Source organism: Citromicrobium bathyomarinum, assembly GCF_038594485.1.
In the GTDB taxonomy this organism is placed as follows: Bacteria; Pseudomonadota; Alphaproteobacteria; order Sphingomonadales; family Sphingomonadaceae; genus Alteriqipengyuania; species Alteriqipengyuania bathyomarina_A.
Genome location: NZ_JBCFZG010000004.1, coordinates 894130 through 951800, shown reverse-complemented (window position 1 = coordinate 951800; position 57671 = coordinate 894130). Strand labels below are relative to the sequence as shown.

Here is a 57671-nt window from a genome sequence, read left to right as displayed (position 1 = left end):
AGCTCGTTTTTCCAGGCATCCGCGTTGCGCTTTGCGGTCGATGGCTTCCAGGTTCGGGCAAGGTCGTCGAAATGGGTTGCGACAAAATCGCTCATGGTCGGCGTCGACTTGACCACGACGCGCTTTGGAAGGCCATCGAGCGCCGCCTCCGCCAACAATCGCCTCGCCTGCGAGCGTGCGAGTGCTGCATCGAGATCGGTCGTCTTGCCTAACGTAATCCGGCGATGTTTCCTGCGATGCCTCAGCCGCACGAACCAAAAATAGTTGCCGCTGGGTCGGACGCGCAATCCGAAGCCGGCGAGCTCGGTATCCCAGATGCAGTATTCGTTGGTCCTGAGCGGCAGTTTGCGGCGGGCAAAATTGCCGTCAAGAAAGGCCCTGCGACCTCGTTTGCGCGTAACGGGGACCATATGGCCATCGGATATACCCGAACTGGTGTCAAAAGTCGCGCAATTTCGGTCATTTACGGGGCACAGATAGCCATCACCAGCTACTAAGCTGCGAAGCGCGATAGACGCGTCTTGCACTGATTTTACTGCACTTTTTCCCATAATGTGCGGCTCTGCCGCGTACGGTGTGCTCAGTTTTCCCATGCCTGCGCGCGGTGCCCAGTGACTTTGAGCGTCATCTTTCGAGCGACCTTCGACAACTATACTGACGGAGCGTAAGCAAGGCTCCGAGAGGTAGTAATGGCGACAAACCTCGCCTAGCCAATGGCCTCTAGCAGCTCGTCGTACCCTTCGATCTTCTTGAATTGAACCTCTGGCGAGACATCGCGGAAATACCTCTCGGCGCTGTCGATGCTTTGCAGCTCAGCCATCCTTAGTTGCTCTGAGCTCGTGTCCGCCTTCGTTTCCGCGACAAAGTAGATTTGTCGCTCTCCAGCAAACTCCAGGGCTATGGCCCAATCCGGATTATAGCTTCCTCCCGGCGTTGGGATCATGAAGCCACGAGGTAGCTTCGCATATACAATGACTTCCTCGGCCGCCTCCAACTCCTGCGCGAAACTACGCTCGTTCTTGGAGTCGACTGCTACGTAGTTGTAGACGTGGTTCGACGCTTCGAGCGCTCCTTCCAACGGTATCTCGTATCTGTCGGTCTCGAAGATTGAAACGTCGTAGGTCTGCCCCGTTTTTTCATAGCGCAGGGACTCGATTGCCAAGGCCACCTTCTGGCGGCGGATCAACTCTGCGGCTTTGCGCAGGAACATTTCCGGGTTCTGGCCGAACATCGCAAAGGTGCTTGCATTGATACCGGTGAGAATGCGCCCTGCCGTTTGCCGGGTAAGCCGCGTTAGAGATGCGAGCTGGCCGATCAAGTCGAAGCGAACTTCGCTTTCGACCGCGTCTTCGTGGTACTCGGACCGCGATCGTTCTTCGCGGAATGCGGAGCGGCTGCGAACGTCCTCTACCCCAATGCCGGTGCTTAGCTCCGCACCTGTCACGATGATCCGTTGGCGGTCCACTGTCAGGTCGCTGTCGAGCCGCGCTATGGCGCTCGCGATCAGTTTTTCGGTATCGAAGTCAGTGAAATAGACCGCCTTCTGGTTGATCCGGTTCCAGAGCTCCAGGAACGCTTCCTTCTCTAGATTTTTCCGGCGCACTTCGGGCATGACCGTTTTGCGCCCATTGCCTGTCATCCGGCGAAGCGCGGTTTCGTCGAATACGGTATCGACCAATGCCACATACTCTGCTGCTTGCTCTTGCAGGGTGTAAGGGAAGCTCGCCCATACAGCCTGGGCTTCGGTTGATGCTTCTTCGATTTTGCCCGATGCTCCTGCGGAAACGGCCTCTGCAATGGTTTCGCGGCTCTCATGCCACTTCGCTGTGATGTGCCGGGCAGGATCGATATAGCGCTCGCCGATCAGCCAGTATTCGAGCTCTGAGGCTTGGGCCTGGGTGACTTCTTGCGGGCCGGTTGGCGTGGTGATCGAGAGGGTCTGGAAATAGGCCGCTGTCGCCTCGCGCTGCCGTCCCTTGAGCGCGTCGGCCATCTCGTCCTGGAGCGCCTTAGCGAAGTCGTCATAGCTCTCGGACGCGATGACGGTGAGGACGTTGATCTGATGCACGACGCTCTTGTCGTCGGTGCGGTGGCCATCAGCGTCGACGCTGATGCGCAGGCCGCGCCCTACTTCTTGCCGCTTGCCGATTTCGTGGTCGGATTGCTTGAGCGTGCAGATCGTGAAGACGTTCGGGTTGTCCCAGCCTTCGCGCAGCGCAGAGTGCGAGAAGATGAAGCGAACCGGCTCGTCGAGTGACAGCAAGCGGCCCTTGTTCTTCAGGATCAAATCGTAGGAGGACTCGTCCTTCGCCTCCCCCTTTTCGTCGCCGGTCTTATTGACCGAGGGGTCGACCAAGCGGCCCTTCTTGTCGATCGAGAAGTAGCCGTCGTGCACCTGCTCCGGGCGGTCTCGCTTTACATAGGTGAGCCACGCCTGGTCGGTCGTGTCGAGCTCCTTTAGCTCATCGAGCGCGCGCTGGTATTCTTCCTCGAACATTTGCGCATAGAGGCCGTTCTCCTTCTCACCGTCCTCACCATAGAGGCGGTACTTCGCTACCTCGTCGATGAAGAACAGCGAGAGGACCTTGATCCCGCGCGCATGCAGCAGCCGCTCACGTTCGAAGTGGGCGAGGATCGTTTCGCGGATTTGCACGCGGCGCACGGCGTTTTCGCTCGTGTCGCCGGTGACGCGGCCTTCCTCCAGCACCTCGCCGTTGGTGAACTCGACCGTTCGCTGCGTCACGTCGATATTGGAGACTGTGTAGCCCGCATATTCGGCCAGTCCGCCGGATTTCTCCTCCAGCTTGTCGCCATCGCGCAGCCAGACAGGCTTGCGCTTCACCTGACCTCCCTTGAGACCATGCTCGATCATCACTCGCGCTTCGGGCTTGCGGCCATCGGTGAAGGTGCGGAAGTTCGAGAGATAGAGGTAGCCGTCGAGCCCCGGCAGACCCTTGGTCGTCACACCCTTCACCTGGATCTTCTTCACCAGCTTGCGGTTGTAGGCGTCTAGCGCGTCGAGCCGATGCACGAGGTTGTAGCGCGTCTTATGCGTCGCCGAAAAACGCAGGGCGAGCGGCGACTGGAAATGCGTCATCGCGCCCTGGGTCTTCGCGCCTTCCATCCGCTGCGGTTCGTCTAGGATCAGGATCGGACGATTGCCAGCGATCACGTCGATTGGACGCCGGCTCTGGAAACTGTCGGGCGTATCGAAAATGATCCGCCCCGCCCCGCGCCCAGTATCGCCGGCGCGCACGTCGGCGGTGAAGGCTTGCGTGTTGATGATCATGCAGTGCAGCCCGCCATCCTCGCTAAACGAGGTGAGCTTGTTGAGCTGGCCGCTGTTGTAAACGAAGTGCCGGATCTTGTGGCCGTAGAGCGAGTGGAACCAGCCCTCAGTATCCTCCAGCGTCTTCTTCACCCCTTCGCGGATCGCGATACTCGGCACGATGATGATGAACTTCGACCAGCCATATTCGGCAAAGAGCCGGTACATGGTGTCGATATAGACATAGGTCTTGCCGGTGCCGGTCTCCATCTCCACATCGAGATTGACCGGCGCGGCCTTGCTGGTCGCCAGCTCGCCGGAGGGCGGGAGGTGCTGCGCCATCTGTACAGCGCGGATATTGCCAAGCAAATTGAGACCGGGAGCGATTGGCGCATTGCGCAGCCCTTCCTCGAACATGCTTGATTGCGCGGCAGCGTCCTTACCGGGATCGATCTGGTACTGTACGCCCTCGATGCGCGGCTGACCGGCAAAGCAATCGACCACGGCCTGTGCAGCCTTGGCCTGGTAATCGAGCGGCTTGAATATCTGCTTGGTCATGCGCTCAGAGCACCCGGACCTGGGTATCGGGCGCGAGTTGCTTGAATCGGCTGTGGACGTTTTCCTTCGTCGCATCGTCGGCAAAGCCATCGTCGCGGAAGAGGACGCGCAAGGGAGCGAGCGCGGCCATCGCGTCGGCGAGTTCGGTATCGATGCCACCCTTTCCGGTGCTTCCGGGCTTGGCGAAACAAGCGATCAGCGCCGCGCCCCTACCTGAATTTGGGCCGCTGCCATCTTCGGGCGCATCGACCAGCCAGACTTTGCGCCCGGCCAGCTCGCGCTGCTCAATCGGCAATGTGATATCGACGCCCCAGCGCAGCAGCGCGCCGAACAGCAAGTCCTCTTCGCTGCGGTCATCCTTGATATGGCTGACCATGCCCGCGAGAGATTCTTGAGATGCTTCTCTTGGCTTCACGCGCGTGTCTAGGAAGTTGCTGCTTTCAATCCGAAAGGCGCGAAAGCCTGTGTCAATTCGCCCAAGAAGGCCCGGATGATCTTCTGCGATCTTCTTTCCGGCTCGCCTTATCCGCTCTTTGGCCAGCGCTGCAATGGTTCTGAAACCGGCAGCGTACTCCTCTGACTCTTCTTCACATGGCTCGTCCAACTGGACCATGATAAACTTCCGCGAGCCTTGGTCTTCGGCGTTGAGCCGCATGACAGCATGGGCGGTTGTTCCAGAGCCCGCGAAGAAATCGACTACAATGGCTTCCTTACTTTGAAGCAGCCTGGCAAGATAGCTGATCAGGCCAGTTGGCTTAGCGAAGCTGAATGGAAGGCCAAGGGATTTTAACTCCTTCGTTCCTTGCGAATTCGGATAGTCATAGATTACGTCTTCCGGGTGGAGTGTTGCTTCCAAGTCTTCGTCATAATAGACTTTAGGATAAATGTTCCATTTCGACTGATTTCCGTTTTCATCGACCAGAGGATTTTTTGCTGAAGCCTCAGTGAAAATGAGCAGATTTTTTTGTTTCAGATAGGTATCTACCGACCACCTCCAGACCTTGTCCGACTTCGATTGCGGTTTGATTTTTGCGCCGTCTTTTTTCTCGGTTGGGAACACGTTCCCGGGCGGAATGATGAGGCTGCCGTCTGGCGCTTCGATAAAATAGCGCTGGTTTGGTCGAGGGTCGAGGGAGGGTTGGTAGAGTGAAGCGCCACTCTTCTTGTATTTCCTGCCGTCTGTCTCCGTGAACTTGTAATCTTTCTCGTCCCGCTCTTTCGGAACGCCGAACTCAGGAAGCATCTCGATGTTCTTCGCGTAGACTAAGACGTAATCCTTTGTTGGTCGGAAATGCGTGCCCTTGTCAGAAGTGCGCTTCGCTACCCGAGGAACCTGACTAACCTGGTTCGCAGCGCCGAATACTTCGTCCAGCACTTGGGCAAGCGCCTTGACTTCGTCATCGCCGATGCTGACGAAAATCACGCCATCATCCGCGAGCAGATTCTTAGCCAATTTTAACCTGGGCAAGATCATGCTCAACCAATCGGAATGAAACCTCCCATTGCTCTCAGGGTTGGCGACCAAACGGCCACCTAGCTCGTCTCTTTGCTCGCTTTCGAGCTCATACTCCTCTCGGTCTGAGGAATAGTCATCATCGTAAATTAGGTCGCTACCCGTGTTGTAAGGCGGGTCGATGTAGATCATCTTGACCTTGCCCAGATAGGTCTCCTGCAACAACTTCAGCGCGTCGAGATTGTCGCCTTCGATGAACAGGTTGCGCGTGGTGTCGAAGTCCACGCTTTCCTCGCGCATCGGGCGCAGCGTCTTGTCGATCGGCGTGTTGGCGGTGAGCAGCGCCTGCCGCTTGCCAGGCCAATCGAGCCGGTACCGTTCCGCCGGGCCTTCGACCAGATAATCGGACAGCGACTGCCGCAGCAGGTCAAAATCGACCATGGGCGCTTCGTCGCGCGATCCTTCCGTCCGGCATTCGGGAAACAATTCGAGCAGCCGCTCGATATTCTGCCGGGTCAGGTCGGGGGTGGAAGCGTCCAGTTTCTCGATCGTCATATTACTCGGTCAGTTCTTTCAGCACGGCCTGGGCCGCGCGCAATTCACGGTTGATCTCGGTCTTTCGGGCAAAGTCCCCCTCGCGGCGCAACTTCAGTTGCAGCCGCTCGACAGCTTTGCCCTGTGTGGCGATCCGGCTCAAGCGTTCCGCCTGCGCACGCAGGGTTTCTCCCCCGCGAGGGCCATGCGGCCAGAGCGACCGGAGCAGCCCGGCATAGAGCCCCTTCAGGCTCGCCGCTTGCGGCAAGGGCGCGCGGGCCTGCGTATCCGAGGCCCAATCTCCATGCCAATGCTCCAAAGTCACGGCCTGTGACTTGTCCGCCTCGCTGCGCCGTTTGTAAGCAGCGGACAGCATCGCCTCGTCCCCATCGGGCGCATGGCGCACCAGTTCGAACACAATCGGATGCGGAACGGCCTTGTCTATATGGGCAAGCACGCGGTCATCAATGCGGTCTCCGCGAAGGGTGAGGCGGAACACCTCGATCTCGTCCACCCCGCCCGCTGGTGGCAAGTTGACACTGCGCTCGAACAGTTTGAACGCCCAATCGATCCGCTCGACCTGCGTGTCGTAAAGTGCGCGGATTGCCTTGCCTCCGCCCGCCTGCCGGAACAGACGATCACGCGGAATGCGACTCTCCACCTTTGCCGCGGGAGGCCAGGCGAACAGAGTGCTCATGCAATGGTGTCGCGCACCACGAGAAAGGCGATCAGCTCGAAGTCGTCGATCCCGGCGACCTCGCCAATTAGCGCTGTGGTCGGCCCGCTGGCAAACAGGCTGTCAATGTCGCGCCCCTGCTTCTCCTCGATCATCGAACGGATCGCATCCGAGAGAAGGTCGGAGTATTTCTCCATCCGCCGCCCGTCCTCGGTCTCCCGATTAAAGGGTTCGTATAGTGCAGGATCGGGCTCGGTCCGATTGCGCGCTGCGGCACGTAGCATATCGAGCGCGTGCTTGGGATCGGTGTGGCGCACGACCGCCTCGCCGTTCTCCTTCACATAGACGAGGTAGAAGGGGTGCAGCCGGTTGTGCTGCTTCAGCTCCGCCTCGGCATCGAGATTGCGCAGGCAGAAGATCACGCCGGGGGGCAGCTTGGGACCAGCCGGAACGATGGCGTGCATCCCGAGCGGTGCATCGTCGAGGCTACCGTTCTCGCGCACCCAGCTGACCAGATCCATGCGGAAATCATTGAGGCCGAGGTCGGTAATGCCGACACCCTGCCGCAGGTCCTCAAGGTCGACAACCTCCTCTTGCATCCGGCGCAGCTGCTCGCGGCGATATTCGACGTCGTTCTCGCGAGCGGTGAGTGGGTTGTCGTCACCCGTCGCGGTGAGGTCGGCAATGACCATACGGCCTTCAACGCGGTCCTTGAGATTGATGTAGTCGTCGAGCTCGATATCGGGCCAGTAGCTGACAAGCTGGATACGTGCATTCTTGCTGCCGATACGATCGACGCGGCCAAAACGCTGGATGATCCGGACCGGATTCCAGTGAATGTCGTAGTTCACCACCATGTCGCAGTCCTGAAGGTTCTGGCCTTCAGAAATACAGTCGGTGGCGATCATGATGTCGATCTCGCGGGTTTCCACTGCGAGCCGCTCGATCTGCGCCTTCTTCTTCGAGACCGGCGAGAAGAGGGTCAGCACGGCGTTGAAGTCGAAGCCGTGACCGAGAGTGGTTTTCGGCCCGCCAGAACCGGTCACCAGCGCGGAATGCCGCCCGTCCTTTTCCGCAATGGGTTTGGCGATTTGTTCGTACAGATATTCAGCCGTGTCGGCGAAGGCAGTGAAGATCAGCAGCTTGCCGTTGCCCTCGTTGATCGGCTCCGCGCGCTTGCGGTGGATGAAATCGATGAGGTGTTGGAGCTTCTCGTCATGCTCCGGCTCGACCCGCTCCATTTCAGCGAGTAGTCCGTCGATTAGCGCGACATCGCCTTCGAGGTCGTGGCGGTAGGATAGCAGGTCCATGTCTTCGAGCGCCACACGTACCTGGCCGCGTTCCAGTTCAGTGGGCACGTCGTCTTCGTCATCGGCGCGCTCGATCTCATAGGCGTAGGCCGATCCGCCTCCACGCTCAAACTGGGCGATCGCCTCAAGCGTTGCGTGGTGAGTAGCCGAAAGCCGGGACAGCGTGAGCCGGAATGCTTGAATCGAGCTCTCCAGCCGCTTGAGCAGGTTCACCCGCATCAGCGCCTTGATTGAACTTTCGCGGTCAGTGCCCTTGAGAACGTTGGTCTCAGTCGCGGTATCGTATTGCGAGTATTTGTCCTTCCGGCTCGGCTGCACGTAGGTCAGCGGCGCATAAACAGCGAGGTTGAGCTTGCTCAGCTCGTCGTAGATTTCGTTGAAGGTTGGGACGCCCGATCTGTCGGTAAGCGCCGGCCGAAAGGTTGCAGGCTTGAGCCGCTCGGGAAAGCCCCCGATTTCCTCGGTATCATAATAAGTCGTGATATGTCGCCGCGACCGCGCGATCGTCACGCTGTCCAGCAGGTCGAAGAATGAAAAATCGAGCCGGTCGAGAATGGCCTGCGGGGTACGCTCTTCGAGCGGCAACTCTTCCCATTCGTTGAAAGCACGCTGGGCCTGCCGGAAAATCTCGTCGATGGTCTGATTGACGCCAAGCTTTTCAGCAAACGCCTTACTGTCACCCTCATAGGCCAGCGCGAGCTGGTTCTTTAGGTCTGCAAAACGGTTGTTCACCGGCGTAGCCGAAAGCATGAGAACCTTGGTTTGCACGCCCGCCCGGATGACTTTGTTCAACAAAGCACGGTAGCGCGTCTCCGCCTCGCCCTGCGCCAGCGTAGCATCGTCGTTCCGGAAATTATGGGACTCGTCGATTACGATGAGGTCGTAATTGCCCCAGTTCACCTGATCGAGCGGCATGCCCATGGAGTGCCCACTCGAACGCAGCAGGTCGGTATGCGCAAGAACATCGTAATTTAGCCGGTCCTCGGCGAGAATATTGGTTGTCAGGTTCTTGTTGTAGGTGTGCCAGTTGTCGGCGAGCTTCTTTGGGCACAGGACAAGGACCGACTTGTTGCGCAGCTCGTAGTATTTGATCACCGCAAGCGCGGTGAAGGTTTTGCCAAGACCAACGCTGTCTGCCAAAATGCAGCCGTTGAAGGTCTCTAACTTGTTGATCAGGCCGAGCGCGGCATCCTGCTGGAACTTGTAAAGCGTGTTCCAGACTTTCGTTTCACGGAACCCTGTCCGATCATTCGGCAACAGGTCTTCGTTAATGTCCTCCAGAAACGTCCGGAAGATAATCGAAAGCATCAGGTGATAGATGCGGGCAGGTGAGTTTTCGGCGTAAACCTGTTCGAGCTGCCGACAGAGCGCATCGGTCACGTCTTGTAGTCGATCAGGTTCCTGCCAGAGTTGGTCAAAGAGACCGGCGTATCGCGCGACTGCGGGTTCGTCCGTGATCTTGTTGATCATGGTCAGGTTGCCAGGCTGGTAACCCAAGTCGGCAGTCGTGAAACCGTGAAGACCCGTGTAAAGCGCACTCGATGTGTCTCCGGTTGCGCAAAGGAATGAAGGTATTGGGTCCTTGGGGTTCGATTTGAACCTGCCTTTTGTGCGTATCCAGTCGGCGCATTGGCGCGCCAAAGCGCGTGTCGTCATCTTGTTTCGAAGCCGTATCTCAAACGGCGTGCCGGCAAGATCTCGACGGTTCATTACCGGTGGAATGATAAACTCGCGATGCTGGCTCTTTCCGGGTCCGTGATCAGTGGCGAATGACGGTCCGGTAAATATAAAGTGGAAACTCTCGACGTGTTGCAGCTGCTTCTCCAGCGAAGCAAAAGCATGAATAGAAAATGAGGCAGCCGCAATTTTGACTGCCTGCTTGTTTCCGAGCTCTGATTGCAGATCATCGCCAAAGAGCGAACTTATGTTGTCCAGTATTTCCATCCGGCCCTTCAAGCGTGAATTCGTCACCTAGGCAACCGACCCTGGTCGGCAATCCATTAAGTTGAGCAATAATTTGCGAAGATATTTTCGCCACGCTGAATTGGGAAGCGACGAGATATGGCGTCGCCCTAGCGCTCGAAAGTGGCTGGTAAATGATAGTGATGCCTTCTGCATTGGGCTCAAGCTTCCATAAGCTTCAGCGCAGCAGCGCTGGCACGGGTCGATAATGCTTCGGCAATCGGCGCAACAGCATCCTCAGGCGGATTGCCGGGCACCTGCACTCCCTTCTCAATTTCCTCCGTCACTGCTTCGGCAAGATCACTTACCCGGCGGCGAATGTACGGGGCACCCAGCCCCGCCTCGTCCGCAAACCTTGCCGTGCTTTCCCAGTCGAATTCTTCGAGTGTCCCCGCGCGGCCAAAGCGCATTGCGAGCTTGGGGGAGAGCTCCTTCCACATGTGCGTGGCCACAAGATCGTAAAGCGGGGCAAGCACTACTTCGCCGTTTTCCCGGCGCAGGAGACTGTAGTTCTTCGCGTGGGCATCGGCATTGCCGATGATGAGATTGAAGATCGCGGCGTCGGCCAGCTTCAGCACTTCGCGCGCTGGCCGCGTCGCTGCGCTGCGCAACAGCGCGAAGCTATCGCGGAAAGTCGGCCCGCCCTCCGCCGCGTATTTGCGGTTTGAGGGAACGCCAAGTGCCTGAGCAAAGTCTTCCTGATGCAGGCGTTTCGTTTTTCCCTCGACCGACATCCGGTCATAGCGTTCGACTAGCAACAACGGTTTTCCCGCGACCTCGCGCCATTCTGCTTTGGCAGCATCGATGCCCACCGCTCGGGCTAAGGCGAGGCAGAAGGCTTCGTTTGCAGCTAATCCGGCAAAGCGATCCGGTTCAGGCTTAATCAGATGCGTGGATGGCTCGCCGGGACGAGGTATCGCAAGGCCTCCATCTGCGGTGACCACCACGGGCAGTTTGCTCTGCGCTCCTGCAAGGCTGAGCCTCGCGCCGCCCTCTCCTACCAGCATTGGCACAGCAGGCAGTCTATCCAACAATTCCGCCAGTTCGTTCTCTCGGAGTGGCTCTGGAGCGGCCTCGGAGCGTTCTTGGATCGGCTCTTCGTCTTTAGGCAGGAATGCGAGAGCACCGGCAACATCTCCGCCCAAGGCTTCAAGCAGCCGGAAAGGATTGTCGGGCGAAACTCCAAGCGCCCGAGCGATAGCGGTGCGCTGGCTTTCTTCGGGTAGCAGTCCGCCAAAGACTGCCTTGCAAGCATGATCTTTAAATGGCTCTTGCTGCTTGGGCATCGCATAGGAAAGCGCCGGGGCCGTTTCATCAGCCAGCCAGTCAGCCGCGTATACGAAATGCATCGCGCCGCCCTTGTCGATCGAGAGTTCGCCTGCCTGGCGCTCGTCCCACCAGACCACCAGCGTATCCAGAATTGGTAGCGTCACTCCGCCTCACCCTTCTTGGGCACATCCGCTCGACCCGCAATCACCATCCCGTCGGGCCCTTTGATCTGCAATTCACATCCCAGTGCTGAAATCACATCGAGAACCTTGCCCATCTGGACAGTGGGTTTTCCCCGCTCCAACTCAACGAGGAAGCGCAAGCCGACGCCGCTTGCAGCAGCCAACTCGTCCTGTCGCAGACCAAGTTCCTTGCGTTCATCGCGAATGATTTGGCCAATAGTGGCAACATTGAGCATGAGCATCACCTTTCCCGAACGGGACATCTACGCTCGTAAATGCTCGATTGCAAGACTATTTTCCCGAACGGGATATTATGCGCTAGAAACACAAGCCCGAGGTAAAAACTTTCCTTAACGGGAAATTTCTACGCATCTCCAAAACTCCGTGACATTGAGCCCTATCTCGCCCAAAGACGCAGCCGAAAATCGCCGTTAAGACAAGCCGGGGGGCCATTGTGGGGGCGAGCCAAGCAGCCTCCGCTCAAACCCATTTAACCACAAGTGGTTGCCCGTCCCCACTTGCCACCTCCGTCTCCGCCATTCCTTTCATTGCCCCCATTGAAGCACCTCGGATCTGCCGGGCCGCGCGTGCCATGCAGAGCTGCGATTTCGGCTCCATGAAGCGATAATCGGATTCCGCCGACGGCAGCGCTGCGATATCGCGCAGCATCGACTATGGCTGCCAGACCGATTCCCCAAACCCGCTCACAGGATGCCGCGATGCCATCGATCCAGACCGACCGCCGGAAGTTTCTCGCCGGGACCGGCGCCGCCTTCGGCGCGCTGCTGGCCAGCGGCTGTACGACGAACAGATTGGTCGCATCGCCCGGTATGGCGAACCTGATGGCGTACGGGCCGCTGATGCCCGATCCCGCAGGCATGCTCGATCTGCCTGCCGGCTTTTCGTACCGCTTGCTGTCGAGCCTCGGCAATCCGATGAGCGATGGCGGGACCGTGCCCGACAAGGCGGACGGGATGGGCTGCTTCGATCTGGGGAACGGCGAGATCGCCCTTGTCCGCAACCACGAACTGGTGCCGGGCGATGGCGCGGGCGGCCCGATCGCCAAGGGCTTCGGCACCCGCGACGGCACGCTCGTTCCGGGCGGGACGACCAATATCGTGCTCGACGCGGCAACGCTGGAAGTGAAGGGGCAATTCCGCACGCTGGGCGGCACGATCCGCAACTGTTCGGGCGGGGTGACGCCGTGGAACACGTGGCTGACCTGCGAGGAATCGCCGACCGGGCCCGGTCAGCGCTATGGCGAAGGGCTGGCCCGCAACCATGGCTGGGTGTTCGAAGTGCCCGCCAACGCCACCGGGTTGGTCGACCCCGTCCCGCTGACCGCGATGGGCCGCTTCAACCACGAGGCCGCTTGCGTCGATCCCGAAACGGGTATGGTCTACCTGACCGAGGATCGCGACGATGGCGTGCTCTACCGGTTCGTCCCCAAAGAGCGCGGCAATCTGCGCGCGGGCGGAAAGCTGCAGGCGATGGTGGTCGACGGCCTCGCCGATACGCGCAACTGGAATGCGCCGACCATGCCGGTGCAACAGCCGTACGAGGCGCGCTGGGTCGACCTCGACGAGGTCGAAGCCCCGCAAGACGACCTGCGGATGCGCGCCGCAGCCAGGGGCGCGGCAATCGTCGCGCGCGGCGAAGGCATCCACATGGGCACCGACGAGCTCTACGTCTGCTCGACCAGCGGCGGGAACAGGAGACTGGGGCAGATTTTCAAGCTGATCCCAGGGCGCGGTCGCCGCCCCGATATGGTCGAGCTGTTTTTCGAGAGCGAAAGCGAAAACCAGTTCAATTTCGGCGACAACCTGACCGTTGCGCCCAATGGCCACCTGATCGTGTGCGAGGATCAGTATACCGACGTGGTCGACAACCACCTGCGCGGGATCACCCCCGATGGCCGTGCCTACGCCTTCGGGCGTCTGACGATGCAGACCGAGCTGGCCGGCGGGTGCTTCTCCCCCGACGGCAAGTGGTTCTTCGTCAACGCATACTCTCCGACGCGCACCGTGGCGATCACCGGACCGTGGGACCGCTTCGTGGCGTGATTCCCAGCGAAACCCTAGGGTGACCTCGCGCCCGTCTTGATCCAGGGCGACACGCGCCGGGGATGTCTGGCGCCGCTATACGCAACCATTCTCCCCCCTCGCTCGTTCAATGGCTTCAACGAGGCCGGAAACGGAGAGGTCATGGCTGCGCGCGCGTATTGGCAGGGACAGATTAGGCTGGCGCTGGTGTCGATCCCGGTGGAGATCTACTCCGCCTCGCAAAGCGGGGCGAAGATCAGCTTTCGCCAGATCCACGAGCCTTCGGGTAAACGCATCTCGTACGAAAAGGTGGTGGAAGGCGTCGGCCCAGTCGATCGCGACGACATCATTCGCGGCTACGAGCTGTCGAAGAACAACTACGTTCTGCTCGAGGACGAGGAGATCGAGGCGGTCAAGGTTGAGAGCAAGAAGACGCTCGAGCTGGTCCAGTTCGTCGACCAGTCGGAGATCGACCCGCTCTATTTCGAAAAACCCTACTACGTCGTCCCCAAGGACGATCTGGCGGAGGAAGCCTTCATCGTGCTGCGCGAGGCGCTGCGCAAGGCGAAGAAGACCGCGCTGGGCCAGTTATCGGTGCGCGGGCAGGAAAAGCTGGTGGCGATCAAGCCGTGCGGCAAGGGCATGCTACTCGAAACGCTGCGCTATGCCGACGAGGTGCGCGAGGGGCAGAAGTTCTTCGGCGGGATCGGCGACGACAAGCCGGAGGAGGAGCTGCTCGACCTCGCCAGCACGCTGATCGAGAAGAAGTCCGCGCCCTTCGACGCGAGCGAGTTCGAAGATCGCTACGCCGAAGCGCTGCACAAGCTGATCGAGAAGAAGGCTAAGACCAAGGGCAACAAGAAGATCATCGAGGATGTCGAGGAGCCTTCCGGCGACGGCGGCAACGTGATCGACCTGATGGCCGCGTTGAAGAAGTCGGTCGATGGTGAGAAGCCGAAGAAAGCCTCGAGCGGCAAAAAGAAGAAGAGCGCGTAGGCGATGGAGCTGAACCCTCCCCTTTCGCTCGCCGCGCTGGATATCGACCTGTTCTTGCGGCTCGCTGTCGCAGCCGGGCTCGGCCTGCTGCTGGGGCTCGACCGCGAGCTTCGCGGGCATGCGGCAGGCCTGCGCACGCATGGGCTGATCTGCTTTGCCAGTTCCGCAATGACGGTGTCGGCGCTGGCGCTCTTCTACCAGCTGGACGGCGCGCGCGTCGATCCGCTGCGCGTGTTCGAGGCCGCAGCGGCCTTCCTCGGCATTATCGGTGCAGGGCTGGTGGTATTCGCCAAGGGCTCGGTCAAGAACGTCACCACCGCGGTGCACCTGTGGCTGACCGCGGTGATCGGGATCGCCTGTGGCGCGGCGCTGTGGCCGGTCGTGACGATCGCCGGAGCGGGGGCGCTGATTCTGCTCGTGATCCTCAACCTGGTCGAGGATCGCGCCTTTCCCGATACGGAGGCGAATACCGAATGAGCGCCAAGGACTCCCTCGCCGAATACAATTCCAAACGCGATTTTACCCGCACCAAGGAGCCTGTGGGCAAGGCGGGCAAAAGCGGCAAGGACCGCATCTTCATGGTCCAGAAGCACGACGCAACGCGCCTGCACTGGGACCTGCGGCTGGAAGCCGACGGCGTCCTTAAAAGCTGGGCGGTGACCAAGGGCCCCTCGCCCGACCCGGACATCAAACGGCTTGCGGTACGGACCGAAGATCATCCGATGGACTACGCGACCTTCGAGGGCACCATCCCGGCGGACGAATATGGCGGCGGCACGGTGATGCTGTGGGACCGCGGCACCTGGCACCCCATCGAGGGCAAGAGTTCAGACGATATCGAGAAAGGCCACCTGCACTTCGTTCTCGAGGGCGAGCGGATGAAGGGCGAATGGCTGCTGATCCGCATGAAGCCCAAGAAAGGCGAAAAGCGCGAGAACTGGCTGCTGCGCAAGCTGGACGACGAATACGCGCAGGAGGGCGATGCGCTGGTCGAACAGGCTCTGACCAGCGTCGATACCGGACGCTCGATGGCCGAAATCGCCGCAGGGCGCGAACCCGACGAGGCGACCGGAGGAGACGAGGCGGTCGAACCGCTCGCAAAGATGAAGAATGCCCGCCGGAGCAAGAAGGCAGGCAAGCCGCCGCAATTCGGCAAGCCACAGCTCGCCACGCTGGTCGACGATGTGCCGACGGGCAATGGCTGGATGCACGAGATCAAGTTCGACGGCTATCGCGCGCTTATCGCGGTCTCGGGCGAAGACGTCACAGTGTGGACGCGCAACCAGAAGGACTGGACCGACAAGTTCGGCCCGCTGGTTGATGCGATCGCCGCACTCGACCTGCCGCCTGCCCTGATCGACGGCGAGATCGTCGCGCTCGACAAGAACGGCAACCCCGATTTCTCGACCCTGCAATCGGTGCTGAAACGCGGGCATGGCGCGCAAGGCCCGAAGGACAAGCTCGCCTTCTTCGCTTTCGATCTGCTCGAGGTCGATGGAGAAGACCTGACCGGCCACACAAATATCGAACGTAAGGAACACCTCGAAGCGCTGCTGCGCGATGCGGAGCCGCCCATCCATGTCGCAGACCACATCATCGGCGCGGGCGAAAAACTCTACGCGCAGATGTGCAAGGCCGGACAGGAAGGGATCATCGCCAAGCGCATCGACGCGCCCTACCGCCACAGCCGGACCAAGAGCTGGGTGAAGGTGAAGTGCGTCCAGCGGCAGGAATTCATCATCGTCGGCTGGTCCGAAAGCTCGGCCAAGGCGCGGCCTTTCGCGTCTCTTTTGCTTGCCACGAAAGATGGCGACAATCTGATCTATCGCGGCAAGGTCGGCACCGGGTTCGACAGCGATGACCTCGACCGGCTTGGCAGCAAGCTCGATCGACTGGAGCGCAAGACACCGCCGCTCGACGTGCCCAAGGCCGACGCACGCAAGGCGCACTGGGTCACTCCGAATCTGGTGGCGGAGGTCGCCTATGCCGAACTGACGGCGGAGGGTCGCGTGCGCCACGGGAGCTTCCTCGGCCTGCGGCAGGACAAGGACGCAGGAGATGTCGGTAGCGAGCGCAAGAGCGCCGCCCCCTCCCCCACCGCGAGCGTGAAAATATCCAGCGGCGACCGGGTGATCTTTCCCGACAGCGGAGAGACCAAGGGCGACCTCGCCGACTATTACGAGGGGATTGCCCCCATCATGCTGCCCTTCGCCGCGACGCGCCCGCTCAGCCTCGTGCGCTGTCCGCAGGGGCGCGCGAAGAAGTGCTTTTTCCAGAAGCACGATAATGGCGGTTTCGGCGATGGCGTGAAGGCGGTCCCGATCAAGGAGAAGGATGGCGGGACGGAAGATTACCTCTTCGTCGAGGATGCGCGCGGCCTGCTTCAGTGCGTGCAGATGGGCACGATCGAATTCCACGGTTGGTGCGCCCGCACCGGCGCGGTCGAGAAGCCCGAGCGGATGGTGTTCGATCTCGATCCCGACGAAGGGCTGGACTTTGCCGATGTCCGCAAGGCAGCGATGGACCTGCGCAAGCATCTTGCCGACATCGGCCTCACCAGCTTTGCAATGGTCACCGGTGGCAAGGGGGTGCACGTTGTCGTGCCGCTGACGCCCGGACATTCGTGGGATGCGCACAAGAGCTTCGCCGAGCGCTTCGCCAAGGCGCTGGCGCAGGCCGAGCCCGATCGCTTCACCGCCACGATGAGCAAGGAAAAGCGCAAGGGGCGCATATTTATAGACTGGTTGCGCAACCAGCGCGGCAGCACGGCGGTAATGCCCTACTCGGCACGCGCACGGGAGAATGCCCCGGTGGCAGCGCCGGTCGCATGGAACGAGCTTGCGGACCTGAAAGACGCGCACGGTTTCACCATTTCGGATGCGAAGAAACTGCTCGACCGCGCAGGCTCCAGATCGCTGTCCGGTTGGGGCTTCGCGGACCAGCACCTGCCCGACGTCTGACACCCTGACGTGACGCGCCGCAGCCCGCGTCGAGCGGACAAACGACAAGGCTAACCGTGCTTGTCATCGCTATGACCGCACTTGTCAGCGGACATTCGCCTGCCCGCCGCCGATACCATCCCCCGGATAATCACGTGCTCCGGGGGTGCGCAAATGCAGTTCGATTTCAAGAAAATGGCTGGAGTTTCGATCGGTGTGCTGGCGTTCGCCATGGCTGCGCCCGCCGCTGCGCAAAACTCAGGTGACAACGCCGAGACGCAATATGCGGAGCTGGCACGCCAACAGTCCACCCGCGCGGGCGATCCCGCCTACGATTATGCCTTCGCGACAGCCGCGATCGACGCCGGCCATTACGGCGAAGCGATCATCGCGCTTCAGCGGGTGCTGGCGCTACAGCCGAACAACGCGCCCGCGCGCGCCGAACTCGCCCGCGCCTACGCCATGTCGGGCGATATCGACACCGCACGGCAGGAATTCGGCACCGTGGTCAACGATCCGACCCTGCCCGATCCGGTTCGCCAGCGCTTCACAGGGCTGATCCAGACCCTCGACAAGCAGATCGACGGCCGGGGCAACGATGTCTCCGGGTTCGTCGAGGCAGGGGCCGGGTACGACAGCAACATCAACGCGGCGACCGATCTGACGCAGATCACGATCCCGCTGTTCGCATTTCTCGGCCCGGGCAATCTCGGTGCGGCGGCACGCGCGCAGGACGATGGGTTCTACGAGATCAACGGCGGGGCCAGCGTCGTCTCGGCGGTCGGTCGGCAGGATCGCGTGTTCGCGTCCGCGCTGTTCAACTGGCGCGACAATTTCGACAGCGACACCTTCGACATCGCCAGCCTCACCGGCACGGCGGGCTACGCGCACAGCTTCGGCAATTCGGACGTGATTTCGCTGTCGGGGCAGATCCAGAAGCTGTGGCTGGGCCAGGATGGCTATCGCACCGCATACGGCGCGATCGGCCAGTACACGCACCTGCTCGACGGAGGGAATGCCATCGCCGCGTCGGCGCAATGGACCCGCCTCGATTACGATACCGACCCGCTGCGCAATGCCAACCGCTATGCCGTGGGGCTGGGTTTCGTCACCCGGCAAGCGTCCATCAACGCGAGCCTCGGGCACGAGGAAACCCGCGATCCGCTGGGCGATGCGCAGTCCAACACCTTCTTCCAGATCGGTGGCGGTGCGGAAGTCCCGGTGGCCGATCGCATTGCCGTGATCGGCGGAGTGGGATTCGACCTGCGCCGCTACGACGCGCCCGATGTCCTGTTCCTGACCGAACGCGAAGACGAGCGGCTCGATGCCTCGCTCGGCGTCAAGATCGCGATCACCGACCATCTGCTGTTCCAGCCGCGGGCTACGTTCACGCGCAACTGGAGCAACATCGCACTCTACGATTACGAACGCTGGTCCGCCTCGGCCGCGTTGCGGTTTGAATTCTGAGGGGGAGACTCAACATGCTGCTTCGCAACTCATCGCTTCGCAACGGCTGCCGCGCCCTGCTGGTATCGGCCTCCATCCTCGGTCTCGCCGCGCACGCTTCGGCAGAGCCCACCATCCTGTTTTCCAGCAGCGGTGCCTCGCAACTCCCCGCGCCGGGAGAAACGGTCACCCAGACGAGCGGCGTCACGCAGCTCAAGCTCGACGACGGCACCGTGATCTCGGTTGTCGGCGAAGCCAGCTACACGCTGGACAATGGCGGCGTATTCGAACTGCTTTCGGGCGACATCACGGTCGTCACCCCTGCCGGGGCGGGCGCATCCGTTCGTTTGCCGGGTGGCGTCCTCGCGTCGCTGATGCCGGGCGCATCGGCCGGGTTCTCCGCAGAGAACGGCGATATAGACGGGCACGCGATCACCGGCACCATGCGGATCGGCATGGGCGGGGTCGGTCGTAATTTCGTCTCCGGCGACAAGCTCAAAATCTCCGGCGGGCGGATCCAGCAGAGCCTGGCCGTTGGTCCGCAGGCGACGCCGCAGGGCCCGAGCGGCGCGGCGCAGAATGGCATGCCGGTGATCCTGGGCGAAGCTCTCGCGGCGATCGGCGCCTCGGGCGATATCCTTCTCGCTGCCGACCGCATCGACGCATATTTTGCCAATCCTGCCGTCGGCACGCTGCCGACGGGCGATGTTGAGCTTCTCTCCGGCTATCTGGCTCGGCTCGCGAGCCTGACTGGCGGACAATTTTTCGACGATGTCGAGGCGCTGCAGACCTTCCTCGACTACCTCACGGCGGGAGGCCTGCCGGGCAATTACAATCCAAACCCGACGCCGACGCCAACGCCGACACCTACTCCGACACCTACTCCCACACCAACACCGACACCTACTCCGACACCCACCCCCACTCCGACTCCGACTCCGACGCCCACTCCGACGCCGACGCCCACTCCTACTCCGACGCCGACGCCGACGCCCACCCCTACACCGACGCCTACCTTCACCTACGAAAGCGAGCGTGCGGTGGTGTATGCGGGCAAGGACGTGGGCCTCGATGCACGCGGCGAAGCGGACGTGGCCTACGACGACGCCGGACGCCCCATCGCGTACGTCTGGACCCTCAACGACTCCACTCTGGAGAACGAGCGACCGAACATCGGAACCGCATCCATCGCAGAGGGCGGCAGCGCCTCCGACGGGGAGATTTCGTGGGCTCGCTGGCACGACGGGACCACTGGAGGGCGTTACTTCAGTGCCCCGACGTTCGACCTGGGCGCGGACGACGGCTTCCATCTGACCAGCGTGGTTCGGGCGACCGATCTTCCGACAAGCGGCACGGTCGATTACGTGCTCGCCGGGGCGACCGCGCCCACGGTGGCCAACGGCAGCGTCGCACCGGGGACATTCGAAGGATCGCTCTCCGTCAACTTCGGAGCGGAGACGACCGCAGATTTCGACTTCAATGTCGGGATCGCCAGCGGTTCCTACACTTTTGGCGCCACCGGCCGACCGGTTGAAACCAGCGGCGATTTCTTCGGTGAATTCGGCGGCAACAATCTCGCGGTGACCGGCACTGGAACGGTTTGTCCGACCGGCGCGTGCGAAGCGAGCGTGCGTGGCATCCTGGGCGGGGTCGGTGGCCGCGTTGCGGGCATCTCGTACAATTTCGGCGAGAACGGCAATGCCGATCTGTGGACCTATGGTGCCGCGGCCTTCGTGGCTGACGGAACCTCTACGCCGACGCCCACAGGCTTCACCGGCACGCGGACCGGGCAGCCACTCTATCTCGGCCGGACCGGTAACGGTCTTGGCAATTCCTTCGCCGGCACCGGGACCTATGTCGATGGTGAGCTTCGCCGGCTGGAGATGAACGAGACCAACTATTTCGACATCGGTACCGCGACCGTCGCAGAGTCGGGCGATCTGGGCGACATTGCGTGGGCGCGCTGGACCAACGGCACCGTCACCGAACGTGGCGGCCCCTTCACCGTACCGACTGTTCTGGGCGCCAATGGCGGCTGGTATGTGATGTCCGGCAACAGGGCGAGCGACCTGCCCACGTCGGGTATCGTCAACTACGATCTGCTGGAGACGACCCCGGTCGCCGAACTCAACGGACCCGAGCTGGGTACGCTCACCGGCAACATGGCAGTCCAGTACGGCGCGCAGAGCACGGTCGGTTTCGACTTCGAGATGGCCTATCGCGGCATGGGCTGGGCGGTTTCCACCCCCGGCGGCGCGGCCAATCCCGGCAGCGGGATTGCGCTTGAATCGAGCACGCTGCAGGTCGGCTTCGACACCGCTTTCACCAGCGATGCAGGCAACGTGACCGGCACGGGCGGGGCTTGCTCCGACTACTGCGAAGTGCAGGTCGAAGGCGTCCTGTTCGGCGCGGGTGGCCAATATGCAGGGGTCGGCGTCGGGGTCGAAGACCGCGGCTCTTCCGCAGGCACCATCAAGGCGTCCGGCCTGGCGATCTTCCAGTCGGGTGGGGTAACGCCCACACCAACCCCCACGCCAACCCCGACTCCCACGCCAACTCCGGGCGGCTATACCAGCGACTTCACCGGTACCCGTTCGCCGGTCAATTATTACACGTTCACCAACGGATCGCTGGCGACCGGCTTCGGCGGGAATGCCGAACTCGCAAACGGCGCGCCGGTGAGCTTCACCTCGATCCTCGGGACCACCAGCAAGGGCACTGCCACGGTCGCAAACGAAGGCGACGTGGGTTCGCTGGCATGGGCGCGCTGGACCGGCGGCACCGTGCAACAAAACGGTACGACGGTCGAAGTAGGGCCCAATGGCGGCTACCACGTGTTCGCAGGGACGCCGACGATCGCGCTGCCAGCGTCCGGCAAGGTCGACTACGAACTGATCGCGACCACCACCGCGACCGACAATCAGGATTCGGCACCCGGCACGATCACCGGCGATCTCGCCGTCGCATACGGGTCGACGAGCCTCGTTGGCTACGACCTCGCCATGAACGTGGGCGGCAAGGGTTGGGCGGTCTCGACCGCAGGGGGCGCAGCAAATCCCGAGCAAAGCCAGATCAATCTGAGCATTAGTGGCAGTTCCTGGAGGTTCGGTGGCACCTACACCAGCACCTCGCAAACGGTCACCGCCAGCGGCGGGGCATGTTCGGCTTCGTGCATCGTGACCATCGGCGGCGTTATGTTCGGCGACAATGCCGGATACGCCGGCGTCTCGATGAACGTCATCGACGCGAGCAACGCGGCCACGATCGGTGCGTCCGGGGTCGCCATTTTCGGGCGGGAGGATGCGACGACCTCGGTAATTCCGATGTCCCTGCCAGCCGCCGACGGGTTCGCTTTCCCCGACACCGTGATGCTCGCACCGCAAGCCGTCGGGGTCGCCAGCGCCAGCGACTGGAGCAGGTGGGCCGCCGTCTCCCCGCGCGACGCAAAGGGCATGTCCGACTTGCAGATTACGGGCGACCATTCGCCCCTGGCAATCAAGCTGCACGACGCGCGCGGGCTGCTCGGCGACACGATCACCTTCGCCGATCCCGAATAGGCCGAACCCGATGAAGCAGGCGGAGAACCGGTGTCCCGCCTGCTTCCTAACGGCTCTCGTCATATCCCTGACGGGCATGGTCACTGGGACAGCGATGGCATGGGGCGCAAGATGGACCTCACTCGGAATAAGAGGGGAGAACCAATGAAAACCGCATCGATACTTACCGCCAGCGCACTTGTGCTCGGTCTGACAGCTTCCGTTCCTGCCATGGCGAAGGACGCCGATATCACGCTCGCCAAATGCGACGAGAGCCTCGGCACCATCGCCGTGGTCGATGGCGATACGCAGGGCTGGTCCGAATACGGCCTCGGCAGCCCGCGCGAACTGCTCAACTCGCTCGCCATCGAATCCGGCTGCTTCACGCCGCAGAACGCTGCCAGCGGCGTGCCGGCGGACTTCCTGATGAACGTGGTCGCTGGCGACAGCGAAGAGGTCGACAAGTCAATCGAGATGGCAAAGGGTGCCGCGATGGAGGGCCTGGTCCGCTCCGGCGCAGCAGGAACCGTGCTTTCCAAAGTGCCCGGTGCGGGTGCCGTGCTCGGCATGTTCGGTGGCCTGGGCGGCAAGAAGAAGCGCGTCGCTGCGGGCATCAAGCTGCTCAGCCCGGCAAACGGCCTCACCATCGTGACGGGTAGCGGCGAGGTGAAGAAATCGACGCTCAGCTTCGGCGGCAACGGCGGGTGGAACGCGGGCGCAGCTGCCTCGGGCTACGGCAGCAACAAGAACGGCAAGATGCTCGTCGAAGCCTTCGTGATCGCCTTCAACGCGGTCGTTGCGCAAAAGCAGACCATCGCGTCGGCCCCTCGGGTCCAGCCCGCGGTCGCACAAGCTCCGGCGGGGCCTGCCACGGTGACGGCGGTCGATACCGTGATGCGCGCCTCGCCCGATGCGGGCTCGGCCGAAGTCCGCGCTCTTCGCAGCGGCACCGAACTCAAGCCGACCGGCGAACGCAGCGGACTCTTCATCGAAGTCGAGGACAATTACGGCACAAAAGGCTGGGTCTCCGTGGAAGACCTGAGCTGAGCAGATGGGGTTTGAGGAAAGACCCGCTTGTCCGGGCAACCAAGCGGTGGCACCTTCGGTGTCGCCGCTTGGCGCACCGGGGGAGAATATGGACGCTGCGCTCGATAACCTGCGTATCCTCTATGTGGAGGACGACGCGCGCGCCACGGCGGAGGTCCGCGATCTTGCCCGTGCGCGAGGGGCGCAGATCGTCTGCGAGCAAAGCGGCGCCGGCGGCCTGCTGCGCGCCGGGATGGAGCAGTTCGACGTCATCATCCTCGACCGGATGCTGGGCGATCTCGACGGCATCACGATCATCCAGCGCCTGCGCGAAAGCGGGGTCGGCACACCGATCCTGATGCTGTCCGCATTGGGACGCACGGCGGACCGTGCCGAAGGGCTCGATGCAGGGGCCGACGATTATCTCGCCAAACCGTTCGAGGCCGACGAACTGTTCGCTCGGATCAAGGCGCTGCACAGGCGCGCCAAGGGGCAGGAGCACAGCGCCGTGATCCTGTTCGGGGCGTTCGAATGCCATGTGAAGGCCCGCACGGCATTCCGCCAGAACCGGCACCTCGCGCTCAGCCCGCGAGAATTCGAGCTGTTCCGCTATTTCATGGAGAACGCGGGCGAAACGGTCACGCGCGAGATGCTGTTGCGCGATGTCTGGGGCATATCCTTCGATCCGCAGACGAACGTCGTCGACGTCAATATCGGCCGCCTGCGTCGCAAGCTGGAGGAAGGTTTCGACAGCCCGGCTCTGGAAACGATCTGGGGCTCCGGCTACCGTCTTCTCGACGGGAGGTAAGGTCCGTTTCACGCACTTCGATCTTTTCGCGGCTCGTGTGGCTGGCCATCGCCCTGTCGGTGCTGCTGGTGTTCTGCCTGTGGGCGATGACCGACCAGACTATCCGTGCGGCCAATCGGGCGTCGGTGGAGGAGGCGGTCGATGTCGATCTGGCAGGCCTCGTCGATATCTATGCGAGCGGCGACCAGGGCGAGCTTGAGCGGCGGATAGCAGACCGTCTGGCGATCACACCGGCCGGCCGCAGCGAGCCGCACTACCTGCTGACGGATGGCGAAGGATCCGTGATCGTCGGCGATCTCGACCGCTGGCCCGATCTCGACCCCAAGGTGTCAGAACTGGGGGCGGTGACCGTGCTCGACGGTCTGCCCGTGCTGGCGCGCGCGACGCAGCTGGGGCCCGACCTGCGGCTGGTGGTCGCCTACGAACGCGATCAGGCCGATCCCGTGCTGCACCGCGTGGCGTGGCTGTTTCTGTTGGGAGGCACGATTTTCGTGCTGCTAGTCGGGCTGTTCGGCAGGCACGCAGCACGTGGCCTGCAATCGCGCATCGAGCAGATCAACGCCGCGTTTCGCACGCCCGAAAGCGTTCCGGTCATCGCCACCCCCTCCCCCACGGGGCGCAGGGACGAAATCGACGAACTCGCCGATCACAGCACGCGTGCCCTGCAACGTGTCAGCCGCCTGCTCGCAGCCTATCGGGAAACCACCGACCAGCTGGCGCACGAAATCCGCACGCCGATCATGCATCTCGACCAGCGGCTGGTGAAGGCCCTTGCCGAGCCGCTGCCCGCCAGCGTGTCAGAAAAGCTTATCGAGGCGCGCGCCGAAATCCGCCGCATCGTCAGCATGCTCGAATCGCTGCTCGACATTGCTTCGAGCAAGGCGCGCAAGGGCGACCGGCACGGCCTGGCCCCCGTCAACCTGAGCGAGCTGGCGACGCGGATCTGCAATCTCTACGCCGACAGCGCGGAAGAATCGAACCACAGCTTCGTCTGGGATATCGCACCGGGCGTATGCCTCGACGGAGAGGAGTCGCAGCTCACCCGTCTGATGACCAACCTGCTCGACAACGCGTTCAAATACGTGCCCGAGGGTGGGAAGATTACCCTGACCCTCCGGCCGGGGCCGGTCCTGACCGTGGCCGACGACGGGCCCGGCGTGCCCCCCAACCATGCGGAGCGGATTTTCGAACGGTTCTATCGCGGCGACGGGCGGGAGGCCGGTCAGACGGGTTCGGGGCTCGGCCTCGCTCTCGCCCGTGCGATCGCCGAACGGCACGGATTGACGATCACGCTCGAACCGGTCGATAAGGGCGCCAGCTTTCGGGTCGGGAGGGAGACCGAATGACGGCTCTTCTGCGAATTGCGTGCATGGCGACGCTGGTCGGCGCGTGCGCCCCCGTGGCCAACGCCCCGCTTGCCCGATCTTCGTCGCCCGACGCGTCCTCAGCGCAGGATCGCGCTGCCCTTGTCGCGACCGATCTTGCTGCTGCCGACCTCGCTTTCGAACAGGGCGACACAGCGGCGCTTACTCCGCTGCTCACCCGCTTGCGCGTACAGGGCGCGCACCCGCTCGACGCCAGCGATGGCGATCCCATCGCCCAGTGGGAGGCCGCATCGGGTACAGACGCGCCCCCCTTCCGGGGACGTGTCCTGGGCCCGGGCTACAGCCGTGGCCGCCTTGCGCCGGGAGCAAACGCGGTCCTTCAGCAGACCTTCTTCTCCGGCCAGAAGACCGCGCTTTCGATCGGCGAGCGAACCCCCGCGACGCTGCGTCTGCGAGTTTTCGATTCCAAGAGCCGTCTCGTGTGCGAACACGCGCCTGCACATGGCAAGGTGTGCCGGTTCACCCCGATTTTCACGCAGCGATACAAGATCGAAATTCGCAATGGGGGGCAACGGGATGCGGTCTATTATCTGGCGGTCGAATAACGCGCGGCTGCTGCTGGGCGGGGCCGCGCTGACGATGCTCTCGCCTGCCCTGCCCGCATTCGCTCAGGAGAGCGCCGAGGGCGATGGGGCGACTTCGGCCGAAGGTACCGTGCCGCTCGACCCCGAAGCGGCGCAGATCGTCACCGAGATAGAGGCGATCGCGAACGGCGATCCCTCCGCAGATCCTGAAGGCGACCTCACGAAGCTCGCCGAGCTTCGCGCGCGTGCGGAGGCAAATGGCAACGTCCCGCTGACCGATCTGGGCGTGCTCGAAAGCCAGTTCGGCGCGGCCTATTTCTACCTCCGCGATTTCGAAAAGGCGCTCCCCTACTTCGATGCCGCCGCCGATTTCTACACGCGGGGTAATGCCCCGCTCGAGGAGATCGCCGGGCTCTACAACAATCAGGCAACGATCCTCGCGTCGCTGGCGCGCTATCCCGAATCCGAGGAATATCATCGCAAGGCGCTGGCGATCCGGCGCGAGATGGAGGGCGAGCGCGGGCCTTTCGTCGCCTCCTCGCTCTTCGGCCTCGGTCACATTGCCTATCGGCAGGGGCGCGTCCTCGAAGCGCTCGACTACTTGCGCCCTGCCGCCGAGCAGACGCTGGAGTTTCTCGGCCCGGAAGACATGCTCACCTCGCTGCGCCTGACCTCGCTCGCCTCGGTTCTGGGGCGCGCGGGTTACGATGCGGAGGCAATCGAGACGGCCCGCCTCGCGGTGCGCCTCTCGCGCGAGCATCTGGGTGAGGATCACCAGCTCTACGGTATTGCGGTCAACAATCTGGGCCATGCACTGATGCAGGCGCGCGTTCTGGGCGAGGCGATACCCGTCCTGCGCGAGGCGCTGCGCATTCGTGTCGCGACCGTCGGCGAAGATGCCAGCGGCACTGCGGTGAGCCTGCGCAACCTCTCGCAGGCCCTGATGCTCGATGGCAAGACCGAAGAGGCGGAAACGCTGCAACGCCGCGCGGTCGAGATTTACGAGAAGACCGGCGAGGTCGAAGATCCCTTTGCGCTGGCGACGATGTACGAAGCGCTGGCCGAACATTACGCCATGCGCGGCGACTGGCAGGGTTACGACGAGTTGACCGGCAAGGCGATTGCCTCTGCCGATGCGGCGATCGACAACGAGAGCGTGGAGCAGGCCCTCATCCACCTGCATCGCGCGGATTGGTGGATGCGGCGTGGCCGCAATGCCGAGGCGCTCGCCGAAGCCGAACATTGGGTGCCGGTCGTGCGCGATGCCTTTGTCGAAACGCACGAGGACCGGATCTGGAGCGAGCTCCTGCTCGCCCGCCTGCGCCAGCTGAACGGGCAGGATCCTTCGGCGTATCTGCCGGGTGGTGACGCTGCGATGGACGTTATCTCCGGACGGTTGGCGAATGTCGCAGTGTCCGACACTACGCTGGTGCGGGAAGCGCGCGCCTTGCGGGAGGCGGCGCTGCTCTACCTCGACCTGGGCGCGGCGCTCGATGATTCAGCGCGGGTCTTTCGCGCAGCGCAGGTGGCCAATATCTCGGAGCTTGCCCGTGGCCAGCAGTTCGCGCGCTTCGGAGCCGACGACGCGGCGACGCAGCAACGCGAGCGGCTGCTCGATCTGGCGCGCAAGACGAACGAACTGCGCACACGCTATCGCGCTGCACTGGACGAGGAGGACGAAGCGCAGGCGGCAAGTCTGGCGCTTGAGGTCGAGCAGGCCGACCGCGCCGAACGCGAAGCCGCCGATGATCTGGTCCGGGCCTACCCGGAATATGTCCGTCGCTTTCGTCCGACCCCGGTCGACCTGGCCAGCCTGCAGTCGCGGCTGCGGCCCGATGATGTGCTGGTGGTGCCGGTCGAAGGCGATCGGGAAAGCTGGATCATCAGGGTCGACACCGGAGGCGCATCGTGGAGTCCGCTCGACAACGGCCAACTTGCCGAGGACGTCACCGCGATCCGAGACGCAGTCGAGCGACCCAACGAGGGCGAGTTCCCGCTCGCCTCTTCGCGGCGGCTGTTCGGACAGATCTTCCCCGACGGGACGCAGGGCGCGCACCGGGTGCTTCTTTATGGCGGCCAGCGGCTCGCCTCGGTTCCCTTCGGACTCCTGACAACGGCCGACCATGTCGGCGATCTCTCCGCAGCGCCCTGGCTGATCCGCGACGCTGCTGTGCAGGTGGTCGGCAACCTCGACCTGCTCGGCGAGCAGCGCGGCGATGCCACGACGAGCCCCACCGTACGGTTCGCAGGGATTGGCGGCGTCGAACTGCCTGCCGGGGAAGCTGCAAGCAGCGGCGGGGGCGTAAGCGCCCTCTTCCGCGGCGGGCGGCCCGATGCGGCCTCGATTGCCTCCTTGCCCGCCCTGCCGGGTGCGACGACCGAACTGCGGGAGATCGCCGACGCGCTGCAATCGCGCGACAGCGTGCTCTTGATCGGTGCGGATGCAGCCGAGGACAACGTCAAGCGCACCGATTTGAGCTCGATCGACATCCTCGTATTCGCAACCCACGGCCTCGTCGCAGGCGAAGTGACCGGGCTTTGGGAACCGGCCCTGCTGCTCGGCTCGGGTGATGCCGGCTCTGGCGAGGATGGGTTGCTCGGCGCGAGCGAGATCGCACGCATGCGCCTGCCCGCGGACTGGGTGATCCTGTCGGCTTGCAACACCGCGGCCGGTATCGACGGCGACGGACCGACCTATTCCGGGCTAGCGACCGCGTTCGCCCAGGCGGGGGCGCATGCGATCCTGCTTTCGCACTGGCGCGTGCGCGACGATGCGGCAGCACGCCTAAGTGTCGATACGGTTCGCGCGTCGCAGGCCGGGGCAACCCGGGCCGAGGCCCTGCGCCAGGCACAACTGGCTCTCCTGTCGGATCCGCAGCTGGCCGACGCAGCCAATCCTGCGGTCTGGGCGCCCTTCGTGCTCATCGAGAACTGATTGCGGATACCTGATTGCGAAGCAGCGTGACCTTCCCGCAATCGCTGCTAGTCTCTCATCCAAATGAGTAGCCAACCTTCCGAGACCAAAGCCGCGCGCGTCACCTCGTTCGACGTGGCGGAGCGCGCCGGCGTCAACCAGTCCACCGTTTCCCGCGCGCTGGCGGGTTCCCCGCAGGTCACGCCCGCGACCCGTGAGCGGGTGCTGGCGGTCGCGCGAGAGCTTGGCTACACCGTCGACCAGCGCGCGTCGGGCCTGCGAACCGGGCGGACCGATACCGTTGCCGTGGTCATCCTCCAGGGTCCTGAAGACAAGGCGCCTTCGGGCAATCCCTTCTACTTCGAACTGTTGGGAAGCATCTGCGAAGCGGCTTCGGCGCGAGGACTGGAAACGCTCGTCTCGCTCCAGTCCGAGGAAGGCCGGCTTTCCGGCGACTACGTCAAGCGAGGCCAGGCAGACGGTACCATCGTCATCGGATCGGCACGCCATTCGTCCGCGTGGACCTATTTCCAGCAATTGCAGCGCAGCACCGGCAATCTGGCATTCTGGGGCTCGCCATTCGACGATGCACGCTGGGTACGTTCGGACAACCATGGCGGGGGCCGGATCGCCACCAGCCACCTGCTCGATCGCGGCTATCGCAAGATCGCATTTGTCGGGCCGCTGGGGACAGGCCCGGGGCAGTTCGCAGAGCGTTTTTCCGGATATCGCGACGCTCTGGCCGAACGCGGCGCGCAGCCGATCGAGGCAAGCTCATATCCCGATGGCGACCGCAAATCCCAAGGTTACCACGCCGCACGCGACATGATCGAGCGCGATGGCTCGATCGACGCGTTCTTCGCCGCCAGCGACCGGCTGGCCTTCGGGGTACTCGACTACCTGAAGGAGATCGGGCGGGACGTGCCGGAAGACGTGGGCATCGTCGGCTTCGACGGGATGTCGGCCGGGACGATCAGCAGCCCGCCCCTGACCACTGTCGCGCCCGATCTTGCAAAGGCGGCCGAAGCCCTGCTGCGAATGGCCATCGATGGGGAAGCAAGCGTCACACAGCGCGTGAAAGTCAGGCTGATCGAACGCGCGAGCGTGCGCCCGACCTGATCTTCGCGCTCGCTATCCTGAGCGCGGATCAGCCCTGAGCCGCGTTCCCGTCCGAAAATTCGAACTGCGGCAAACGATTCACCGCTTCGCGCAGCGACAGGCTCCATTGTTCGGATATCCGCCGGAAATACGGGTCGTTTTCGGCAATCCGCTGGCTGTGGCCAATCCGGCACGCGTCGCGCTCCTGAACGGCGAGGTCCAGCGGCAGGTCGACAGCCAGGTTCGATCTGATGGTGGAATCGAACGAAACCATCAGCAGCCGGACAGCGTCTTCGAACGGCATGGCCGGATCGTAGGTCCGCACGATGATCGGCCGACCGTACTTGGTCTCGCCGATCTGGAAAAAGGGCGAATCATCGCCCGCCTCGATGAAATTGCCTTCCGGATAGATCAGGAACAGGCGCGGTTCGCTGCCTGCGATCTGGCCGCCAACGATCAGGCTGGCGGAAAAGGGCGAGGCAGCGGCCTGCTGTTTCTCGCCTTTGAGATTGGCGATCACTTCGCGCAGCGTGTTGCCGATGATGGTGGCGACCTGGAACATCGAAGGGGCCGAAAGGATCGAAGGGTCGCGTTCCGAAGGGGCCTTCGTCCTCTCGTCCAGCAAGCTGACGACCGACTGCGTGGTGGCGAGATTGCCTGCGGAAAGCAGGGTGATCGCCCTCTCTCCGGCGTTTTCCCAGTGGCGCATTTTACGCACCTGCGACACGTCGTCGACGCCGGCATTGGTGCGCGTATCGGACATGAAGATCAGACCGCGATCCAATCGCATGCCCACGCAATAAGTCATCTCTAGGTCTTCTCTTTACAGCGTTTCGACCTGACTATTGCTCGACCCGCAAGCTGACAAGCACGCCCTCGTCGCTTCCCCCCATCCGCATTCCGTTGATCGGGGCGGCCTCGCGAAAATCGATGCCGGTCGCGACTCTGATATAGCGCTCGTCGGGCGAATAACCGTTCGAGACGTCGAAACCGACCCACCCGAGCCCGTCGAAGAAGGCCTCCGCCCAGGCGTGGCTGGCGTCCTGTTCGACCCGGTCGTTCATCATCAGGTAGCCCGAGACATAGCGCGCAGGCAGGCCGAGCAGGCGGGCTGCCGAACAGAAGATATGCGCGTGATCCTGGCACACGCCGCGGCCACCTCGCAGCGCCTCTTCGGCGGTGGTGCCGGAGTGGGTGTTGCCACCTTCGTAACCGACCGTGTCGAGGATCGCGGCGGACAGATCGTGCCCCAAGCTGACGCTTGTTTTATCCGCATCGTCGAACCTGCTGGCGAGCTTTCGTATACCCTCGCCTGCCTTCGTAAGTGGGGAAGATCGCTTGAAGTGCCACAGCGGCAGGAAGCCCTGGTGTTCCCCGACAACGCCGTCGCTCGACGTATTCTCGACCAGGCCGACGCAGCGGATCGACGTTTCGGTTCGTCCGGGCTCGATCCCGATCAGATCGACGATATTGCGGTTGTGGTCTTCGTAGCGAAGTTCGCTGGCGCCGCCTTCGATTGTGACGGTCCAGTCGAGCACCTTCTGCCCCCGGGCGTCCTTCGGGCGCAGGCGCGTCTGCTGGAGCCCGTAGGCAACCGGCGCATCGTAGCAATAGCGCGTCTCGTGCTCGACCCGCAGCTTCATGATGCGACTCCGAAGGAATAGTCGCTGGCGATCTGGCTGGCGAGGCGGCCGTTGGCCTTCAGAAAACCGTCGATATATTCGTGCAGGCCATCGTCGAAGATCGAGTCCATCGACCGGCCCAGGTAGTCGAGATGGATACGGTCCGCCAATCCGCACGCCTCCGTACGACTGTCATAGTTCTTCGACAGATAGCCCAAGTTGTCGCAGATCTTGTTGTAGCAGAACGCAAGGCTGCGCGGCATCTGTTCGTGAAGGATCAGGAATTGCGCGATGTCGCGCGGGTTGACCGTGGCGCCGTGGAGCCACTGGTAGCTGCGCAGCGCGGAGACAGAGCGCAGGATCGTCTCCCACTGTTTTATGTCGAGCGTGGAGCCGACCTGGCTGATGGACGGCAGCAGCAGGTAGTATTTCACGTCGAGAATGCGCGCGGTGTTGTCCGCGCGTTCGATGAAGGTGCCCAGCCGGACGAAATTGAACCCGTCGTTGCGCAGCATGGTGCCGGTGGTCGCACCGCGTACCAGCGCGTTTTGCTGCCGGATCGTTGTCAAGGTGTCGGGCAAGTCGGCTTCGGGGATGGTCCCGCGCAGCAACTTGTCCAGCGTCATCCAGCTCTCGTTGGTGGCCTCCCACACTTCGCTGGTCAGTCCGATCCGCACGCCGCGGGCGTTGTCGCGGGCGGATTTGACCATCGAGATGATGCTGGAGGGATTGTCCCGATCGCTGAGCAGGAATTCGATCACCTTGGACGAGTTCGGTTCGCCGTGCCGCGCCTTGAACGCATCGAGCTGCCCGACGGTGGTCAGCACCGATTCCCATTCCGAACGCGAGGAACCCGCGCGGGTGAGTGCGATGCGGAACCCTGCATCGAGCAGGCGCGCAGTCGCTTCTGCCCGTTCGAGGTAGCGGAACATCCAGAACAGGCCCGATGCGGTCTTACCGAGCATGGCGGACCTCCGATATCGTGGAGCGTTCAGTCATCGAGCACCCAGGTATCTTTCGTGCCGCCGCCCTGGCTCGAATTCACCACCAGCGACCCTTCGTTCATCGCCACGCGGGTAAGCCCGCCGGGCACGATGTCGATCGAATTTGGCGACATCAGCACGAAGGGACGGAAATCAACGTGGCGCGGGGCGAGGCCCTGCCCGGTGAAGATCGGCACGGTCGACAGCGCCAGCGTGGGCTGCGCGATGTAACCTTCCGGGTTCTCCTTCAGCTTGGCGCGGAATTCCTCGATCTCGGCCTTGCTGGCGGTCGGGCCGATCAACATGCCATAACCGCCCGATCCGTGGACTTCCTTGACCACCAGCTCGTCGAGCTTGTCCAGAACTTCGGCCAGGTGGTCGGGATCCGAACAGCGCCAGGTGGGCACGTTCTGCAGCAGCGGGCGCTCGCCGGTGTAGAATTCGACGATGTCGGGCATGTAGCTGTATAGCGCCTTGTCGTCGGCGATACCGGTTCCCGGCGCGTTGGCGATGGTCACGCCGCCCGCGCGATAGACGTCGAAAATGCCGGGTACACCCAGCATCGATTCCGGATTGAAATTGAGTGGGTCGAGATATTCGTCGTCGATGCGGCGATAGATCACATCCACCGGTTTGTAGCCTTGCGTAGTCCGCATCGCGACACGGCCGTCGACCACGCGCAAGTCGGAACCTTCGATCAGCTCTGCACCCATCTGATCGGCGAGGAAGCTGTGTTCGAAGTAGGCTGAATTGAACGTCCCCGGCGTCAGCACCGCGACGGTCGGCCTGTCGAGGCAAGCGGCGGGCGCGCAGGCAGCCAGCGAGCGGCGAAGCCAGCTGGGGTAATCGCTGACCTCGCGGATCGGGATGTCGGCAAACAGCTCCGGAAACATCTGGAGCATGATTTCCCGGTTTTCGAGCATGTAGGACACGCCCGAGGGTGTCCGTGCGTTGTCTTCGAGCACGTAGAACTCTTCGGGCCCGGTACGCACGATGTCGGTCCCGATGATGTGCGTGTAGATCCCACCGGGCGGGTCGAAGCCCATCATCTTGGGCAGGAAGGCCGCATTATTTGCAATCAGGCTTTCGGGCACGCGGCCTGCGCGCAGTATCTCCTGCCGGTGGTAGATATCGTGAAGGAAGGCATTGATCGCGCGGACGCGTTGTTCGATGCCCTTTGAAAGCTTGCGCCACTCGTTTCCAGAGAGGACGCGCGGAACGACGTCGAAGGGGATCAGCCGCTCGTCGGCTGCTTCCTCGCCATAGACGTTGAAAGTAATGCCGATCTTGCGGAAGAAATTCTCCGCCTGTTCGGATTTGCGCAGAACGCGATTGTCCGGTTGCGATTCGAGCCATTTGTGAAATGCCTGATAGGCCGGTCGGACTTCACCCGACTTGCCTCCATCTTGCCCAAGCATCTCGTCGAAGCTCAATTCGGTCCCCGGCTTTCCCTATTCGTGCGTGCGTCGCGATTTTGCAGCGCAGCATTAGTCACCCAACAGCCAAGCCCCGTCAATTGTTCCGTTACGCGAATTGTTCACCTTCAGGATTTGACCCTCCCCTCGATCAGACGATCGACCAGAGAGGGGTCGGCTAGCGTCGAGGTATCCCCCAGCGAGCCATAGTCGTTCTCCGCGATTTTGCGCAGGATGCGGCGCATGATCTTGCCACTGCGCGTCTTGGGCAGGCCGTCGGTGAAGTGAATCCGGTCCGGCGTCGCGACCGGCCCGATTTCCTTGCGCACCCATTGGCGCAGCTCTGCGGCCAGATCGTCCGATCCTTCGTCGCCTGCGTTCAGGGTGACGTAGCAATAGATGCCCTGCCCCTTGATATCGTGCGGGAAGCCCACGACTGCCGCTTCGGAGACGTGCGGGTGCAGGACCAGCGCACTCTCCACCTCCGCAGTACCCATGCGATGGCCCGATACGTTGATGACATCGTCCACACGCCCGGTGATGCGGTAATACCCGTGCTCGTCGCGCTGGCACCCGTCCCCGGTGAAGTACTTGCCCGTGTAGGTGCTGAAATAGGTCTGCACGAAGCGGTCATGGTCACCGTAAACGGTGCGTGCCTGCCCCGGCCAGCTGGCGGTCAGGCACAGATTGCCCTCTGCCGCCCCGTCCAGAACCTGCCCCTCGTTGTCGACCAGCTGTGGCTGAACGCCGAAGAACGGCAGGCCCGCGCTGCCCGGCTTCATCGCGTGTGCGTAAGGCAGCGTGGTCAGCATCACGCCGCCGGTTTCGGTCTGCCACCAGGTATCGATCACCGGCACGCGGCCCTCGCCCGGCACGTCGCGATACCAGCGCCATGCCTCGGGATTGATGGGTTCGCCGACGCTGCCGAGCAGGCGGAGCGACGATCGATCATGCGCAGTTACGAAACTGTCGCCTTCCCGCATGAGCGCGCGGATCGCGGTCGGCGCAGTGTAGAAGATGCTGACCTTGTGCCTGGCGATGGTCGCCCAGAATCGCCCGTGATCGGGATAATTGGGCACGCCCTCGAAGATCACCTGCGTCGCACCGTTCAGGAGCGGGCCGTAGGTGACGTAGCTGTGACCGGTGATCCATCCGATATCTGCCGAACACCAGAACACATCGTCGGGCTGGTGGTCGAACACGTAGTGGAACGTCGTCGCAGTCCACACTCCATAGCCGCCCGTCGTATGGAGGACGCCCTTCGGTTTCCCGGTCGATCCCGAGGTGTAGAGGATGAACAGGGGATCCTCCGCGTTCATCGGCTCGCACGGGCAATCCTCATCCGATGCCAGGTCGGCGTACCAGTGGTCCCGCCCTTCCTTCATCGTAATGTCGGCACCGGTGTGCTTGATCACCAGCACGCCTTTCACCTGCGTATCGTGTTCGTCGAGCGCGGCATCGACATTGGCATTGAGCGCGATCGGCTTTCCGCCGCGCAGCCCCTCGTCGGCGGTGATCACGAAATGGCTGTCGCAATCGATGATCCGGCCTGCAAGCGCTTCGGGCGAGAAGCCGCCGAACACCACCGAATGCACCGCGCCCAGTCGCGCGCAGGCGAGCATCGCGACCACGCCTTCGACCACCATCGGCATGTAGAGCGTCACCCGCGCGCCCTTGGTGACCCCCATCGCCTTGAGCGCATTGGCCATGCGGATCACTTCGACGTGGAGATCGGCGAAGGTCAGCGTGCGGACCGCGCCATCGGGATCGTCGGGCTCGAATATCAGGGCCGTCTTGTCCGCCTTGTCCGCAAGATGCCGGTCGACCGCATTGTGGCACAGGTTGAGCGTTCCATCGGCGAACCACTTGATCTCGACCGGATCGAAGGACCACTCGCCGCCGATCGTGGGCGGATCGATCCAGTCGAGCCGCTTCGCCTGCTCAAGCCAGAAACCGTCCGGGTCGGACAGCGAGCGGACATAGTCGGCCCGATACTGCGCGGCGGTGCAATTGGTCTTGGCGGTCTGCGGTGGCTCGATGAATTCGCTCACGACGGCAAGTCTCCCAAACGTGTTTCGCACTCCGCTATCCCATCGCCGTCGATTTGGCGACCGCCTTGGCTTTCAAGTGCTCCGAGGGCGATCACCAGACCCTGACGAACGGGCCAGTCAGTTCGATAAACGACATGGTCGCGCCCTTGCGTTGCCTCGACATGGCCAATAGCCAGTAACACTGTAACATCGGCGCGAGTCGCGTGATGTGCGAAAATCCAGGGGAATCAGATGCGTAATAAGGTGTTTTTCATCGCGGCCCTCATGGCCGGCGTCGCGGCCCAGCCGCTCAGTGCCAAGGAAGGGATGTTCACCCCCGACCAGTTGCCAGAGATTGCCGCAGACCTGAAGGCAACCGGCCTCGAGATCGATCCCGAGACGCTTGCCGATCTAACAGGCTTCCCGATGGGCGCAGTCGTCAGCCTGGGCGGATGCTCGGCCAGCTTCGTTTCGCCGCAGGGTCTGGTCGTGACCAACCACCACTGCGCGCGCGGATCGGTGCAGTACAATTCGACCGCCGAGAACAACTACCTCGAGAACGGCTTCCTCGCGAAGACCATGGGCGAGGAACTGCCCGCCGCTCCGGGTTCGCGCATCTACGTCACCACCGAACTCACCGATGTGACCGCCCGCATGCGCGCCGGGCTCGACTCGATGGAGCCGAACGCGCGCTACGACGCGATCGAACAGCGGATGAAGGACATCGTCGCCGAGTGCGAAGAAGAAGCCGGCTATCGCTGCCGGGTCTCGTCCTTCTACGGCGGCGATCAGTACAAGCTGGTCAAGCAACTTGAAATTCGCGACGTGCGCCTCGCCTACGCTCCGGCGGACAGCATCGGGAAGTACGGCGGCGACGTCGACAACTGGATGTGGCCGCGCCACACTGGCGATTTCAGCTTCTACCGCGCCTACGTGGCACCGGACGGCTCGCCCGCAGACTATTCGGAAGAGAACGTGCCCTACAAACCAGAGCACGTGCTCAAGGTGAGCGCGGGCGGCCTCGAGGAAGGCGACTTCGTGATGGCGGCCGGCTATCCCGGCTCGACCCAGCGCTACGCCCGGTTGGCCGAAGTCGAAAACACCTTCGACTGGAACTATCCGACCTACGTCACCCTGATCAACGAATGGATCGATACGATCGAGCAGACCGCGCCCGATGGCTCGGACGCTCGGGTGAAGTACGAAGCCACCCTCGCGGGTCTCAACAACTACGAAAAGAACCTGCGCGGCCAGATCGAAGGTGCCCGCCGGGTCGGCCTGGTCGATCGCCGTCGCGAGCGTGAGCAGGAGCTCGACGCATGGATCGCGGCAGATCCTACTCGCGCGAACTACGGCAAGGCGATCGCGCAGCTCGACGCGCTGACCGAGGAACAGGCCGCAGCGACGCGCAGCAGTTTCTGGTACGGTTTCGCCACCCGATCGCAGCTTCTTGGCGTTGCGGAGCGGCTCTATCGCCTGTCGATCGAGCGCCAGAAGCCCGATGCCGAGCGCAAGCCCGGCTATCAGGAGCGCGACATGGGCTTCTTCAAGCAGGGTATGCAGGCGCTCGACCGCCGTTTCGATCCGAGCGTCGATAAGGCCGTGTGGATGCTGTTCCTGAACAAATATCTCGACCAGCCGAAGGACGAGCGGGTTGCCGTTCTCGACAATGCGCTGGGCCTGACCTCGGGCATCGACATGGATGCCGTGTCCAGCAAGCTGGCAGGATACTACGACGCGACCTCGCTCGACGAGGCGGCAACGCGCATGGCGCTGATGGACGCAAGCCCGGAAGATTTCCGTTCGAGCACGGATCCTTTCATCAAACTCGCGGTCGCGCTGTACGACTACAACGACCAGCTGGAGACCGAAGCCGAAGCCCGCGCGGGCCGCGAGCTGGTGCTGCGCCCCGGGTACATGGATGCCATCGTCGACTGGCAGCGGAGCCAGGGCAAGGTCACCTATCCCGACGCCAACAGCACGCTGCGCGTGACCTACGGCACCGTGATGGGCGGCTCGCCGCAGGACGGGTTGATCTACACCCCCTTCACCACGCTGGAAGGCATCACCGCGAAGGACACGGGCGAGGCACCGTTCAACGCGCCGGAGAAGGAACTGCAGGAAATCAGCGACAAGGACTACGGCCGTTACGAACTCGACAGCATCGGTTCGGTCCCGGTCAACTTCCTGACCGATCTGGATTCGACCGGCGGCAACTCGGGCTCGGCGACGCTCAATTCGCGGGCCGAACTGGTCGGCCTGCTGTTCGACGGGACGTTCGAAAGCGTCAATTCGGACTGGGATTTCGACCCGCGCACCACCCGCACGATCCACGTCGACACCCGCTACATGCTGTGGGTGATGGACAAGGTCGACGGGGCGGACAACCTCATCGCGGAAATGGATATCGTCGACTAGGCGAGTCCTCTGCAACGGAAATGGAAGAGGGGCGGCCCGCGGTCGCCCCTTTTTTTGCGGCCCGGCGACATCGGCCTGCATGCTTCCCCCGGTGCCATTTTCAATCTTTGTTAGCGATGAATGGCTAGCATCGCCGACATGAGGATAGACGAGAGGCTAGCAGCCGCCTCGCACGATCGACCCGAAGGGCGATTGGGTGCCAGAAGCGGCGTTCTGCCATGGCTTATGCGGTGGAGCCATGGGACGCCGCAGGAGGTGCGCCCCTTTATGTGCGGTGCCCTGCTCTCATCTCCGAGCGCAATCGTGCTGGGGGCGATCAACGGTCTGTTCGTCGCCGGACTGGCCCATCTCGCGATCGGCGGCATAGCCTTTCTGCTCATCATGCTCGCCGAAGTCATCGTGCTCTTCATACGGCTTGCCAGCCTTCGACAGGTCAGATCGGTGCGTGCGAGAGGCGAGGTGCCGCAGATCGACACGCCTATCAGTCTTTCGATCCTGTGGTGCAGCCTGCAGGGGCTGCTCTTCTTCTTCGCCATGCGCACGGGCAATACCGCGATCATGGTGATCACCGCCGCTCATTGCATGGGGCTGGTCGGGCCGCTGTGTGCGCGCAACTATGCCGCCCCACGGCTGGCGCTGCTGCTGGTCGGGCTTTGCGTTCTGCCGTTTGTCCTGGGCGCGGCCAGCACCGGGGAGCCGCTGATGCTCGCGCTGATCGCGCTGCTGCCCGGCTTCGTGTTAGGCGTCCTGCAATTGATGGGTCACTACCGGGGGGCTATGCTGGCTGCCCTGAGCGCGGAATTGAGCAATGCCGAACGCGCGCGCCGCGATCCGCTGACAGGCCTGCTCAACCGGCACGGACTGGAAGGGGTCATCCAGAGCGTCTCGCGCAATCAGGTTTTCTCAATCGTTTGCCTGGATCTCGATCGCTTCAAGCCGATCAACGACCGCTTCGGACATGCAGCAGGCGATCAACTGCTGTGCGAGGTCACGAACCGGATGAAGGCCGCCTTGACGGAAGGGCAAGTGCTGGCACGGATCGGTGGAGATGAATTCCTCGCCTTGCTTCCCGGCCTGGGACCCGAGGAAACGCAAACGACGATCGGCGCGATGATTGCCGGGGTGTCCGGCCCGCCTTACGCCGTCGACGGGGAAAGCCTGGTGCATATCGGAGTTACCGCAGGCTTCGCCTGCTTCCCCGAAGACGGGTGTGGATTTACCGAACTGCACGTCATGGCCGACCGTGCGCTCTACGCAGCCAAGAAGGCCGGCAAAGGCTTCGGCGCGCGCTATGAGGCGTCGATCGCCGCCTAAGGCATCTGAACACGACAGCTGTTGCGCCAAGCGCAACACAAGATACCGAACCGACGCTGGAAGAACAGCGCGCTTTTCTTTACATCGCACCCATGTTCGACGGCACCGACGCAATCCTGCTCGCCCGCATCCAGTTCGCCTTCACGGTGAGCTTCCACTTCATCTTCCCGGCCTTTTCGATCGGGCTTGCGAGCTACCTCGCCGTGCTGGAAGGGTTGTGGCTCAAGACAGGCAAGCCGGTCTACATGGACCTGTTCAAGTACTGGCTGAAGATCTTTGCGATCGCCTTCGCGATGGGCGTCGTCTCCGGGATCGTGATGTCCTATCAGTTCGGCACCAACTGGGCGGTCTTTTCCGATGTAGCCGGCCCCGTGATCGGTCCGCTGATGGCTTACGAAGTGCTGACCGCATTCTTCCTCGAGGCCGGTTTCCTCGGCGTGATGCTTTTCGGGATGAATCGCGTGGGCAGGAAGCTGCACTTCGCTGCCACTCTGATGGTGGCAGTCGGTACTTTCATCAGCGCCTTCTGGATTCTCTCGGTCAACAGCTGGATGCAAACGCCGGTCGGCTACGAGATCGGCGCCAACGGGCAATACCTGCCTGGCGACAGCTGGGTGACGATCATCTTCAACCCCAGCTTCCCTTATCGGCTGGTCCACACGGTGCTCGCCGCCTATCTGACCACCGCCTTCGTCGTCGGCGGCGTGGGTGCGTGGCACCTGCTGAAGGACCGCACCAATCAGCACGCACGCAAGATGTTCTCGATGGCGATGTGGATGGCCGCGCTGGTCGTGCCGGTGCAGATTTTCGCGGGCGACGCGCACGGGCTCAACACGCTGGAGCACCAGCCGCAGAAGGTGATGGCGATGGAAGGCCATTACCAGAGCCACCCCGACGGCGCGCCGCTGATCCTGTTCGGCATTCCCGACAGCAAGGAGCGCGAGGTTAAATACGCGGTCGAGATTCCCAAGGCATCGAGCCTGATCCTGAAGCACGATCTCAACGCCCCGCTCGACGGGCTCGACACTATCCCCCTCGACGAACAGCCGCCCGTCGGGATCGTCTTCTGGTCGTTCCGCATCATGGTCGGCCTTGGTTTCGCGATGCTCGGCGTCGGGTTGTGGAGCCTGATCGCGCGCTGGCGGGGCAAGCTGTACGATTGGCAGTGGCTCCACCGGGCCGCGCTCGTGATGGGGCCCGCAGGCTTCGTTGCGGTGATCGCCGGCTGGATCACCACTGAAGTCGGGCGCCAACCCTACGTGATCTATAACCTGCTCCGCACCGCCGATGCGGCCAGCCCGCTCGACGCACCGGCTGTCGGTGCCTCGCTCATCGCATTTGTGCTCGTGTACTTCGCGGTGTTCGGCACTGGTACGTGGTATATCCTGCGCCTGATGCGCAGCGCGCCCCGCGCGCTCGAAACCGGGGTCAAGCGCGGCGACACCGGCCCGATCCGCACGGCCGGCATCACCCCGGGGCCGACGCAGAATCCGACCGACTTCAGCGCCGACTCGATCTCCTCGATCCGCTACATCGAGCCGCATCGCGAGGAGACGGACAAATGAGCGTCAGCGCAGACCTGACTACGATCTGGGCGTTCATCATCGCCTTCGCGATCTTCGCCTATGTGGTGATGGATGGCTTCGATCTCGGCATCGGCATCCTGTTTCCGACCTTCAAGGTCGGGCGAGAGCGGGATCGGGCGATGAACTCCATCGCGCCGGTGTGGGATGGGAACGAGACCTGGCTGGTGCTGGGCGGTGGCGGCCTGTTCGCAGCCTTCCCCCTTGCCTACGCGGTGATCCTGCCCGCGACCTACCCGCTGATCATCGCGATGCTGCTGGGCCTCGTCTTTCGGGGTGTGGCGTTCGAATTCAGGTGGCGCGATCCCTCGCACCGAAAGCTGTGGGACTTTGCCTTCACGGCAGGGTCGATCATCGCGGCACTGGCGCAGGGAATGGTGCTGGGCGCACTCTTGCAGGGCATCGAAGTCACCGACCGCGCCTATTCGGGAAGCTGGTGGGACTGGCTGACGCCCTACACCCTGCTGACCGGGGTGGGGACGGTTGCCGGTTATGCCCTCCTGGGGGCCGCGTGGCTGGTCTGGAAGCTTGAGGGCGACGGGCAGGCGCATGCGCGCAAGCTGGGCAAGATCGCTGCTTTGGCAACGATTGCGCTGATGGCGGCGGTAAGCCTGTACAATCTGGTCCTGCGCCCCGAATATGCCGATCACTGGCTGAGCACGCCAGTACTCTACTGGGTCGCCCCAATCCCGATCGCCACCCTGATCGTAGCCGGTTTCCTGTGGCACGCGCTGTCACGCGATCGGCATTCGAAGCCCTTCTGGCTCTCCCTCGGGCTGTTCCTGCTCGGCATGGCGGGCGTAGGGGTCACCATCTGGCCCTACGTCGTGCCGCCCGGCCTCACGATCTGGGATGCCGCCGCGCCGGAACGCAGCCAGGTCTTCATGCTGGTCGGCGTTGCAATCACGATGCCGCTCATCATCGCCTACACCGTGTGGGCCTACTGGGTGTTCCGCGGCAAGGTGGGCGACGAAGGGTACCACTGATGCGCTACGACGATGCCGGGAAAGCCGCCGACGAAGCCCCATTATGGCAGCGGGTCGGCTGGATGGTGGCTATCTGGGCGGCGAGCGTCACGGTGCTCGGCGCGGTCGCATTCTTGCTCAGGTGGTGGCTGGCGCCCTGAGCCCGCAACCGGGCGCGATAGTCAGAAGAACTTGCGTCTAACCAGCATGGCGCCTGCCGCAAGCCCGAACAGGATGACGACCGGCGGGGCAGGCACCTTTACGGGCGCTGGGGCTTCGACCCGTGCCGAAACCTGCTCAATCTGCTGGGCTGGAGGAGCCTTCGCCGTCGGTGCGGGCGTGGCAATCGCCATCACCGCGATTCCTGCCAATCCGAACAGCATACCCTGATCCCCCCGTCAGCCTAACGATCCCACTCGCGCAAGGCTTGTGCGGCCCCCCAGCCACCCCGCCAAGTGTCAAACGGAGCGCGCCCGACACGGGCACGCCCCCAACCGCAATCAGGCGGTCTTGCGCCGCATCATCACGGCACCGGCAGCAAGGCCGAACAGGATCACCACCGGCGGCGCGGGGACGGGAGTCGAGCCGCCGCTCGAACTCGTCCGGTCGCCATGCGGATCGCTGTCTGGCGGGGTATTGTAGGCGGCAGCCGGGGTCGCGAGCGTCATGAACGCGATGCCTGCCAGTCCGAGAAACGTCCTCATGTCCCGTGCTCCTTATGACTCCGCAATCAACCTGCGCTTTTGAGCGCGCGTGTCGATGCGCCAAACGGGCACTGACCTGATTTGAAACGTTCGGAGCGCCAGTTATTCCGCAGCTTCGGCAGGAACATTCTCGTCCACCAGAGGGTGTTCGAGCTTGTCGAGCATGTCGCGCGGGCAAACCTGCCAGAAGTTCGCCAGCACATCCTCCCACTTGTCGAGCAGGCGGCGCGCATACGCGCTTCCGGTCATCTCGACATGCCTTTCGACCGCCGACCGCAGTTCGGCCCGCCAATGCTCGCTGGCCAGACGTTGCCACAGGATGGAGCCCGCATTGGCCATCTGCGGGAACCTGCCGCGTTCGTCGAAGATGAAGGCCATGCCGCCCGTCATCCCCGCGCCGAAATTGCCACCCACGGGGCCTAGAATCACCGCCATGCCACCGGTCATGTACTCGCAGCCATTGGCGCCGCAGCCTTCGATCACCGCTGTCGCGCCCGAGTTGCGCACCGCGAAGCGCTCGCCCGCCTTGCCCGCCGCGAACAGCGCGCCCGAGGTTGCTCCATACAGCGCGGTATTGCCGATGATGCCGTTTTCCTGGCTCTTGCGCGGCGCGTCGGCGGGCGGATGCACCGCAATCTCGCCGCCCGACAGTCCCTTGCCGACATAGTCGTTGGCGTCGCCCTCGATCGTCAGCCGGATGCCGCGCGCGAGAAACGCGCCAAGCGACTGGCCCGCATTGCCCTTCAGACGGATGTCCAGCGTCCCATCGGGCAGCCCCTCCGGCCCATGGCGGGTAACGACCTCGGACGAAAGCCGGGTGCCGACAGCGCGATGAACATTGCGCACCGGGAAGTGGAGCGTGGTCTGTGCCCCGTTTTCGATTGCGTTACGGGCATCATCAAGCATCTCGGCGTCGAGACTGTCGGGCACCGGATTACGATGCTGGCCGTCCTCCAGCCGATACACGCGCGATTCGTCCGTCTGAACCTTCTGCAGGATCGGATTGAGATCGAGATCGTCGAGATGCTCTGCCCCGCGGCTCACCTGCCGTAGCAGTTCGGTCCGCCCGATCACGTCTTCCAGCTTGGCCACGCCAAGCTTGGCGAGGATGCGACGAACATCCTCGGCCAGGAAATCCATCAGCTGGATGACCTTTTCGGGACTGCCACCGAACATTGCGCGCAGGCGCGGGTCCTGCGTGCAGACACCGACCGGGCAGGTGTTCGAATGGCACTGGCGCACCATGATGCAGCCCATCGCCACCAGGCTCATCGTACCGATACCGAACTCTTCGGCGCCAAGGATCGCACCGATCACGATTTCGCGACCGGTCTTCAGCCCGCCGTCGACGCGCAGCTTCACCTTGTGCCTGAGGCCGTTGAGCGCGAGCACTTGGTTGACTTCGGCCAGGCCCATTTCCCACGGCGTCCCGGCAAACTTGATGCTGGTCTGCGGGCTTGCGCCCGTCCCGCCGGTGTGGCCCGAGATCAGGATCGCGTCGGCATGCGCCTTCGCCACGCCCGCCGCGATCGTGCCGATTCCCGCCGCGCTGACCAGCTTCACACAGACCCGCGCGCGCGGGTTGATCTGCTTCAGGTCGTAAATCAGCTGCGCGAGGTCTTCGATCGAGTAGATATCGTGGTGCGGCGGGGGCGAGATCAGCGTCACGCCCGGCGTCGAGTGACGCAGCTTGGCGATCACCTCGTCCACCTTGAAGCCGGGCAGCTGCCCGCCTTCGCCCGGCTTTGCCCCTTGCGCGACCTTGATTTCGATCTCTTCGCAATTGTTGAGGTAGTGCGCGGTGACGCCGAAGCGCCCGCTCGCCACCTGCTTCACACCGCTATTGGCAAGGTCGCCGTTGGCGCGGGGGGTGAAGCGTTCGGCGGATTCGCCACCTTCGCCGGATACCGCCTTCGCGCCGATCCGGTTCATCGCAATCGCCAGCGTCTCGTGCGCCTCGGGCGAGAGGGCACCCAGGCTCATCCCCGGAGTGAGGAAGCGCGTGCGGATATCCTCGCCCGGCTCAACCCGATCGAGCGGGAGCGGCTCGGCAGCCTCGTCGATGCCGAGCAGATCGCGGAGGTAGATCGGTGGCTGGTTTTCGACCACGTCGACGAAGCGCCGCCATTGCTTCTCGCTGCCCGTGGCACACGCGGTCTGCAGCGAGTGCATCCCCTCCGCACCCCAGGCGTGCGTCTCCTCGCCCGCGCGCTGTCGATAGAAACCGCCGATCGGCAGCTCGGGATGCCGAAGGCCGAATGCCCTGCTGTGGCGATCCTGCGCGCTCAGATGAAGCGAGGCATAGCCTTCGCCCGAAATCTTGTTCGGCATTCCCGGGAACAGATCGTCGGTGATTGCCCTGCTGAGGCCGACCGCTTCGAAGTTGTAGCCGCCGCGATAGCTGGAGACGACCGAGACGCCCATCTTGGCCATGATTTTCAGCAAGCCGTCGGCCAGCGAGGTGCGGAAATTCTCGACCGCCTGCTCCAGCGGCATATCGCCGTAGAGCCCGCGCTCGTGGCGCGCGACCAGTGCCGCCTCCGCGAGGTACGGGTTCACCGTCGTCGCCCCCACACCGACCAGGACGGCCAGGGTGTGCGTATCGAGGCATTCGGCGGAGCGCACGTTGATCGAGGTAAAGGATCGCAGGCCCTTGCGCGTCAGGTGCGTGTGCACGGCCGCTGCGGCCAGGATCATCGGCACGCCCACTCGGTTCGGCCCGGTAGCCTCGTCGGTCAGGAATATCTCGGCCTGCTTGCCCTTGGCCATGGCTTCCGCCTCGGCCCGGATCCGCTCGATCGCGAGGCGCAGGTCGGCAGGCTCGCCGCCGGCCCTTAGCGTGCAATCGATCGTGCCGACCTTGTCGCCGAACCCGGCCCGCAGCCGGGCCCATTCGCGCGACGTCAGGATCGGGCTTTCGAGCACCAGAACATTATCGTTCTGGTCGTCTTCTTCCAGAATGTTGGCAAGGTTCGCGAAGCGCGTCCGCAGGCTCATCACGTGTCGTTCGCGCAGGCTATCGATCGGCGGGTTGGTGACCTGCGCGAAGTTCTGACGGAAGAACTGGCTGACGCTGCGCGGCTTGTCGCTGATCACCGCGAGCGGCGTATCGTCGCCCATCGACCCGATGGCTTCCTTGCCGTCGAGCGCCATCGCATCGAGGATCAGCTCCATATCCTCGTTCGTCATCCCTGCTGCGGTCAGACGACGGGTCAGATCGTCGGCAGCGAAGTGAGGATTGGCGGTTTCGGGCGTTTCCGGAAGATCGTCGATACCGCGGAATCCGGCCACCAGCGCACCGTAGTTGGCTTCGCGCGCGATTTCGGCCTTGAGTTCTTCGTCGCGCAGCAACTTGCCCGAATGAAGATCGATGGCGATCATCTGGCCTGGGCCGAGACGCCCCTTCTCGACCACGCGGTTCTCTTCCAGCGTGACCATTCCTGCTTCGGAGCCGACCACCAGCAGGCCATCGTCGGTCCGCGAAAAGGCGAGCGGGCGGAGCGCATTGCGATCGAGGCCGGCGACCGCCCAGCGGCCGTCGGTCATCGCGAGCGCGGCAGGCCCATCCCACGGCTCCATCACCGATGCCATGTACTGGTACATGGCGCGGGTTTCATCGGCCATGTCGGGCGATGCCTGCCATGCCTCGGGCACCAGCATCGACTTCGCAGTCGGCATCGCCTTGCCCGACCGCACCAGCAGTTCGATCGCCGCGTCGAGGCTGGCGGTGTCGGACGCACCGACCGGGATGACCGGCTTGATATCGTTGGCGGTGCCCGCAAAGGCGAGGCTCGCCATCTTGATCTCGTGCGTGCGCATCCAGTTGCGGTTGCCGCGGATCGTGTTGATCTCGCCGTTATGCGCCAGCGTGCGGAACGGCTGCGCCAGCCACCATTGCGGGAAGGTGTTGGTCGAATACCGCTGGTGGAGGATCGCCATCCGGCTGGTGACGAGTGGATCGCGCACATCGGGATAGAATGTCGCGAGGCTCTCCGCGAGGAACAGCCCCTTGTAGACGATCGAGCGCGCGGACAGCGAGCAGATGTAGAAATCGCGCAGCTGCGCCTCGACGATCCGCCGTTCGATCCGGCGACGCACGACGTAGAGCTGCTTTTCGAACTCGTCGCTCGATTGCTCGTGCGGCTCCGGCCCGGCGATCATTACCTGCTCGATCTCGGGTCGGGTCTGCTTCGCCTTACGCCCGATGACCGACGCGTCGACCGGCACCTGGCGCCAGCCGTAGACGAACAGACCGGCACGGATCAGTTCGGCCTCCACGATGGTGCGGCACGCGTCCTGCGCGACAAGGTCCGTACGTGGCAGGAAGATGACGCCGACCGCGAGGCGGCCGGGCCGGACCTCGTGACCGCTCGCGTTGATGGCACTGGTGAAGAATTCGACCGGCAGGTCGAGCAGCAGGCCCGCACCGTCGCCGGTCTTGCCGTCGGCGTCCACCGCACCGCGGTGCCAGATGGAGGACAGCGCCTCGATCGCGGCATCGACGACGCGACGCGTCGGTTTGCCCGATGTTTCGCCGATCAGGCCGACGCCGCATGCGTCGTGTTCGCTATCGGCGTGATACATCCCATCCCGCGCGAGGCGGAGGGCTTCGGATTGTTGCGGGGTCATGCTGCTGCAGTGCTCAATTTGCGTTGGTCGACAAGGTAGGCGTCGATTTTCTGTGCGACGTCGCGACCATCGCGCACGGCCCACACCACCAGGCTGGCACCGCGCGAAATGTCGCCACCGGCGAACACGCCGGGAAGCGTCGTCATCATGTCGTCGTCGCACTTGAGCGTGCCCCAATCGCTGACCGCGAGGCCTTCTTCGCCAAAGATCGCGGGCAGCGGCTCGGGCTCGAAGCCCAGCGCGAGGATCACGAGATCGGCATCGAGGGCAAAGCTGCTCGACGGGTCGACGACCGGACGGCGACGACCATCGGCATCGGGTTCGCCCAGTTCCATGCGGTTGGCCTGCACACGCTCGGCCTTCTCGCCGCCCTGGATTGATGCGGGGCCCGAAAGCCACAGGAACTCCACGCCTTCTTCTTCGGCGTGCGCGACCTCGGTGCGGCTGCCGGGCATATTCTCGCGGTCGCGGCGATAGAGGCACTTCACCGACTTCGCGCCCTGGCGGATCGCGGTGCGCACGCAGTCCATTGCGGTATCGCCGCCGCCGATCACCACCACGTCCCGATCCCTGGCGAACAGGCTGCCATCGGCGTGTTCGGCAACGTCGTCACCCAGCCCGCTGCGGTTCGAGGCGGTGAGGAAGTCGATCGCGCGCACGACGCCATCCTTGTCCGCACCGTCCACGGTCAGTTCGCGCGACTGGTACACGCCCGTTGCGACGAACACCGCATCGTGCCGTTCGCGCAGTTCGGACAAGGTCACGTCCTTGCCGACCTCGACCCCGCGATGGATGGTGATGCCACCTTCCTCGATCCGGGCAACACGGCGATCGACCACGCTCTTGTCGAGCTTGAAGTTGGGAATGCCGTAAATCAGCAGCCCGCCCGCGCGATCGTGCCGGTCGTAGATGTCGACCTCGTAGCCAGCGCGGCGCAGATACTCGGCGGCGGTCAGCCCGGCGGGCCCCGCGCCGATGACGCCAACCGACTGGCCGGTCGGCGTGCCGGGTTCGATCGGCCGAACCCAGCCGTTTTCCCACGCATTGTCACCGAGGTATTTCTCGACGCTGCCGATGGTGACGGCGCCGTGGCCGGAGAATTCGATCACGCAATTGCCCTCGCACAGCCGGTCCTGCGGGCAGATGCGGCCGCAGATTTCGGGCATGGTGGAGGTGCGGGCCGACAGGTCGTAGGCTTCCTGCAACCGCCCTTCGGCGGTCAGGCGCAGCCAGTCGGGAATGTGATTGTGCAGCGGGCAGTGCGACTGGCAATAGGGCACGCCGCATTGCGAGCAACGGCCCGCCTGCGCACGCGCGGCATCTTCTGCGAAAGGCGCGCCGATCTCCAGAAAGTCGGCCCGCCGCGTATCGGGGGACCGCTTTTCCGGATAGGCCTGCGCACGCTCGACAAACTTGTTGGTGGAATTGCGTTCTATCGGACTGGCCCAGCTGACATCGTGAAACTTGCAGATTCGGAAAGTCGCCGCACCTTCTGGCGCACGACTTTTACAGCATTGGCCAATGCGGGTGAAATTTTCAATGCTAAAATGTTGCGCGTGCGAAGGCGCGCCCATCCGTCGCGAGCCATTACGATCTGTCGAGGGTGGGGGGGTGGTGGACCCTGCTGGGCTCGAACCAGCGACCTCGATATTAAAAGTATCTTGCTCTACCAACTGAGCTAAGGGTCCAACCAGGGCGCGTCCCTACGGTTGCCACGCGGGCGGGTCAAGCGTGCCTGCAGATGTCGCAAGGTCATGCCGGTGCACGGGTCGCGCCAGGTGGGCGAAATCGCGCTTGCCGGACCGAGTACGAAGCCACGATCCCGGAAATGCGGGTGCGGTATGGTGAGCCCGCCCTCCTGCCATGCGCGCCCGCTCCACAGCACGATATCGAGATCGAGCACGCGGTCGCCCCAAGCCTGCCCGCGACGCCTGCCGAAGCTGCGCTCCTGTCGCTTCAGCTCGCGCAGGAGGTTCGGTGGAGGCAGATCGCTCTCCAGTTCCGCCGCCGCATTGGCGAAGCGGCGTTGTGCGGGGCCGATCGGTGCACTCTCGATCACCGGGCTGCGCTTGGTCACCGTGCCCAACGCGCTCAATTCCTCCATCGCCGCACGCACCACTTCGCGGGGGGCGCCATGCTCGCCGTGCCGCCGGTTCGAGCCGAGCGCGATGAGGTAGGTCTCGCTCAGGTCAGACGTCCTGCGCCAGACGACCGTACAGTTCGGGCCGACGGTCGCGGAAGAAGCCCATGCCCGCACGGTGCTTCGCGGCGGTATCGAGATCGAGCGTGCTGACCAGCACGCCATCCTCTTCGCGCCCGAATTCGACCAGCTTGTCGCCCCACTCGTTGGTGATGAAGGAGTGGCCGTAGAAGGTCTGGCCATCCTCGGTGCCGATGCGGTTGGCGGCGATCACCGGCATGCAGTTGGAGACGGAATGCCCCTGCATCGCGCGCTGCCACATGCGGCTGGTATCGAAGCTGGCGTCGTAAGGCTCGGAGCCGATCGCGGTGGGGTAGAACAGCAGTTCGGCCCCCATCAGCGCCATCGCGCGCGCGGCTTCGGGATACCACTGGTCCCAGCATACGCCGACGCCGATCCGCGTGGAGCCTCCATCTTTCAGGGGGACGTCCCACACCTTGAATCCGGTGTTGCCGGGGCGGAAGTAGTACTTTTCCTCGTAGCCCGGCCCGTCGGGGATGTGGCTCTTGCGGTAGACGCCCATGATCTCGCCTTGCGCGTCGATCATCGCGAGCGTGTTGTAATGGTGCGGGCCGTCCTTCTCGAAGAAGCTGGTCGGGATCGCCACGCCCAGTTTCTTCGCCAGCTTCGCCATCGCGCGCACGTTCGGGTGCTCGGCGGTCGGCGCGGCGCGGGCGAACAGCGCCTCGTCCTCCTGCTTGCAGAAATAGGGGCCGTCGAACAGCTCGGGCGGCAGGATCACCTGCGCGCCGCGAGACGCCGCTTCCTCGACCAGCGAGGAAACCGCCTCGATATTCTCAGCCTCGTCCGTGGCGCCCAGTTCCAGCTGGAGCGCCGCTACAGTGATTTCGCGCATGGGCCGCGATTACTTGGGCACCAGCGCGAAGTCCACCTGCACCGATACGCGGCTGGTCGTCTGGCCCGGCTGGATCACCCCGCCACCGGCTTCTTCCACCATCACCGCATCGCGTGACGTCTGCATCACGACCGGTGGAGGCGGAGGCGGCGCGCCAGGGATGTAGCGGTTGCCCTGCGCCCCGCCACCGTCGCGGATGGTCAGGACGCGGGCGATCTTCATGTCGGCGGCATCGGCATAGGCCTGCGCGCGCGCCTTGGCCGCCTTGAACGCTTCGCCATAGGCGGTGTTCGCGGCCTTCTCGCTATCGGAGATGCGCAGGTCCGGGCCGGAGAATACGTTCGCGCCCGCCTCGGTCGCGGCGGTCACCGCGTCGCCCGCCTTGTCGATCTGCCGCACGGTCACCGCGACGATGTTGTTCGCCTGGTACTGGCCCTTGCGATCGCCGTACTCGATCCGCTGGATGCCGACGGTGCGCGTCTGGATATCCTTCGCGGGAACGCCCGCCTCCTTCAGCGCGGCGACCACCTTCGCAATGTCCTTCGCGTTGGCATCGCTCGCCGCCTTGCCGGTCTTGCCGAAATTCTCGACCCCGACCTGGAAGAAGGCTTCGTCCGGGCGCACCTCGGATTCGCCCGTCGCGCTGACCGACAGTAGCGTCTCGTCATGATCGACCCCGCGCGGATCGTAGGGCTTGTCGCACGCAGTGAGCGCGAGCGGCGCGGCGATCAGGGGCAGGTACTTCAAATCCATGGCATATCCTCGATGAGATCATGTCTCATCCGGATCTGCCGCCGGCCACCTGAACCGTGTATGACAGGCCGATCAGCGCTTGCGGAACAGCAGCGTCATCCGGTCGCTCTCGCCGATGTCCTTCAGCTCGGGCTTCTTGTCGCCCCACACCGGCGGAAGCTGCCACACGCCGCCTTCGTGATCGGCGGTGTCGCTGGGATTGGCGTTCACGTCGCTCATCCCGACCAGCTCGAACCCGTGCGCCTCGACCAGCGCGATCACGTCTTCCTGCCGCAGATAGCCATTGGTGCCGAGCGTGTAGTCGGCGGGCGCATCATCTTTCGCGCGGTGCTGCACGATGCCGAGCATGCCGCCATCCTTCAGCATCGAACGGATCCGGGTCAATTCGGTATAGATGACGCCGGAGCGCAGGATGTTGTGCATCTCGCGGAAGATCAGCGCGCGATCGACGGTGCCTTTCATCGCTTCGGGCACATCCTGCGAAGCATAGATGCCGACCGGCGCGCCGCTGAGGTTCCAGTTGCCATTCGCCGCTTCGAACTTGCCCGGCAAGCCGCCGAAATACTCCGCGAAACCATCGGCATCCGCCGCAGCCGGATCGGGCGTAATGCCGATATAGCGACCCTCGCTGCCGAGGTACGGCACCAGGATGCGCGTATACCAGCCCGATGCGGGCATGTAGTCGACCACGGTCATACCGGGCTTCACGCCGAAGAAGTCGAGCGTTTCGAACGGGTGGCGCCACTGGTCGCGTGCGCCATCTTCACCGCGCACATCGGACGCGATCGCCGCTTTCAAGGCATGATGGTGCGCATGGCCCTCGCCCATCTCCGCGTCCATGTGATGGTCGGCAAGTGCGGGCGTCGCAAAGGCGAGGCTGGCGGAGGCAAGAAGGGCAAGGCGCATGGTGAATTCTCCCCGAGGTGATTTTGTCGGCACCCTAGAGGCAGCATTCCCGATGACAAGTGCGGGCGGGCTTCCTACCTCGCGTCCAACAAGGAGAATGACGATATGAGCGAGACCGCGATTTTCGCAGGCGGCTGCTTCTGGTGCACCGAAGCAGTGATGAAGGACGTGATCGGCGTCGACACGGTCGAAAGCGGCTATATCGGCGGCAGCGTCGAGAACCCGACCTACAAGCAGGTGTGCGGCGGCGATACCGGCCATGCCGAGGCGGTGCGGGTGACCTATGATCCGGGCACGATCAGCTATGCCGAACTGCTCGACATGTTCCTCGGCACGCACGACCCGACCCAGCTCAACCGGCAGGGCAACGACGTCGGCACGCAATACCGCAGCGCGATCTTCCCGCTCGACGCCGCTCAGGCCGAGGAAGCCGAAGCCGCGATCGGGCGGTGGAACGCCGCCAACGGCAAGATGGCGGTCACCACGATCGAAGGCCTGTCCGACGGCGAGCAGAGCGCGACCTGGTATCCGGCGGAAGGCTATCACCAGGACTATTGGGAAGGCGAAGGCCAGCGCAATCCCTATTGCCAGGCGACGATCCCGCCCAAGCTGATGAAGCTGCGCAAGAGCTTCCAGAAATACGTCAAGGACGACGCCTGAGTCGCCCGACCGGATAAGCCGCCCACCCCCTCGCCTGACACACCTGACACAGTGTCCAGGGGCCAAAAAACCACCGCCGGTTCGGATGTCGAAAAAGACGATCCGGGCCGGCGTTTTCGTGATCAGGCGCATAGCGCGAGGATGGCATGTCTGCGCTGCTGTAGGACAGCGCGTTTACCGGTGGATTTGAACTTCGGGGTTGCGCCTCGCGCGGACGGCCCCACGTTGGGGGCACCGAATTTTCCCGTGGCCGCGCATTCGCTCGCAGCCCCAACCCCCTATAGCCCGAGAAAATGGGCCAGAGAGGACATAGCTTATGCCTACCGCAAAGCAGGGCGACACCGTCGCCATCGATTTCGTCGTCAAGACCGATGCCGGACAGGTCGTCGGCAACACCGAGGAAAGCGGCCCGCAGGTCGTCACGCTCGGCAAGCAGGAAATCTTCCCCGCGATCGAAGCCGCGCTCGACGGGATGGAAGTCGGCTCGGTCCAGCAGGTCAAGATCGAGAGCGAAAACGCCTTCGGCCCGCGCCGCGAGGAACTGGTGATCGACGTTCCGCGCGAGAACCTGCCCGCAGAGCCCGCCCCGCAGCCGGGCATGCAGCTTTCCGCGCAGGGCCAGGACGGCCAGCCGATCCAGCTCGTCATCACCGAAGTGCAGGAAAATTCGGTGAAGGCCGACGGCAACCACCCGCTGGCAGGCGAAGACCTGACCTTCGGCGTGACGCTGGTCGAGATCAAGGAAGCCGCGTAAGGCTTCGGATAAGCCGCCCAAGGCTTGGGAACGGCTGGCGGGCTTCGTGCTCGCTGGCCGTTTTGCTATTCGGCAGGCTTTCGATTTTCGAGGGCATGCGCGATACGCTGTGATGACACGACTACCGGCTCGCTGCGTGTGGCCCACGGGTAGCCGACCTGCTCGACCACAAAGCACAGATCGGATGGATCGACCTGCAAGTCATATCGACCGATCTCGGGCGATTTTCCATTTTCTAGTGCCCCCCGGATTTCGGCGGCGACTGGAAGATAGACAACATATTTTAGAACAGGGCCTCCAGCGTCCGACTTCCAAATCGGCAGGTCGGCAGGGTCTGGCGGGACTGTAAAAGGCCCGAAGGCGGGCAGCCAACGATCTTCATCGTATGGGCAGGCGCTCGCCTCAGAATATAGCGTGTTCATACCCTCCGCATTCAGGTCTGCGTCGCTAGAAAACTTCAGCGCCAGATAGCCCATCTCCTCTTGCCGGGAAACGTCAGCACTCTCAGGCACGTCCTGCACCCATTGGGCATCGACGAACTCGTGATTGCCCATCGGCGGCTTGCATCCTGCCAAGGCAACGAGACCGAGGGCTGTAATGATGATCCTCATGCCGAGTTGATACCAGTCATCAGGTTTTGCGCCAGCTAGCCGTTGGGAAGGTACCCATCTCCTCCCCCTTGAGGGGGAGATTGGGTGGGGGTGTGCTGAGGCCGATGACACAGAGCCCCCACCCCCAACCCCTCCCCCAAGGGAGGGGAGTTAAGTGGCTAACTCTTCCGCCAGCGCGCGACGAAGAAGCCGTCGAGGCCGCCGTGTTCGGGCAGCATTCCGGGGTCGGTGCGCACTGTTCCCTTTGAGGTGGGTGACAGGCCTGCGGGCAATTCCTCCGCGCTGACCGGCTCCTTGGTAAGCCAGACCTTTTCCGCCTGCTCCTCGCCTTCCTCGCTCTCGAGCGAGCACACCGCGTAAACCAGTATGCCTCCGGGCGTGAGCCAGCCGCTCGCGCGCTCGATCAGGCGGGCCTGCACTTCGGACAAATCCTCGATCTGGCGCGGGCCAATGCGGTGGAGCACGTCGGGGTGGCGGCGCGCGGTGCCGGTCGCGGTGCAGGGGGCGTCGATCAGGATCGCATCGAACGGTGCCTCAGGCTCCCACTTGAAGGCATCGCCGGCGATGACGTCCGCCGACAGGCCGGTGCGCTTGAGGTTTTCCTCCAGCAGCTTCAGCCGCTTGGCCGAGATATCGAGCGCGGTTACCTGCCACCCTTGCGCCGCCAGCTGCAGCGTCTTGCCGCCGGGCGCTGCGCACAGGTCGAGCGCGCGCTTTCCGCCGCCCTCGCCCAACATTCGCGCAGGCAGCGAGGCGGCGAGGTCCTGCACCCACCATGCGCCATCCTCGAACCCCTCGAGCCCGTGCACCGCCTGCCCGCGCGAGAGGCGCAGGTGGCCGGGCATCAGGCTGTCCGCGCCCAGCTTCACGGCCCATTCGGCGGTCTGCGAGCGATCGCGCAGCGTCAGGTCGAGCGGGGGCGGTTCGGCAAGGCCTGCGGCGATGGTTCCGGCACGCTCGCCCCAGCGCTCGGCAACCGGTTCGGGCAAGGTCGGGGCGGCGGGCAGTTCCACGCCGCGCTTGGTCAGCGCGCCGAACACGCCATGCGCGAGCCGCTTGGGCCCGCCAGAGAGCAGCGGCAGCGCGGTCGCGACCACCGCGTGCGGCGGCGTGTCGAGCCGCAGCCATTGCGCCAGCATCAGCCGCAGCACGGTGCGCGGCTTGGCGTCCTCGGGCAGGTTCTCGCGTGTCGCGCTGTCGATCAGCGCATCGAAATCGGGCAGCCAGCGCAGCGTTTCCGCCGCAATCGCGCGCGCGAGCCCGGCGTCGGAGGCGGGCAACCCGCGCAGCGCCGCCGTCTCGTTCTGCTCCAGCGTCTCGCCCCGCCGCAGCACGCCGTCGAGCAGGCGCAGCGCCGCGCGGCGTGCGGGCAGGCCGGGAACATCGCCACCGGCTTTAGCCATGCTTGAATTCGCGAACGGACAGGATCATTTCTATCATATGAAACGCGCTACCGAACGCCCCGAAGGATTCAAGAAGCCAGCGCACTGGAGCGACGATCCGCCGCCCGCGCCCGAGCCGATCGACGCGAGCGTGGAGGACCCCAAGGGCCTCAGCCCCACCCGCTACGGCGACTGGGTGAAAGACGGCATCGCGATCGATTTCTAGGAATAATCCTCCACGGTTTGCGAAGCCAACCGGGGAGGGGGACCGCGACGCCGCAGGTGTCGGGCTGGAGGGGCAGTTTCGCATGTGCCCCTCCGTCAGCCGCCTGCGGCGGCTGCCACCTCCCCCCTTTGCCTTCGGCAAAGGGGGGAGGATCACTTTCTCTCAGAGCTTTACCAGCTTTATCTGCAACCCGTCCTTGGGCTGCGGGATCGGCCAGGCCTGCCATGCGGGCGCATAGCCATCGGCCACTTCAACCCGGTAGTTGGTCAGCAGGTGCGCCATCATGATCTTGATCTGCATGTAGGCGAAGTGGAGGCCCAGGCACATGTGCGCGCCGCCGCCGAACGGCACCCACGCATATTTGTGGCGTGCCTTCTCCGCCTCGCGGGTGAAGCGCGACGGATCGAATGCCTCGGGGTTGTCCCAGATTTCCGGGTCGTGGTGGACGAAATGGGGGTTCACACCCACCGGAGTTCCCGCCGGGATGCGGTATCCGCCGAACTCGAATTCCTCCAGCGCACGCCGCGGGATCGAAGGCACGGGCGGCATCATCCGCAGCGCTTCCTTGAACGCCATCTCGGTCAGCTCGGCCTGGCCCAGTTCGTCGTAATTGAGCGGGCGCCCCTCGCCCCCGGTGATCGCGCGCAGTTCTTCGCGCAAGCGGTCCTGCCATTCCGGGTTCTTCGCGAGGTAATAGACCAGCGTGGTCGCCGATGAGGTAATCGTGTCGTGCGCAGCCATCATCAGGAAGTTCATGTGGTCGACCACCTCGTCGACCGGCAGCAGGCTGCCATCTTCGCGCGTGGCGGTGGCGAACTGGCTAAACATGTCCTGCCCGCCGCCCTCGGCCCGGCGACGCTCGGTCTCGCGCGTGAAATAGTCGACCAGATAGGCGCGCCCGTCGACACCCTTCTTCAGCTTGGTGAACGGCAGCGGACGCCGGATCGGCGCGACAGAGGCCTGGACCATGTCGACGAAGGCCTGGTTCACCTTCTCCGCTTCGGGGCCGAAGGGAATGCCGATGAAGCTGTCTGCCGCCAGGTCGAGCGTCAGCTGCTTGATCGCGGGGTAGAAGGCCAGGTCGCCCGCGCCCCATTCCTCTACCCGCTGTGCGATGCCGTGGTTGAGCGCGCCGACATAGTGGCGCATCGGCTCTGGCTTGAAGGCGATCGACAGCGCCTTGCGGTCGGCGCGGTGATGGTCGAAATCCATCAGCATCAGGCCGCGCGGGAACAACTGGTCGAGGATCGGCCCCCAGCCCTGCTCGCTAGAGAAAATCTTCTTGCGGTCGAACAGCACCAGCTCGTTCGCATCCGCGCCGACCAGCGCGACCACCGTGCCGCCAAAGGCATTGTTCTTGTACACACGGCCGTATTTCGCGACCATCGCGCGGGTGAAGGCGGGCGGATCGGCAAGCATCTTGAAGGTGTTGCCGATGATCGGAAGGCCGGTTTCGCCCGGGATATGGGCCAGGTCCGCATTGGATGGATTGTCTTCCTTCCAGTGAGTCGGGCGGACGGAAGCAGGCTGGTGTGCGGCGAGTGTGGCCATCGGGGTCCTCTCCTTATTGACCCCAATGTAAGTTATTTAGAACGTCAAATCCAGCCGCCACATTCACGGCGCAACAAAGCCTCCAGCATGGTCAGCCCGGCTGCGGACGTATTGAGGCAGGAAAGCGCGGCGAACCGCTCGCCCCCCGCCTCGGCAAACTGCTCGTGCCCCTGGATCGCCAGC

At 63.4% G+C, this 57671-nt stretch carries 44 protein-coding genes and 1 tRNA gene (2 of these 45 only partly in view); 20 read left to right on the top strand and 25 right to left on the bottom strand.

Features of this window, described 5'->3' with window-relative positions; translation table 11 throughout:
- The 7 genes from AAG591_RS10040 to AAG591_RS10010 all read right to left on the bottom strand — a co-directional run.
- On the bottom strand, positions 1 to 593 hold the beginning of the coding sequence (locus AAG591_RS10040) for a tyrosine-type recombinase/integrase (protein ID WP_342531080.1). The gene continues 763 nt to the left of window position 1, outside the view; only the first 593 of its 1356 coding nucleotides appear in the window; its start codon is at positions 591 to 593; the stop codon falls past the left edge of the window.
- 113 nt (positions 594 to 706) lie between these two features.
- The gene (locus AAG591_RS10035; protein WP_342531079.1) at positions 707 to 3826 is read right to left on the bottom strand and encodes a restriction endonuclease; all 3120 of its coding nucleotides are present in this window, start codon (positions 3824 to 3826) and stop codon (positions 707 to 709) included.
- A 4-nt stretch (positions 3827 to 3830) separates the two neighbouring features.
- Positions 3831 to 5834 (bottom strand): site-specific DNA-methyltransferase, encoded by a 2004-nt coding sequence (locus AAG591_RS10030; RefSeq protein ID WP_342531078.1) that lies wholly within the window; start codon positions 5832 to 5834, stop codon positions 3831 to 3833.
- A 1-nt stretch (position 5835) separates the two neighbouring features.
- Complete coding sequence (locus AAG591_RS10025) at positions 5836 to 6510, bottom strand: DUF4391 domain-containing protein (protein WP_342531076.1); 675 nt, start codon at positions 6508 to 6510, stop codon at positions 5836 to 5838.
- Positions 6507 to 9743 (bottom strand): helicase-related protein, encoded by a 3237-nt coding sequence (locus AAG591_RS10020; RefSeq protein WP_342531075.1) that lies wholly within the window; start codon positions 9741 to 9743, stop codon positions 6507 to 6509. The genes AAG591_RS10025 and AAG591_RS10020 overlap by 4 nt, the downstream gene beginning before the upstream one ends.
- 179 nt (positions 9744 to 9922) lie before the next feature.
- Positions 9923 to 11194, bottom strand: coding sequence for a type II toxin-antitoxin system HipA family toxin (locus AAG591_RS10015; protein WP_034951895.1), 1272 nt, complete (start codon positions 11192 to 11194; stop codon positions 9923 to 9925).
- Positions 11191 to 11475: a helix-turn-helix transcriptional regulator gene (locus AAG591_RS10010; RefSeq protein WP_425341648.1), complete on the bottom strand. Its 285-nt coding sequence runs from the start codon at positions 11473 to 11475 to the stop codon at positions 11191 to 11193. Before AAG591_RS10010 ends, AAG591_RS10015 begins: the two co-directional genes overlap by 4 nt.
- Before the next feature lie 456 nt (positions 11476 to 11931).
- On the opposite strand from AAG591_RS10010, the gene AAG591_RS10005 reads away from it, so the two are divergent.
- The 12 genes from AAG591_RS10005 to AAG591_RS09950 all read left to right on the top strand — a co-directional run bounded on the left by AAG591_RS10005 (position 11932) and on the right by AAG591_RS09950 (position 29947).
- Positions 11932 to 13275, top strand: coding sequence for an alkaline phosphatase PhoX (locus AAG591_RS10005; protein WP_342531074.1), 1344 nt, complete (start codon positions 11932 to 11934; stop codon positions 13273 to 13275).
- Between the two features lie 141 nt (positions 13276 to 13416).
- Positions 13417 to 14250, top strand: a complete 834-nt coding sequence (gene ku, locus AAG591_RS10000) for a non-homologous end joining protein Ku (protein WP_342531073.1) — start codon at positions 13417 to 13419, stop codon at positions 14248 to 14250.
- Positions 14251 to 14253: 3 nt separating this feature from the next.
- The gene (locus AAG591_RS09995; protein ID WP_342531072.1) at positions 14254 to 14727 is read left to right on the top strand and encodes an MgtC/SapB family protein; all 474 of its coding nucleotides are present in this window, start codon (positions 14254 to 14256) and stop codon (positions 14725 to 14727) included.
- The gene (ligD, locus tag AAG591_RS09990; protein WP_342531071.1) at positions 14724 to 17210 is read left to right on the top strand and encodes a DNA ligase D; all 2487 of its coding nucleotides are present in this window, start codon (positions 14724 to 14726) and stop codon (positions 17208 to 17210) included. Before AAG591_RS09995 ends, ligD begins: the two co-directional genes overlap by 4 nt.
- A gap of 174 nt (positions 17211 to 17384) precedes the next feature.
- The gene (locus AAG591_RS09985) at positions 17385 to 18656 is read left to right on the top strand and encodes a tetratricopeptide repeat protein (protein ID WP_342531070.1); all 1272 of its coding nucleotides are present in this window, start codon (positions 17385 to 17387) and stop codon (positions 18654 to 18656) included.
- A gap of 14 nt (positions 18657 to 18670) precedes the next feature.
- Positions 18671 to 22192 carry a hypothetical protein gene (locus tag AAG591_RS09980; RefSeq protein ID WP_342531068.1) on the top strand — a complete coding sequence of 1174 codons (3522 nt, stop codon included), beginning with the start codon at positions 18671 to 18673 and terminating at the stop codon, positions 22190 to 22192.
- Between the two features lie 144 nt (positions 22193 to 22336).
- Positions 22337 to 23218: an SH3 domain-containing protein gene (locus AAG591_RS09975; RefSeq protein WP_342531067.1), complete on the top strand. Its 882-nt coding sequence runs from the start codon at positions 22337 to 22339 to the stop codon at positions 23216 to 23218.
- Positions 23219 to 23306: 88 nt separating this feature from the next.
- Positions 23307 to 24005 (top strand): response regulator transcription factor, encoded by a 699-nt coding sequence (locus tag AAG591_RS09970; protein ID WP_342531261.1) that lies wholly within the window; start codon positions 23307 to 23309, stop codon positions 24003 to 24005.
- 35 nt (positions 24006 to 24040) lie between these two features.
- Positions 24041 to 25351: a sensor histidine kinase gene (locus tag AAG591_RS09965; protein WP_342531066.1), complete on the top strand. Its 1311-nt coding sequence runs from the start codon at positions 24041 to 24043 to the stop codon at positions 25349 to 25351.
- Positions 25348 to 25935, top strand: a complete 588-nt coding sequence (locus AAG591_RS09960) for a hypothetical protein (protein WP_342531065.1) — start codon at positions 25348 to 25350, stop codon at positions 25933 to 25935. The genes AAG591_RS09965 and AAG591_RS09960 overlap by 4 nt, the downstream gene beginning before the upstream one ends.
- Positions 25907 to 28849, top strand: coding sequence for a CHAT domain-containing tetratricopeptide repeat protein (locus AAG591_RS09955; RefSeq protein ID WP_342531064.1), 2943 nt, complete (start codon positions 25907 to 25909; stop codon positions 28847 to 28849). Before AAG591_RS09960 ends, AAG591_RS09955 begins: the two co-directional genes overlap by 29 nt.
- Before the next feature lie 63 nt (positions 28850 to 28912).
- Positions 28913 to 29947 carry a LacI family DNA-binding transcriptional regulator gene (locus AAG591_RS09950; protein WP_342531063.1) on the top strand — a complete coding sequence of 345 codons (1035 nt, stop codon included), beginning with the start codon at positions 28913 to 28915 and terminating at the stop codon, positions 29945 to 29947.
- Between the two features lie 28 nt (positions 29948 to 29975).
- On the opposite strand, the gene AAG591_RS09945 is transcribed toward AAG591_RS09950, so the two are convergent.
- The 5 genes from AAG591_RS09945 to acs all read right to left on the bottom strand — a co-directional run bounded on the left by AAG591_RS09945 (position 29976) and on the right by acs (position 35997).
- Positions 29976 to 30734 (bottom strand): proteasome-type protease, encoded by a 759-nt coding sequence (locus tag AAG591_RS09945; RefSeq protein WP_342531062.1) that lies wholly within the window; start codon positions 30732 to 30734, stop codon positions 29976 to 29978.
- Between the two features lie 34 nt (positions 30735 to 30768).
- Positions 30769 to 31569, bottom strand: coding sequence for a transglutaminase family protein (locus AAG591_RS09940; RefSeq protein WP_342531061.1), 801 nt, complete (start codon positions 31567 to 31569; stop codon positions 30769 to 30771).
- Positions 31566 to 32513 carry an alpha-E domain-containing protein gene (locus AAG591_RS09935; protein ID WP_342531060.1) on the bottom strand — a complete coding sequence of 316 codons (948 nt, stop codon included), beginning with the start codon at positions 32511 to 32513 and terminating at the stop codon, positions 31566 to 31568. Before AAG591_RS09935 ends, AAG591_RS09940 begins: the two co-directional genes overlap by 4 nt.
- Before the next feature lie 26 nt (positions 32514 to 32539).
- The gene (locus AAG591_RS09930) at positions 32540 to 33949 is read right to left on the bottom strand and encodes a circularly permuted type 2 ATP-grasp protein (protein ID WP_342531059.1); all 1410 of its coding nucleotides are present in this window, start codon (positions 33947 to 33949) and stop codon (positions 32540 to 32542) included.
- A 125-nt stretch (positions 33950 to 34074) separates the two neighbouring features.
- Complete coding sequence (acs, locus tag AAG591_RS09925; RefSeq protein ID WP_342531058.1) at positions 34075 to 35997, bottom strand: acetate--CoA ligase; 1923 nt, start codon at positions 35995 to 35997, stop codon at positions 34075 to 34077.
- Positions 35998 to 36228: 231 nt separating this feature from the next.
- Between acs and AAG591_RS09920 the strand changes: the two genes are divergently transcribed.
- From AAG591_RS09920 to AAG591_RS09900, 5 genes are all read left to right on the top strand, one after another.
- A complete protein-coding gene (locus AAG591_RS09920) occupies positions 36229 to 38394 on the top strand; it encodes a S46 family peptidase (protein WP_342531057.1) in 2166 nt (721 codons plus the stop codon).
- 303 nt (positions 38395 to 38697) lie between these two features.
- Positions 38698 to 39708, top strand: a complete 1011-nt coding sequence (locus tag AAG591_RS09915; protein ID WP_342531056.1) for a GGDEF domain-containing protein — start codon at positions 38698 to 38700, stop codon at positions 39706 to 39708.
- Positions 39709 to 39800: 92 nt separating this feature from the next.
- Positions 39801 to 41273 (top strand): cytochrome ubiquinol oxidase subunit I, encoded by a 1473-nt coding sequence (locus tag AAG591_RS09910; RefSeq protein ID WP_342531055.1) that lies wholly within the window; start codon positions 39801 to 39803, stop codon positions 41271 to 41273.
- On the top strand, positions 41270 to 42277 hold the full coding sequence (gene cydB / locus AAG591_RS09905; protein ID WP_342531054.1) for a cytochrome d ubiquinol oxidase subunit II: 1008 nt from the start codon (positions 41270 to 41272) through the stop codon (positions 42275 to 42277). Before AAG591_RS09910 ends, cydB begins: the two co-directional genes overlap by 4 nt.
- Entirely contained in the window at positions 42277 to 42417 is a 141-nt protein-coding gene (locus tag AAG591_RS09900; protein WP_342531053.1) for a DUF2474 domain-containing protein, read from the top strand. The genes cydB and AAG591_RS09900 overlap by 1 nt, the downstream gene beginning before the upstream one ends.
- A gap of 21 nt (positions 42418 to 42438) precedes the next feature.
- On the opposite strand, the gene AAG591_RS09895 is transcribed toward AAG591_RS09900, so the two are convergent.
- The 9 genes from AAG591_RS09895 to AAG591_RS09855 all read right to left on the bottom strand — a co-directional run bounded on the left by AAG591_RS09895 (position 42439) and on the right by AAG591_RS09855 (position 52304).
- Positions 42439 to 42639: a PEP-CTERM sorting domain-containing protein gene (locus AAG591_RS09895; RefSeq protein ID WP_342531052.1), complete on the bottom strand. Its 201-nt coding sequence runs from the start codon at positions 42637 to 42639 to the stop codon at positions 42439 to 42441.
- A 117-nt stretch (positions 42640 to 42756) separates the two neighbouring features.
- Positions 42757 to 42960: a PEP-CTERM sorting domain-containing protein gene (locus tag AAG591_RS09890; RefSeq protein ID WP_342531051.1), complete on the bottom strand. Its 204-nt coding sequence runs from the start codon at positions 42958 to 42960 to the stop codon at positions 42757 to 42759.
- Between the two features lie 102 nt (positions 42961 to 43062).
- A complete protein-coding gene (gltB, locus tag AAG591_RS09885) occupies positions 43063 to 47589 on the bottom strand; it encodes a glutamate synthase large subunit (RefSeq protein WP_342531050.1) in 4527 nt (1508 codons plus the stop codon).
- Positions 47586 to 49163 (bottom strand): NAD(P)-dependent oxidoreductase, encoded by a 1578-nt coding sequence (locus AAG591_RS09880; protein WP_342531049.1) that lies wholly within the window; start codon positions 49161 to 49163, stop codon positions 47586 to 47588. Before AAG591_RS09880 ends, gltB begins: the two co-directional genes overlap by 4 nt.
- Before the next feature lie 38 nt (positions 49164 to 49201).
- Positions 49202 to 49277 (bottom strand) — tRNA-Lys (locus tag AAG591_RS09875).
- Positions 49268 to 49846 (bottom strand): 2-amino-4-hydroxy-6-hydroxymethyldihydropteridine diphosphokinase, encoded by a 579-nt coding sequence (folK, locus tag AAG591_RS09870; RefSeq protein WP_425341647.1) that lies wholly within the window; start codon positions 49844 to 49846, stop codon positions 49268 to 49270. Before folK ends, AAG591_RS09875 begins: the two co-directional genes overlap by 10 nt.
- Entirely contained in the window at positions 49779 to 50645 is an 867-nt protein-coding gene (gene aguB, locus AAG591_RS09865; protein WP_342531048.1) for an N-carbamoylputrescine amidase, read from the bottom strand. The genes folK and aguB overlap by 68 nt, the downstream gene beginning before the upstream one ends.
- Before the next feature lie 9 nt (positions 50646 to 50654).
- A complete protein-coding gene (locus AAG591_RS09860; RefSeq protein ID WP_342531047.1) occupies positions 50655 to 51398 on the bottom strand; it encodes an SIMPL domain-containing protein in 744 nt (247 codons plus the stop codon).
- 72 nt (positions 51399 to 51470) lie between these two features.
- Positions 51471 to 52304: a class I SAM-dependent methyltransferase gene (locus tag AAG591_RS09855; RefSeq protein ID WP_342531046.1), complete on the bottom strand. Its 834-nt coding sequence runs from the start codon at positions 52302 to 52304 to the stop codon at positions 51471 to 51473.
- 105 nt (positions 52305 to 52409) lie between these two features.
- Between AAG591_RS09855 and msrA the strand changes: the two genes are divergently transcribed.
- Both msrA and AAG591_RS09845 read left to right on the top strand, forming a co-directional pair.
- Complete coding sequence (msrA, locus tag AAG591_RS09850) at positions 52410 to 52964, top strand: peptide-methionine (S)-S-oxide reductase MsrA (protein WP_342531045.1); 555 nt, start codon at positions 52410 to 52412, stop codon at positions 52962 to 52964.
- 316 nt (positions 52965 to 53280) lie between these two features.
- Entirely contained in the window at positions 53281 to 53718 is a 438-nt protein-coding gene (locus AAG591_RS09845; protein WP_342531044.1) for an FKBP-type peptidyl-prolyl cis-trans isomerase, read from the top strand.
- Positions 53719 to 53783: 65 nt separating this feature from the next.
- Here the strand turns inward: AAG591_RS09845 and AAG591_RS09840 are convergent, their stop codons facing one another.
- Positions 53784 to 54329 carry a hypothetical protein gene (locus AAG591_RS09840; protein WP_342531043.1) on the bottom strand — a complete coding sequence of 182 codons (546 nt, stop codon included), beginning with the start codon at positions 54327 to 54329 and terminating at the stop codon, positions 53784 to 53786.
- A 158-nt stretch (positions 54330 to 54487) separates the two neighbouring features.
- Positions 54488 to 55732: an RsmB/NOP family class I SAM-dependent RNA methyltransferase gene (locus AAG591_RS09835; RefSeq protein WP_342531042.1), complete on the bottom strand. Its 1245-nt coding sequence runs from the start codon at positions 55730 to 55732 to the stop codon at positions 54488 to 54490.
- On the opposite strand from AAG591_RS09835, the gene AAG591_RS09830 reads away from it, so the two are divergent.
- Positions 55731 to 55937 carry a DUF1674 domain-containing protein gene (locus tag AAG591_RS09830; protein WP_425341646.1) on the top strand — a complete coding sequence of 69 codons (207 nt, stop codon included), beginning with the start codon at positions 55731 to 55733 and terminating at the stop codon, positions 55935 to 55937. The two genes, AAG591_RS09835 and AAG591_RS09830, sit on opposite strands and share 2 nt — an antisense overlap.
- Positions 55938 to 56099: 162 nt before the next feature.
- Here AAG591_RS09830 and AAG591_RS09825 read toward each other — a convergent pair whose 3' ends face one another.
- A complete protein-coding gene (locus tag AAG591_RS09825; protein WP_342531040.1) occupies positions 56100 to 57488 on the bottom strand; it encodes a cytochrome P450 in 1389 nt (462 codons plus the stop codon).
- A 44-nt stretch (positions 57489 to 57532) separates the two neighbouring features.
- Positions 57533 to 57671, bottom strand: partial view of a ferrochelatase gene (gene hemH / locus AAG591_RS09820; RefSeq protein WP_342531038.1) — the 3' end only. It continues 884 nt past the right edge of the window; only the last 139 of its 1023 coding nucleotides appear in the window; its start codon lies off the right edge, out of view; it ends in the stop codon at positions 57533 to 57535.

Coding starts and splice junctions, on each gene's coding strand:
- AAG591_RS10035 (WP_342531079.1), bottom strand. CDS start 3,826: ATGACCAAGCAGATATTCAAGCCGCTCGATTACCAGGCCAAGGCTGCA.
- AAG591_RS10030 (WP_342531078.1), bottom strand. CDS start 5,834: ATGACGATCGAGAAACTGGACGCTTCCACCCCCGACCTGACCCGGCAG.
- AAG591_RS10025 (WP_342531076.1), bottom strand. CDS start 6,510: ATGAGCACTCTGTTCGCCTGGCCTCCCGCGGCAAAGGTGGAGAGTCGC.
- AAG591_RS10020 (WP_342531075.1), bottom strand. CDS start 9,743: ATGGAAATACTGGACAACATAAGTTCGCTCTTTGGCGATGATCTGCAA.
- AAG591_RS10010 (WP_425341648.1), bottom strand. CDS start 11,475: ATGTCCCGTTCGGGAAAGGTGATGCTCATGCTCAATGTTGCCACTATT.
- AAG591_RS10005 (WP_342531074.1), top strand. CDS start 11,932: ATGCCATCGATCCAGACCGACCGCCGGAAGTTTCTCGCCGGGACCGGC.
- ku (WP_342531073.1), top strand. CDS start 13,417: ATGGCTGCGCGCGCGTATTGGCAGGGACAGATTAGGCTGGCGCTGGTG.
- AAG591_RS09995 (WP_342531072.1), top strand. CDS start 14,254: ATGGAGCTGAACCCTCCCCTTTCGCTCGCCGCGCTGGATATCGACCTG.
- ligD (WP_342531071.1), top strand. CDS start 14,724: ATGAGCGCCAAGGACTCCCTCGCCGAATACAATTCCAAACGCGATTTT.
- AAG591_RS09985 (WP_342531070.1), top strand. CDS start 17,385: ATGGCTGGAGTTTCGATCGGTGTGCTGGCGTTCGCCATGGCTGCGCCC.
- AAG591_RS09980 (WP_342531068.1), top strand. CDS start 18,671: ATGCTGCTTCGCAACTCATCGCTTCGCAACGGCTGCCGCGCCCTGCTG.
- AAG591_RS09975 (WP_342531067.1), top strand. CDS start 22,337: ATGAAAACCGCATCGATACTTACCGCCAGCGCACTTGTGCTCGGTCTG.
- AAG591_RS09970 (WP_342531261.1), top strand. CDS start 23,307: ATGGACGCTGCGCTCGATAACCTGCGTATCCTCTATGTGGAGGACGAC.
- AAG591_RS09960 (WP_342531065.1), top strand. CDS start 25,348: ATGACGGCTCTTCTGCGAATTGCGTGCATGGCGACGCTGGTCGGCGCG.
- AAG591_RS09955 (WP_342531064.1), top strand. CDS start 25,907: ATGCGGTCTATTATCTGGCGGTCGAATAACGCGCGGCTGCTGCTGGGC.
- AAG591_RS09950 (WP_342531063.1), top strand. CDS start 28,913: ATGAGTAGCCAACCTTCCGAGACCAAAGCCGCGCGCGTCACCTCGTTC.
- AAG591_RS09945 (WP_342531062.1), bottom strand. CDS start 30,734: ATGACTTATTGCGTGGGCATGCGATTGGATCGCGGTCTGATCTTCATG.
- AAG591_RS09940 (WP_342531061.1), bottom strand. CDS start 31,569: ATGAAGCTGCGGGTCGAGCACGAGACGCGCTATTGCTACGATGCGCCG.
- AAG591_RS09935 (WP_342531060.1), bottom strand. CDS start 32,513: ATGCTCGGTAAGACCGCATCGGGCCTGTTCTGGATGTTCCGCTACCTC.
- AAG591_RS09930 (WP_342531059.1), bottom strand. CDS start 33,949: ATGCTTGGGCAAGATGGAGGCAAGTCGGGTGAAGTCCGACCGGCCTAT.
- AAG591_RS09920 (WP_342531057.1), top strand. CDS start 36,229: ATGCGTAATAAGGTGTTTTTCATCGCGGCCCTCATGGCCGGCGTCGCG.
- AAG591_RS09910 (WP_342531055.1), top strand. CDS start 39,801: ATGTTCGACGGCACCGACGCAATCCTGCTCGCCCGCATCCAGTTCGCC.
- cydB (WP_342531054.1), top strand. CDS start 41,270: ATGAGCGTCAGCGCAGACCTGACTACGATCTGGGCGTTCATCATCGCC.
- AAG591_RS09900 (WP_342531053.1), top strand. CDS start 42,277: ATGCGCTACGACGATGCCGGGAAAGCCGCCGACGAAGCCCCATTATGG.
- AAG591_RS09895 (WP_342531052.1), bottom strand. CDS start 42,639: ATGCTGTTCGGATTGGCAGGAATCGCGGTGATGGCGATTGCCACGCCC.
- AAG591_RS09890 (WP_342531051.1), bottom strand. CDS start 42,960: ATGAGGACGTTTCTCGGACTGGCAGGCATCGCGTTCATGACGCTCGCG.
- gltB (WP_342531050.1), bottom strand. CDS start 47,589: ATGACCCCGCAACAATCCGAAGCCCTCCGCCTCGCGCGGGATGGGATG.
- AAG591_RS09880 (WP_342531049.1), bottom strand. CDS start 49,163: ATGGGCGCGCCTTCGCACGCGCAACATTTTAGCATTGAAAATTTCACC.
- aguB (WP_342531048.1), bottom strand. CDS start 50,645: ATGCGCGAAATCACTGTAGCGGCGCTCCAGCTGGAACTGGGCGCCACG.
- AAG591_RS09860 (WP_342531047.1), bottom strand. CDS start 51,398: ATGGATTTGAAGTACCTGCCCCTGATCGCCGCGCCGCTCGCGCTCACT.
- AAG591_RS09855 (WP_342531046.1), bottom strand. CDS start 52,304: ATGCGCCTTGCCCTTCTTGCCTCCGCCAGCCTCGCCTTTGCGACGCCC.
- msrA (WP_342531045.1), top strand. CDS start 52,410: ATGAGCGAGACCGCGATTTTCGCAGGCGGCTGCTTCTGGTGCACCGAA.
- AAG591_RS09845 (WP_342531044.1), top strand. CDS start 53,281: ATGCCTACCGCAAAGCAGGGCGACACCGTCGCCATCGATTTCGTCGTC.
- AAG591_RS09840 (WP_342531043.1), bottom strand. CDS start 54,329: ATGAGGATCATCATTACAGCCCTCGGTCTCGTTGCCTTGGCAGGATGC.
- AAG591_RS09830 (WP_425341646.1), top strand. CDS start 55,731: ATGCTTGAATTCGCGAACGGACAGGATCATTTCTATCATATGAAACGC.
- AAG591_RS09835 (WP_342531042.1), bottom strand. CDS start 55,732: ATGGCTAAAGCCGGTGGCGATGTTCCCGGCCTGCCCGCACGCCGCGCG.
- AAG591_RS09825 (WP_342531040.1), bottom strand. CDS start 57,488: ATGGCCACACTCGCCGCACACCAGCCTGCTTCCGTCCGCCCGACTCAC.